Annotated in this window: 51 protein-coding genes and 3 pseudogenes (2 of these 54 running past the window's edge); 32 read left to right on the plus strand and 22 right to left on the minus strand. The window is 70.8% G+C overall.

What is annotated here, in order from left to right; translation table 11 throughout:
* From purB to P3G67_RS21945, 3 genes are all read left to right on the plus strand, one after another.
* Window positions 1–1,198, plus strand: the 3' portion of a protein-coding gene (gene purB, locus P3G67_RS21935; RefSeq protein ID WP_276094986.1) for an adenylosuccinate lyase. It extends 236 nt beyond the left edge of the window; the window shows 1,198 of its 1,434 coding nt (coding positions 237–1,434); its start codon lies beyond the left edge, outside the window; it ends in the stop codon at window positions 1,196–1,198.
* Window positions 1,195–1,734 carry a G/U mismatch-specific DNA glycosylase gene (gene mug, locus P3G67_RS21940; protein WP_276095075.1) on the plus strand — a complete coding sequence of 180 codons (540 nt, stop codon included), beginning with the start codon at window positions 1,195–1,197 and terminating at the stop codon, window positions 1,732–1,734. The genes purB and mug overlap by 4 nt, the downstream gene beginning before the upstream one ends.
* A 217-nt stretch (window positions 1,735–1,951) precedes the next feature.
* On the plus strand, window positions 1,952–3,109 hold the full coding sequence (locus tag P3G67_RS21945) for an ROK family transcriptional regulator (RefSeq protein WP_276094987.1): 1,158 nt from the start codon (window positions 1,952–1,954) through the stop codon (window positions 3,107–3,109).
* Between the two features lie 33 nt (window positions 3,110–3,142).
* Here the strand turns inward: P3G67_RS21945 and P3G67_RS21950 are convergent, their stop codons facing one another.
* Complete coding sequence (locus tag P3G67_RS21950; RefSeq protein ID WP_269857279.1) at window positions 3,143–3,922, minus strand: GntR family transcriptional regulator; 780 nt, start codon at window positions 3,920–3,922, stop codon at window positions 3,143–3,145.
* Window positions 3,923–4,267: 345 nt separating this feature from the next.
* On the opposite strand from P3G67_RS21950, the gene P3G67_RS21955 reads away from it, so the two are divergent.
* From P3G67_RS21955 to P3G67_RS21980, 6 genes and pseudogenes are all read left to right on the plus strand, one after another.
* Complete coding sequence (locus tag P3G67_RS21955; protein WP_276094988.1) at window positions 4,268–5,014, plus strand: SDR family oxidoreductase; 747 nt, start codon at window positions 4,268–4,270, stop codon at window positions 5,012–5,014.
* Window positions 5,015–5,352: 338 nt separating this feature from the next.
* Window positions 5,353–6,198: an alpha/beta fold hydrolase gene (locus tag P3G67_RS21960; protein ID WP_269857277.1), complete on the plus strand. Its 846-nt coding sequence runs from the start codon at window positions 5,353–5,355 to the stop codon at window positions 6,196–6,198.
* A gap of 91 nt (window positions 6,199–6,289) precedes the next feature.
* Window positions 6,290–6,885 (plus strand): annotated as a pseudogene (locus P3G67_RS21965) (DUF1990 family protein).
* Window positions 6,886–6,962: 77 nt separating this feature from the next.
* A complete protein-coding gene (locus P3G67_RS21970) occupies window positions 6,963–8,333 on the plus strand; it encodes a GNAT family N-acetyltransferase (protein WP_276094989.1) in 1,371 nt (456 codons plus the stop codon).
* A gap of 135 nt (window positions 8,334–8,468) precedes the next feature.
* Entirely contained in the window at window positions 8,469–10,190 is a 1,722-nt protein-coding gene (locus tag P3G67_RS21975; RefSeq protein ID WP_276094990.1) for a DUF885 domain-containing protein, read from the plus strand.
* Between the two features lie 71 nt (window positions 10,191–10,261).
* Complete coding sequence (locus P3G67_RS21980; protein ID WP_276094991.1) at window positions 10,262–10,792, plus strand: GNAT family N-acetyltransferase; 531 nt, start codon at window positions 10,262–10,264, stop codon at window positions 10,790–10,792.
* Window positions 10,793–10,812: 20 nt separating this feature from the next.
* Here P3G67_RS21980 and P3G67_RS21985 read toward each other — a convergent pair whose 3' ends face one another.
* The 4 genes from P3G67_RS21985 to P3G67_RS22000 form a co-directional block, all read right to left on the minus strand.
* On the minus strand, window positions 10,813–13,821 hold the full coding sequence (locus P3G67_RS21985) for an AAA family ATPase (protein ID WP_276094992.1): 3,009 nt from the start codon (window positions 13,819–13,821) through the stop codon (window positions 10,813–10,815).
* Window positions 13,821–14,981 carry an exonuclease SbcCD subunit D gene (locus P3G67_RS21990; RefSeq protein WP_276094993.1) on the minus strand — a complete coding sequence of 387 codons (1,161 nt, stop codon included), beginning with the start codon at window positions 14,979–14,981 and terminating at the stop codon, window positions 13,821–13,823. Before P3G67_RS21990 ends, P3G67_RS21985 begins: the two co-directional genes overlap by 1 nt.
* A gap of 412 nt (window positions 14,982–15,393) precedes the next feature.
* A complete protein-coding gene (locus tag P3G67_RS21995) occupies window positions 15,394–16,284 on the minus strand; it encodes a hypothetical protein (protein WP_276094994.1) in 891 nt (296 codons plus the stop codon).
* Window positions 16,281–16,649, minus strand: coding sequence for a hypothetical protein (locus tag P3G67_RS22000; RefSeq protein ID WP_276094995.1), 369 nt, complete (start codon window positions 16,647–16,649; stop codon window positions 16,281–16,283). Before P3G67_RS22000 ends, P3G67_RS21995 begins: the two co-directional genes overlap by 4 nt.
* 22 nt (window positions 16,650–16,671) lie before the next feature.
* Between P3G67_RS22000 and P3G67_RS22005 the strand changes: the two genes are divergently transcribed.
* Window positions 16,672–19,551 carry a CHAT domain-containing protein gene (locus P3G67_RS22005; protein WP_276094996.1) on the plus strand — a complete coding sequence of 960 codons (2,880 nt, stop codon included), beginning with the start codon at window positions 16,672–16,674 and terminating at the stop codon, window positions 19,549–19,551.
* Window positions 19,552–19,597: 46 nt separating this feature from the next.
* Window positions 19,598–20,695, plus strand: coding sequence for a tetratricopeptide repeat protein (locus P3G67_RS22010; RefSeq protein ID WP_276094997.1), 1,098 nt, complete (start codon window positions 19,598–19,600; stop codon window positions 20,693–20,695).
* Between the two features lie 85 nt (window positions 20,696–20,780).
* Here the strand turns inward: P3G67_RS22010 and P3G67_RS22015 are convergent, their stop codons facing one another.
* Window positions 20,781–21,323 (minus strand): MmyB family transcriptional regulator, encoded by a 543-nt coding sequence (locus P3G67_RS22015; protein WP_313880956.1) that lies wholly within the window; start codon window positions 21,321–21,323, stop codon window positions 20,781–20,783.
* 132 nt (window positions 21,324–21,455) lie between these two features.
* Between P3G67_RS22015 and P3G67_RS22020 the strand changes: the two are divergent.
* Both P3G67_RS22020 and P3G67_RS22025 read left to right on the plus strand, forming a co-directional pair.
* A pseudogene (locus P3G67_RS22020) lies at window positions 21,456–21,968 on the plus strand (MBL fold metallo-hydrolase); the annotation flags it as partial.
* Window positions 21,962–22,111, plus strand: a pseudogene (locus P3G67_RS22025) (carboxylesterase family protein); the annotation flags it as partial. The pseudogenes P3G67_RS22020 and P3G67_RS22025, both read left to right, overlap by 7 nt.
* A 310-nt stretch (window positions 22,112–22,421) precedes the next feature.
* Here P3G67_RS22025 and P3G67_RS22030 read toward each other — a convergent pair.
* Window positions 22,422–23,048 carry a YigZ family protein gene (locus tag P3G67_RS22030; protein ID WP_276094998.1) on the minus strand — a complete coding sequence of 209 codons (627 nt, stop codon included), beginning with the start codon at window positions 23,046–23,048 and terminating at the stop codon, window positions 22,422–22,424.
* A gap of 138 nt (window positions 23,049–23,186) precedes the next feature.
* Here P3G67_RS22030 and P3G67_RS22035 point away from each other — a divergent pair, with 138 nt between their 5' ends.
* On the plus strand, window positions 23,187–23,609 hold the full coding sequence (locus P3G67_RS22035; protein WP_276094999.1) for a DUF6542 domain-containing protein: 423 nt from the start codon (window positions 23,187–23,189) through the stop codon (window positions 23,607–23,609).
* A 110-nt stretch (window positions 23,610–23,719) separates the two neighbouring features.
* Here the strand turns inward: P3G67_RS22035 and P3G67_RS22040 are convergent, their stop codons facing one another.
* Entirely contained in the window at window positions 23,720–24,643 is a 924-nt protein-coding gene (locus P3G67_RS22040; RefSeq protein ID WP_276095000.1) for a phosphorothioated DNA-binding restriction endonuclease, read from the minus strand.
* 10 nt (window positions 24,644–24,653) lie between these two features.
* Complete coding sequence (locus tag P3G67_RS22045) at window positions 24,654–24,806, minus strand: hypothetical protein (RefSeq protein ID WP_276095001.1); 153 nt, start codon at window positions 24,804–24,806, stop codon at window positions 24,654–24,656.
* Between the two features lie 186 nt (window positions 24,807–24,992).
* On the opposite strand from P3G67_RS22045, the gene P3G67_RS22050 reads away from it, so the two are divergent.
* Window positions 24,993–25,400, plus strand: a complete 408-nt coding sequence (locus P3G67_RS22050; protein ID WP_276095002.1) for a CoA-binding protein — start codon at window positions 24,993–24,995, stop codon at window positions 25,398–25,400.
* A 103-nt stretch (window positions 25,401–25,503) separates the two neighbouring features.
* Window positions 25,504–25,980 carry a GNAT family N-acetyltransferase gene (locus P3G67_RS22055; RefSeq protein WP_269857260.1) on the plus strand — a complete coding sequence of 159 codons (477 nt, stop codon included), beginning with the start codon at window positions 25,504–25,506 and terminating at the stop codon, window positions 25,978–25,980.
* A 9-nt stretch (window positions 25,981–25,989) separates the two neighbouring features.
* On the opposite strand, the gene P3G67_RS22060 is transcribed toward P3G67_RS22055, so the two are convergent.
* Together P3G67_RS22060 and P3G67_RS22065 are read right to left on the minus strand one after the other, a co-directional pair.
* Window positions 25,990–26,550 carry a YbaK/EbsC family protein gene (locus P3G67_RS22060; protein ID WP_276095003.1) on the minus strand — a complete coding sequence of 187 codons (561 nt, stop codon included), beginning with the start codon at window positions 26,548–26,550 and terminating at the stop codon, window positions 25,990–25,992.
* A gap of 28 nt (window positions 26,551–26,578) precedes the next feature.
* Window positions 26,579–27,151, minus strand: a complete 573-nt coding sequence (locus P3G67_RS22065) for a helix-turn-helix domain-containing protein (RefSeq protein WP_276095004.1) — start codon at window positions 27,149–27,151, stop codon at window positions 26,579–26,581.
* Between the two features lie 146 nt (window positions 27,152–27,297).
* Here P3G67_RS22065 and P3G67_RS22070 point away from each other — a divergent pair, with 146 nt between their 5' ends.
* Window positions 27,298–28,161, plus strand: a complete 864-nt coding sequence (locus P3G67_RS22070; protein WP_276095005.1) for an EamA family transporter — start codon at window positions 27,298–27,300, stop codon at window positions 28,159–28,161.
* A 13-nt stretch (window positions 28,162–28,174) separates the two neighbouring features.
* Here the strand turns inward: P3G67_RS22070 and P3G67_RS22075 are convergent, their stop codons facing one another.
* Entirely contained in the window at window positions 28,175–28,936 is a 762-nt protein-coding gene (locus tag P3G67_RS22075) for an acyltransferase (RefSeq protein WP_276095006.1), read from the minus strand.
* Window positions 28,937–28,998: 62 nt separating this feature from the next.
* Between P3G67_RS22075 and P3G67_RS22080 the strand changes: the two genes are divergently transcribed.
* Window positions 28,999–29,532, plus strand: coding sequence for a gamma carbonic anhydrase family protein (locus tag P3G67_RS22080; protein ID WP_269857255.1), 534 nt, complete (start codon window positions 28,999–29,001; stop codon window positions 29,530–29,532).
* Between the two features lie 10 nt (window positions 29,533–29,542).
* On the opposite strand, the gene P3G67_RS22085 is transcribed toward P3G67_RS22080, so the two are convergent.
* Both P3G67_RS22085 and P3G67_RS22090 read right to left on the minus strand, forming a co-directional pair.
* Window positions 29,543–30,193, minus strand: a complete 651-nt coding sequence (locus P3G67_RS22085) for a DedA family protein (RefSeq protein WP_276095007.1) — start codon at window positions 30,191–30,193, stop codon at window positions 29,543–29,545.
* Between the two features lie 113 nt (window positions 30,194–30,306).
* Window positions 30,307–31,089, minus strand: coding sequence for an ArsR/SmtB family transcription factor (locus P3G67_RS22090; RefSeq protein ID WP_276095008.1), 783 nt, complete (start codon window positions 31,087–31,089; stop codon window positions 30,307–30,309).
* A gap of 107 nt (window positions 31,090–31,196) precedes the next feature.
* On the opposite strand from P3G67_RS22090, the gene P3G67_RS22095 reads away from it, so the two are divergent.
* Complete coding sequence (locus P3G67_RS22095; RefSeq protein WP_276095009.1) at window positions 31,197–32,600, plus strand: MFS transporter; 1,404 nt, start codon at window positions 31,197–31,199, stop codon at window positions 32,598–32,600.
* A 5-nt stretch (window positions 32,601–32,605) separates the two neighbouring features.
* Here the strand turns inward: P3G67_RS22095 and P3G67_RS22100 are convergent, their stop codons facing one another.
* Window positions 32,606–34,150, minus strand: a complete 1,545-nt coding sequence (locus P3G67_RS22100) for a serine/threonine-protein kinase (RefSeq protein ID WP_276095010.1) — start codon at window positions 34,148–34,150, stop codon at window positions 32,606–32,608.
* Between the two features lie 218 nt (window positions 34,151–34,368).
* On the opposite strand from P3G67_RS22100, the gene P3G67_RS22105 reads away from it, so the two are divergent.
* Window positions 34,369–34,659 (plus strand): hypothetical protein, encoded by a 291-nt coding sequence (locus P3G67_RS22105; RefSeq protein WP_269857250.1) that lies wholly within the window; start codon window positions 34,369–34,371, stop codon window positions 34,657–34,659.
* A gap of 135 nt (window positions 34,660–34,794) precedes the next feature.
* On the opposite strand, the gene P3G67_RS22110 is transcribed toward P3G67_RS22105, so the two are convergent.
* The 4 genes from P3G67_RS22110 to P3G67_RS22125 all read right to left on the minus strand — a co-directional run bounded on the left by P3G67_RS22110 (window position 34,795) and on the right by P3G67_RS22125 (window position 41,032).
* Window positions 34,795–34,977, minus strand: a complete 183-nt coding sequence (locus P3G67_RS22110) for a hypothetical protein (RefSeq protein ID WP_269857249.1) — start codon at window positions 34,975–34,977, stop codon at window positions 34,795–34,797.
* Window positions 34,978–35,218: 241 nt separating this feature from the next.
* Window positions 35,219–39,445: an nSTAND1 domain-containing NTPase gene (locus tag P3G67_RS22115; RefSeq protein ID WP_276095011.1), complete on the minus strand. Its 4,227-nt coding sequence runs from the start codon at window positions 39,443–39,445 to the stop codon at window positions 35,219–35,221.
* A gap of 104 nt (window positions 39,446–39,549) precedes the next feature.
* The gene (locus P3G67_RS22120) at window positions 39,550–39,891 is read right to left on the minus strand and encodes a CU044_2847 family protein (RefSeq protein ID WP_276095012.1); all 342 of its coding nucleotides are present in this window, start codon (window positions 39,889–39,891) and stop codon (window positions 39,550–39,552) included.
* A 688-nt stretch (window positions 39,892–40,579) separates the two neighbouring features.
* Entirely contained in the window at window positions 40,580–41,032 is a 453-nt protein-coding gene (locus tag P3G67_RS22125) for a DUF4442 domain-containing protein (RefSeq protein WP_269857247.1), read from the minus strand.
* A 321-nt stretch (window positions 41,033–41,353) separates the two neighbouring features.
* On the opposite strand from P3G67_RS22125, the gene P3G67_RS22130 reads away from it, so the two are divergent.
* Complete coding sequence (locus P3G67_RS22130) at window positions 41,354–42,442, plus strand: hypothetical protein (RefSeq protein ID WP_276095013.1); 1,089 nt, start codon at window positions 41,354–41,356, stop codon at window positions 42,440–42,442.
* Between the two features lie 9 nt (window positions 42,443–42,451).
* On the opposite strand, the gene P3G67_RS22135 is transcribed toward P3G67_RS22130, so the two are convergent.
* Both P3G67_RS22135 and P3G67_RS22140 read right to left on the minus strand, forming a co-directional pair.
* A complete protein-coding gene (locus P3G67_RS22135) occupies window positions 42,452–43,303 on the minus strand; it encodes a spermidine synthase (protein ID WP_276095014.1) in 852 nt (283 codons plus the stop codon).
* A gap of 34 nt (window positions 43,304–43,337) precedes the next feature.
* The gene (locus tag P3G67_RS22140; RefSeq protein WP_276095015.1) at window positions 43,338–43,955 is read right to left on the minus strand and encodes a flavin reductase family protein; all 618 of its coding nucleotides are present in this window, start codon (window positions 43,953–43,955) and stop codon (window positions 43,338–43,340) included.
* 65 nt (window positions 43,956–44,020) lie between these two features.
* Between P3G67_RS22140 and P3G67_RS22145 the strand changes: the two genes are divergently transcribed.
* Entirely contained in the window at window positions 44,021–45,763 is a 1,743-nt protein-coding gene (locus P3G67_RS22145) for a recombinase family protein (protein ID WP_276095016.1), read from the plus strand.
* Window positions 45,764–46,169: 406 nt separating this feature from the next.
* A complete protein-coding gene (locus P3G67_RS22150) occupies window positions 46,170–46,682 on the plus strand; it encodes a DUF5655 domain-containing protein (protein ID WP_276095017.1) in 513 nt (170 codons plus the stop codon).
* Between the two features lie 85 nt (window positions 46,683–46,767).
* Here P3G67_RS22150 and P3G67_RS22155 read toward each other — a convergent pair whose 3' ends face one another.
* Window positions 46,768–47,511: a DNA-methyltransferase gene (locus P3G67_RS22155; RefSeq protein ID WP_276095018.1), complete on the minus strand. Its 744-nt coding sequence runs from the start codon at window positions 47,509–47,511 to the stop codon at window positions 46,768–46,770.
* Between the two features lie 595 nt (window positions 47,512–48,106).
* On the opposite strand from P3G67_RS22155, the gene P3G67_RS22160 reads away from it, so the two are divergent.
* From P3G67_RS22160 to P3G67_RS22200, 9 genes are all read left to right on the plus strand, one after another.
* On the plus strand, window positions 48,107–49,258 hold the full coding sequence (locus P3G67_RS22160; RefSeq protein WP_276095076.1) for a C40 family peptidase: 1,152 nt from the start codon (window positions 48,107–48,109) through the stop codon (window positions 49,256–49,258).
* Between the two features lie 75 nt (window positions 49,259–49,333).
* A complete protein-coding gene (locus P3G67_RS22165; protein WP_276095019.1) occupies window positions 49,334–49,642 on the plus strand; it encodes a DUF6112 family protein in 309 nt (102 codons plus the stop codon).
* The gene (locus P3G67_RS22170) at window positions 49,642–50,322 is read left to right on the plus strand and encodes a hypothetical protein (protein ID WP_276095020.1); all 681 of its coding nucleotides are present in this window, start codon (window positions 49,642–49,644) and stop codon (window positions 50,320–50,322) included. Before P3G67_RS22165 ends, P3G67_RS22170 begins: the two co-directional genes overlap by 1 nt.
* Before the next feature lie 31 nt (window positions 50,323–50,353).
* Window positions 50,354–51,871, plus strand: coding sequence for an SCO6881 family protein (locus tag P3G67_RS22175; RefSeq protein WP_276095021.1), 1,518 nt, complete (start codon window positions 50,354–50,356; stop codon window positions 51,869–51,871).
* 94 nt (window positions 51,872–51,965) lie between these two features.
* A complete protein-coding gene (locus P3G67_RS22180; protein WP_276095022.1) occupies window positions 51,966–53,438 on the plus strand; it encodes an SCO6880 family protein in 1,473 nt (490 codons plus the stop codon).
* A gap of 18 nt (window positions 53,439–53,456) precedes the next feature.
* Window positions 53,457–53,912 carry a DUF6238 family protein gene (locus P3G67_RS22185; protein ID WP_276095023.1) on the plus strand — a complete coding sequence of 152 codons (456 nt, stop codon included), beginning with the start codon at window positions 53,457–53,459 and terminating at the stop codon, window positions 53,910–53,912.
* A 27-nt stretch (window positions 53,913–53,939) separates the two neighbouring features.
* Window positions 53,940–55,439, plus strand: coding sequence for an ATP-binding protein (locus P3G67_RS22190; protein ID WP_276095024.1), 1,500 nt, complete (start codon window positions 53,940–53,942; stop codon window positions 55,437–55,439).
* A 28-nt stretch (window positions 55,440–55,467) separates the two neighbouring features.
* Entirely contained in the window at window positions 55,468–56,904 is a 1,437-nt protein-coding gene (locus tag P3G67_RS22195) for a hypothetical protein (protein WP_276095025.1), read from the plus strand.
* A gap of 35 nt (window positions 56,905–56,939) precedes the next feature.
* A protein-coding gene (locus P3G67_RS22200; RefSeq protein WP_276095026.1) for a hypothetical protein crosses the window boundary here: on the plus strand, window positions 56,940–57,100 show its start. 337 nt of this gene lie beyond the right edge of the window; only the first 161 of its 498 coding nucleotides appear in the window; the start codon lies at window positions 56,940–56,942; its stop codon lies off the right edge, out of view.

Raw genomic sequence — 57,100 nt, forward strand, 5'->3', positions numbered from 1 at the left:
GCACGATGTGAAGGCCCGCATCGAGGAGTTCAACGCCCTCGCCGGCCATGAGCATGTACACAAGGGCATGACCTCGCGTGATCTGACCGAGAACGTCGAGCAGTTGCAGATCCGGCTGTCTCTGGAGCTGGTGCGCGACCGTACCGTCGCCGTGCTCGCCCGGCTGGGCGGGTTGGCCGCCGAGCACGCCGAACTGGTGATGGCGGGCCGTTCGCACAACGTCGCCGCGCAGACCACCACGCTCGGCAAGCGCTTCGCGACCGCCGCCGACGAGTTGCTGGTCGCCTTCGGGCGAGTCGAGGAGCTGCTGGACCGCTACCCGCTGCGCGGTATCAAGGGCCCGGTCGGCACGGCCCAGGACATGCTCGACCTGCTGGGCGGAGACGCCGCCAAGCTCACCGAGCTGGAGACCCGGATCGCCGAGCACCTGGGCTTCTCCCGGGCCTTCACCTCGGTGGGTCAGGTCTACCCGCGCTCGCTGGACTACGAGGTGGTCTCCGCGCTGGTGCAGCTGGCGGCCGCGCCGTCCTCGCTGGCCAAGACGATCCGGCTGATGGCCGGGCACGAGCTGGTGACCGAGGGCTTCAAGCCGGGCCAGGTGGGCTCCTCGGCGATGCCGCACAAGATGAACACCCGCTCCTGCGAGCGGGTCAACGGGCTCGCGGTGATCCTGCGCGGATATGCCTCGATGACCGCCGAGTTGGCGGGCGACCAGTGGAACGAGGGCGATGTGTCCTGTTCCGTGGTGCGCCGGGTGGCGTTGCCGGACGCGTTCTTCGCCTTCGACGGCCTGCTGGAGACGTTCCTGACGGTGCTGGACGAGTTCGGAGCCTTCCCGGCGGTCATCGCCCGCGAGTTGGACCGCTATCTGCCGTTCCTGGCCACCACCAAGGTGCTGATGGCCGCGGTACGCGCCGGGGTGGGCCGCGAGGTCGCCCACGAGGCGATCAAGGAGCACGCGGTGGCGACCGCCCTGGCGATGCGGGAGAAGGGCGCCGAGCGCAACGAACTGCTGGACCGGCTGGCCGCGGACGAGCGAATTCCGCTGGATCGGGCCGGACTTGAGGCGCTGATGGCCGACCGGCTGTCGTTCACCGGCGCCGCCGCCAACCAGGTCGCCGAGGTCGTACGGCGCGTCGAGGAGATCGCCGGGCGCTACCCGCAGGCCGCCGCGTACGCCCCCGGGGCGATCCTCTGACCCCCGAGGAACTGGCTGCTGCCCGCGACCGCATTGTGCCGGACGTGGTCGCTGACGGCCTGCGCGTGCTGTTCTGTGGCATCAACCCCGGACTGCTGACGGCCCACACCGGCCATCACTTCGCCCGCCCCGGCAACCGGTTCTGGCCCGCGCTGCACGCCTCCGGTTTCACGCCGCGCCAACTCGCCCCCGCAGAACAGGAGGAGTTGCTCGGCTACGGCCTCGGCATCACCAATGTCGCCCCTCGCGCGACCGCCAAGGCCGATGAGCTGAGCGACGAGGAACTGCGCGAGGGCGGCCGGGCGCTCGTCGCCAAGGTGCGGCGGTACCGGCCGCGCTGGCTGGCCGTGGCGGGCATCACCGCGTACCGCACGGCCTTCGGCGAGCGTACGGCCAGGATCGGCCCGCAGGAACGCGTCATCGGCGACACCCGGATATGGGCGCTGCCCAATCCCAGTGGTCTGAACGCCCACTGGACACCGCGCACCATGGCCGAGGAGTTCGCACGGCTCCGTGCGGCGGCGGACCAGGCCTGAGGGCCGCGCGGGCATTCGGCGAACACGTTCCGGTCAAGGCCGGATCAGTACTGGTCCGGACCAAGTTGGCACTATTCGCCGCATTGGGTCGGGCCGGGTACGATCCCGCAAACACGCATCACCACCAGGTGCCCGACCCGGCGGATATCCAGCCGGGCGGGACGGAGACGCAGGCGCGCTCGCGGTGGGGTCATGCGTACAGTCAGGGAGGCGGACGTTGGGGCGGCTGACCGGCGGGGACCCGTCCCTGCTGCGCAGAATCAATTCAGCGGTGGTACTCCACACACTGCGTGGTGAACGATCCCGCACCCTCACCGAACTTGTCCGCGCCACCGGCCTGTCCAGGCCGACCGTCGAGGGTGTGATCGAGGGTCTGACGCAGGCCGGACTGGTGGTGGAGGCAGCCGCCGACCCCGGTGACGCCCGTAAGCAGGGGCGTCCCGCGCGCCGGTTCCGGTTCCATGCCGAGGCGGGCCATCTGCTGGGCATCGAGATCGGGGTGCACCAGGTGCGGGTGGTGCTCGCCGACCTCAGCGGCCGGGTGCTGAACCGGCTGGGGCATGACCTCGACGAGCTGATCCCCGCCGAGGAACGGCTGGAGCGGGTACGCGGCGCCGTCGCCGAGTCGCTGTGGACCTCCGGGGTGGCGCGCAGCACTCTGTGGGCGGTGGGAGTGGGCAGTCCGGGCATCGTGGAGGCGGACGGCACCGTCCGGCTGGGTACGGCGATGCCGGGGTGGACCGGGCTGCCGCTGGGCGAGCGGTTGCGCCGCTCGTTCCGCTGCCCGGTACTGGTGGAGAACGACGCCAACGCGGCCGCCGTCGCCGAGCACTGGACGGGCGCGGCGCAGGGCAGCGAGGACATCGTCTTCGTGATGGCCGGGCTGAGCCCGGGCGCCGGTTCGCTGATCGGCGGGCGGCTGCACCGCGGCTTCGGCGGCGCGGCCGGTGAGATCGGCGCGCTGCACCTGCTGGGCCGGGAGGCGACCCCTGAACGCTTGCTGTCCACCACGGGCACACCGCTGGACCCGTTGGACGAGCCCGCAGTGGCCCGGGTCTTCACGCTCGCCCGGGACGGCGACCCACTGGCCCGTGAGGCGGTGGACCGCTTCCTACGGCGGCTGGTGCACGATGTGGCGGCACTGGTGCTCGCACTCGACCCGGAACTCGTCGTCCTGGGCGGCTGGGCGGCAGGTCTCGACGGCGTACTGGAGCCGCTGCGCGACGAGTTGGCCCGCTACTGCCTGCGCCCGCCGAAGGTGGCGCTGTCCTCGCTGGGCGAGGAGGCGGTGGCCACCGGTGCGCTGCGACTGGCACTCGACCATGTCGAGGAGCAGCTGTTCGCGGTGGACCGGGCCGCCTCGGCACGCCGTTGAGAGACCCTGCGCCCGGCACTCCATGACGCTCTGTCAGGAAGCCTGCCTGCGTTCCGGGTTGCCACCATGGCCGTGGTGGGTGATCTGCATGGTTCCGGCGTCGCCGAAGGTCAGTCGGCAGGTGTCGGCCCGGTATGTCGCGACGGAGGCCGCGGCGACCCGTCCGGCGGCGAAGTAGCGGGTGGTGACGAGCAGCACCGGGGCGCCGGGCAGGCGCTCCAACTGCTTGGCGTCCTCCGCGCGAGCCGAGCCGAGCTCCACGGCACGGTCCTCGCCCTCCAGCTCAAGCCGGTGCAGCTCGCGCAGCACGGCATGCGCGTGCGCCCCCGGAGTGAGCATTTCCGGCAGTCCCGGAACGGAAGCCGGGGGTATGTACAGCAACTCGGTGGCGACCGGCTGAGCGTGCGTCATCCGCACCCGCCGGATGGTGTGCACCGGGCGGTCACCCTGCGCCGACGCCCCGAGCAGTCGCGCCACGTTGGCGGGTGCGGCGGTCTCGGCGCAGCCGATGGACCGCCAGGCGTCGTTGCCCTCACCCGGCCAACTGCCTTGCGCGGGGCCGACGGAGATGCCGATGCGCGGCGGTGCGACGGTGGTGCCGACGCCACGGCGCCGTTGCAACCGTCCCTCCAGCTCCAACTGCTCCAGGGCCTGGCGGAGCGTGGCCCTGGCGACCCCGAAGCGAGCCGCCAACTCCCGCTCGTTGGGCAGCACTTCACCCACCGCGAACTCCGAGTCGAGCGCATCGCCCAGAACGGTCTTCAGATGCCAGTACTTCGGTTCTTGCGGCGCCCCTAGCTGCGTGGTCCCCACCCTGTCCTCCGCATCCGGCGTGTGTCGGCATGTGCCCTACGGGCTTGCGCGCCCCGGATGTTGACCACCCTGGGGGTTTCTCACCCTTATTTATTAAGGGTTGTTTCAGTACTCTCACCGCGACCATAAGACCGGACCACCCCTTGGTCAAGACCAATCCTCGCTTCCCTACCCCCTGTGCGCACAGCACTACGCGCAGCGTTCACGCCAAGTTCGCACACGCCGTTTCCCCCTCCCCTATCGGGAGAAAACGGGGCAGCAGGCCGGAACCGCTGGTGCGCTAGCGTTCTAGATCACCGGCGAACACGTTCGCCGTACAAGGACGCGACAGTGGGAGCGGAGCGGATGAGTCCAGTCACGGTGGTCACCGGCGGCAGCAGGGGAATCGGAGCGGCCGTCGTCCTACGACTGGCCAAGCGGGGGCACCGCGTCGGCATCGGGTACGAGCGCGCCGCCAACGCCGCACTCGACGTCGCCGAGCGTGTTCGCGACATGGGCGGCGAATGTGTCGTGGTCCAGGTGGACACCAGCGTCGAGGAGCGGGTCGACGCGCTGTTCGACGCCGTCAAGGAGCGCCTCGGGCCGATCACCGGACTCGTCAACAACGCGGGAATCACCGGCCCGTTGGGCCGGTTCACCGAGACCCCGGTCGAGGTGATGCGCCGAGTGGTGGACGTCAACGTGCTGGGCGCGATGACGTGCGCCCGGCGGGCCGCGCTGGAGATGTCCACCCGGCACGGCGGCGACGGCGGCGCCATCGTCAACATCTCCTCCGGCGGCGCGACGCTCGGCAGCCCGGGCGAGTACGTGCACTACGCCGCGAGCAAGGCGGCGGTCGACGCGCTCACCGTCGGCCTCGCCAAGGAGCTGGCCCTGGACGGGGTGCGGGTCAACTCCGTACAGCCCGGCATGACGGTGACCGACATCCACGCGGCGATGGGCGATCCGGAGCGGCCCTGGCGCAACCCCGAGCGGGTGCCGATGGGACGGCCCGGCGAGCCGGACGAGATCGCGGCGGCCGTCGAGTGGCTGCTGTCGCCGGACGCCTCGTACACCACCGGCGCCGTCCTACGGGTGGCGGGCGGCCTGTAACCGGCCCTGACCCGAACGGCCGAACGTGTTCCGGGTGAGCGCCGCCCGCTTCCGCCGGGGCGGGCGGCGCCGGGCGTACCGCCATCCGGCACGCCGCCCGGGCGCAAGGGCTCGGGGCGGCTCAGAATGGCCCTGCGCGCCACCGCGGCGGCGACAGTCGCAGGCCACCACGCCGGACGTGTCATGGTCGCGGCGACAGCGCGGTGGGCACCAACACGGAGATGCGGAGGGCTGGTTGGCCTCAACACTTTTGTGACTGGCAAGGCCCTTGCCGTGACCACCTGTCGGCCGGACAGTGTTACCCAGGGGTTACCACTGAGTAGGGACCGGAGCGACGCATGACCACCACCACGGCTATGACCTCCTTCGTCCATGTCGCCCCGGCCGGGCGGCCCACGGTGACGGCGGCGTACGAGCGGCACGGCATCGGCGAGCCGCTCGTCCTGCTGCACGGCATCGGGCACCACCGCCAGGCCTGGGACCCGGTCGCCGACGCGCTCGCCGCCCACCGCGAGGTCATCGCCATCGACCTGCCCGGGTTCGGCGAGTCGCCCGCCCAGCCGCCGTCCATCCCGTACTCGCTGGACTCCGCGGTGGAGGTGTTCGCCGCAATGTTCAGCGCGCTGGACGTCGAACGCCCCCACATCGTCGGCAACTCCCTGGGCGGGCTGATCGCCCTGCACCTCGCGCGCGCCGGTCACGTGCGCAGCGTGACCGCCCTGTCCCCCGCCGGGTTCTGGACCGAACCCGAGCGGATCTACGCCTTCACGGTGCTCAGCACCATGCGGCGCGGCGCACGCCTGCTGCCGCCCGCCACCGTCGAGAAGATGGCCCGCAGCGCCGCCGGACGGGCGGCGCTGACCGGCAGCATCTACAACCGCCCCGGGCGGCGGTCGCCGGAGGCGGTGACCGCCGAGACCAGGGCGCTGCGCGAGGCGCCCGGCTTCGAGGCCACCTTGTCGGCGGGCCGAAGGGGCGTGCTGTTCGAGGGCGGCATCTCCCGGGACGTCCCGGTGACCATCGGCTGGGGGACCCGCGACCATGTGCTGGTGCGGCGCCAGGGCGTACGCGCCAAGCGGGTGGTGCCGCACGCCCGGCTGGTCCGGCTGCCGGGATGCGGCCATGTGCCGATGAACGACGACCCGCGGCTGGTCGCCCGGGTGATCCTGGACGGCAGCCGCTGATCCACCGTTCCCCCGGCCCGCCGCCCGCGCCCGGCCCGGATGTCAGTGCCCCGGTCTAGTGTGGGAACCACGAAGACAAGGGGGTGGAACGGTGGGCGGGTTCACCTATGACGAGGTGGGGGCGGTGGGGCGGATCGATGAACTGCCGCCGCCCGGATACCACCTCTTCCGCGTCCGTACCCGGATCGGTGACGGGCCGTCGGTACTGTCCGCCGCCGGCGAGGCGGTGCTCGGCTGGCGCATGCACCGCGCGATGGGGGTGCGGATGGACGCCACCGCCGAACGGGCCGCGCCGGGGTGCGGGTCGTGGTGGGCCTCGGCATCGGGCGTTGCCGAATACACGCGCCCTGCGAGGTGGTGTGGACGGTGCGCGAGCCGCACCGGATCGGTTTCGCCTACGGCACACTTCCGGGTCACCCCGAGCGCGGCGAGGAGTCGTTCGTCGTGGAGCGGGAGGCCGACGGAGCGGTCTGGCTGAGCGTCACCGCGTTCAGCCGTGCGGCGAGCTGGTACATGCGCGCCGCGGGACCGCTGGGACGTGCGCTGCAACGCGCCTACGCACGGTGGTGCGGAGTGGCGCTGCGCCGCTTGACCCGAGCCGCCATGACCCGATCCGCGGCATCCGGCGCCGGCCTCGCCCCCGCTTCCCCGGGATACCGGGTGGACGGTAGTAAAGGGGACAACTAACCCACACCGGGCCTCCTTTACCCATCCGTCACGAAGCGTTCGTGATCACGCAACACGCGTTCGACAGGGTGGGGACCATGCATCAATCGTCACAGTCACCAGCTGTATCCCGCCGCGGCCATCACCACTGGCGCCGCGAGGCGGTGGAACTCGCGGCCGTCTTCGTCGCCGTGGCCGCGGCCGACCTGGCCGCGAACCTGATGGCGCACGGTCCCGGCGGCCCCGTACTGCTCACCGGCTCGGCCGTACTGCTGTTGGCGGTCACCGGGTTCCACACATGGTGGTCTCGCCGCCACGGTCACTCACCCCCCGGCCCACCGGCGCCGGATACCGCCACGTCCCCGGTGGCCGGTGAGTCCGTGCTGTGGCGGCTGCGCACCACCGTGTGTGACACACCGGGCAGCCTCGCCGCGCTGTGCGGTGCGCTCGCCGCCGAGGGCGTGGACATCCTCACCCTGCAAACCCATCCGCTCTCCGACGGCACCGTGGACGAGTTCCTGGTTCGCGCGCCGAGCACCGTGCAGTCGCAGGAGCTGATCCGCACGGTGTCCACCGCGGGCGGTCGGGACACCTGGCTGGAGCGGGCCGACACCCACGACCTGGTGGACACCCCCACCCGGGTCCTGACCCTGGCCACCCGCACCGCCCTGGACACCGCGGAACTCCCCCTCGCGCTGCGCCAGTTGCTGGGCCGCTGCCGGATACGGTCACTGCCCGCCGGGAGCGGTGAACTTCCGCCTGCGGACGGTGTGCTGGAGGAGTTCGCGCTGCGGCTGCGGGACCCGTCCGGCGGCACGCTCGTCATCGAGCGGCCCTATCTGCCGTTCACCCCGACGGAGTTCGCCCGGGCCCGGGCGCTGGTCGAGCTGGACGCCCAGCTGGGCACCAGGGTGCCGCATCGCCGCGATGTGCTGACGTTGCCGGAGGGCAACGAGATCACCGTGCGCCGCGCCGGTCCCGCCGACGTTCCGGCCGCCCAGGCGATGCACGACCGCTGCTCGCCCACCACGCTCAGTCGCCGATACCACGGCCCGATAGGCGACGCCACCCGCTACCTCGGCCATCTGCTCAGCCCGCGCCACGGTCGCACCCTCGCCGTCGAGACGGCGTCCGGCAGGCTGGTCGCCCTCGGCCATCTGCTCTGGGACGGTGACGAGACCGAGGTCGCGCTGCTGGTGGAGGACGAGTGGCAGGGCCGTGGCGTCGGCGCGGAGCTGCTTCGGCGGCTGGTCGCACTCGCCCAGGAGGCGGGCTGCGGCGCGGTGTACGCGGTCACCAAGTCCGCGAACACCCCGATGGTGGCGGCCATGCGCAACCTCGGCCTGCCGTTGGACTACCTGGTGGAGGACGCCACCCTGGTCATCACCGCGACCCTGAACCACTCCGCCGAGAACACCCCCCGAGTACAACGGCAGCCGCACGGGCACCAGCGCACAAGGGAGTTGTGACTGACCGCCGGCCGCCGAGTCGTCCCGTGGCCGCCTCCCGTCGCCCCCGCCACGGGGCGGTGGGAGGCGGCCGTCGCGCAGAGCACAAGCGCAAAGTGATCGACGCGGGACCGGCTCCCGTACCAGGATGGCCGCATGTCCGATACACCTGACGCTGCCAAGAGCCGACCGGACCATCGGCTCCCGCGGGCGATCGCCGACGCCTACGTTGACGCGCTGGCCGAACTCGACCCGCTGACCGGCCTCTACCTCGGTCTGAACCCGGGCGACGACCGGCTGCCCGACTTCTCCCCGGCGGGCTTCGACGCCCTTGCCGACCTGTCCCGGCGCACCCTCGCCGAACTGGACGCCGCCGAGGAGGCGGGCGGCTCCCGTGACGAGGCCGAACGCCGCTGCGCTCGGCTGCTGCGCGAACGGCTCACTGCCGGGCTCGCCGTGCACGACGCGGGGGAACGGCTGCGGTGGATCAGCAACCTCAGCTCTCCCGTGCACTCGGTGCGGGAGGCGTTCACGCTCATGCCGACCAAGACCGAAGCGGACTGGACCGCGGTCGCCGGGCGGCTGCGCAACGTGCCCGAGGCACTCAGCGGTTACCGTGCCTCGCTGGAGGCGGGCCTGGCGCAGGGCCTGCCTGGTGGGCCGCGCCAAGTCGCCACCGTCATCGAGCAGTTGACGGAGTGGACCGGTGACGAGCGCAGCTGGTTCGCCGAACTCGTCGCCACCGGCCCGCAGGCACTGCGCGGCGAACTCGACACGTCCGCCGCCAAGGCCACCGCCGCCGTCGCCGAACTGCGCGACTGGCTGCGCGACAGCTACGCCCCCGCGGTCCAGGGCACCGCCGACCCGGTGGGCCGTGACCGCTACGCGCTGTGGGTACGCGAGTGGACCGGCGCCGACCTCGACCTGGACGAGGCGTACGCCTGGGGCTGGCAGGAGTTCCACCGCATCCACGACGAGATGCGCGCCGAGGCGGAGAAGGTGCTGCCCGGCTCGACGCCACGCGAGGCGCTGGCCCATCTGGAGACGGCGGGCGAGGCCGTCGAGGGGGTCGAAGCGGTGCGCGAGTGGCTCCAGGGGCTGATGGACGAGGCGATCGCCGCGCTGGACGGGACGCACTTCGACCTCGCGGAGCCGGTGCGCAAGGTCGAGGCGATGATCGCCCCACCGGGCAGCGCGGCGGCGCCGTACTACACCAGCCCGGCGCTGGACTTCTCCCGTCCGGGCCGGACCTGGCTGCCGACGCTGGGCCGGGAGCGCTTCCCGGTCTACGACCTGGTCAGTACCTGGTACCACGAGGGCGTGCCCGGCCACCATCTGCAACTGGCCCAGTGGGTGCACGTGGCGCCGCGGCTCTCCCGCTACCAGGCCTCGGTGGGCCTGGTGAGCGCCAACGTCGAGGGCTGGGCGCTGTACGCGGAGCGCCTGATGGACGAGTTGGGCTTCCTCACGGATCCGGGCCGCCGACTGGGCTACCTGGACGCGCAGATGATGCGCGCGGTCCGGGTGATCATCGACATCGGAATGCACCTGGAGCTGCCGATCCCCGCGGACTCGGCCCGGCGGATCGGCTGGTCGCACGGCGACGGCCAACGCTGGACACCGGCGCTGGCCCGGGAGTTCTTCGGCCTGCACAGCGGGCGGCCGGCGAAGTTCCTGGACAGTGAACTCGTTCGGTACCTGGGCATGCCGGGCCAGGCGATCGGCTACAAGCTGGGCGAGCGCGCCTGGTTGACCGGCCGCGAGGCCGCCCGGCAGGCGCACGGCGCCGACTTCGACGCCAAGTCCTGGCACATGGCGGCCCTCTCCCAGGGTTCGCTGGGCCTGGACGACCTGGTGGACGAGCTGTCCCAGCTCTGACACCGCCCGAGCCGACGGCGGCGGCCGGGTCGACGGGCCCGGCCGCCGCAAGGACCCGCTAGGAGTCGCTGATGGCGCCGGACGCTTCCCACGACAGCGCGCGGCTGGAGTTGCGCGACGGGCGGGTCGCGCTGCGCGAGGTCATGCCCGAGGAGGCGGCGCGGATGGCCGACGGCGCCCCCGACGGCCTGCGCTGGATCGACGGCGCCCCCGGTGAGGGCACGGTGGTGGCGGCCAGGATGGTGACGAAGGCCGCCGTAGCCGGTCAGCACCGGCCGCACTGGGGCCTGTTCGCGATCCTGCGCGCCGAGGACGCCATGGCCGTCGGCGGCATGGGCTTCCATGGGCCGCCGGTGGACGGCGTGGTGGAGGTCGGCTACGACCTGTCGGTGTCCGGCCGGGGCGCGGGCTGGGCCACCGACGCGCTACGGCTGCTCACCGGCTGGACGCTGCGCCAGCCCGAGGTGCGCACCGTGCTGGCCACGACCGAGCCGGACAACCGCGCGTCCCAGCGGGTGCTGGGACGCGTCGGCTTCCGCCGGGTCGAGGACCGCGAGGGTCTTCGGGCCTACGAACTGACCGAACCGGGCACGCCCCGCTGATCCTGCCCGAACGCGCCGCCTCACCCGCCGACCCGCGCCTCGGCACTCGACCGCTGCCGCACCACCGAGCCGTAGCGGCCCTTGACGACCTCCAGTTGGGCGGGGATGCGCTGGCGCAGATCGGCGACATGGCTGACGATGCCCACCGCCCGGTCACGCTCCCGCAGCCCGTCCAGCACATCGAGGACCTCGTCCAGCGTCTGCTCGTCCAGGCTGCCGAAGCCCTCGTCGATGAACAGCGTGTCCAGCCGCACCCCTCCGGCCTCCTCGGTCACCACATCGGCGAGGCCGAGCGCGAGGGCGAGCGATGCGAAGAAGGTCTCGCCGCCGGACAGTGTCGTGGTGTCCCGCTCGGTCCCGGTCCAGGCGTCCACCACCCGTAGCCCCAGGCCCCAGCGGCCACGGCCGGAGATCCTGGCGTCGGTGTGCACCAGGGTGTAGCGGCCGGAGGACATTCGCCGCAGCCGCAGGCTGGCCGCGTTGGCGACCTGTTCCAGTCGGGCCGCGAGGACGTAGGACTCCAGGCGCATCCGGTACTGGTTCTCCGTCGAGCTGCCGGACACCAGTTCCGCGAGCCGCCTGAGCCGGGTGTACTCCTCGCGCAGCGGGGCGAGTTCGGCGGTCTGCCGTTCCGCTTCGGCCGAGAGGCGGTCGAGTTCCGCGCACCGGGAACGTGCCGCCTGCCGTGCGGCGAACGCGTCGCGCAGCCGGTCGCCGGCGGCGTCGAACTCGGCTCGCCGCCGTCGCGGGTCGGCTGGCGACAGCGCCGCGGCGGCCAGCACCTCGGGGTCCGCCAGTTCACGGGTGACGGCGGCCTGTCGCGCCTGGTGCTCCTCGATCCGCTCCCTCAGTGCGCGCAGCCCGGCCGCGTCCAGGCGGGCGTCGGCGGCCTGTGACACGGTGTCGAACCCCGCGCCACGGGCGGCTGCCGTGAGCCGGGTCTCGGCCTGCGCCAGGCGCTCCGCCGTACCGGACGCGGCCTTCGCGGCGTCCGCGGCCGCGGTGTACGCCGCCGCGAGCCGCTCCAGGCGCGAGGCGTGCTCGGCGGCGCTGCCCTCGCCGTCCAGCAGCCCCGTCAACTGCTCGCGGAGCGCGGCGAGTTCGGCGTCCAGGGTCTCCCGGCGGGCGAGCAGGTCGGCGGCGCGGGCGCTGGCCCGCTGCTGGGCGTCGACGCGCCGCTGGTGCTCCCGTTCGGCGAGTTCCCATGCCTCACGGGCGGGGTGCACATCGGCCGCCGCGCGGGCCGCCTCGTCGTGCGCGTCCGCCAACTCGGCGAGCCGAGCGGCCAGTTCGGCCACCGACCGGTCGGCCACGGTCTCGCGGGCGGCGGCAAGGCGCTCCCGTACGGTGTGCAGTTCGATCTCGGCCGCTCCGCGGGTCTCGTCGGCCCTCAGAGAGTCGGCCTGGGCCCGCTCCTCAGTGTCCCGGTCGACATGGCCGGTGCCGGGTTCGGCCGGAGCGGGATGGGCCACCGAGCCGCACACCGGGCAGGGCTCTCCGTCGGCCAACTCCCCGGCCAGTTCGGCGGCTATGCCGCGCAGCCGTCGTTCCTTCAGCTCCAACCACCGCTCCCGTGCGGCGGCCGCGGTCTCACGGGCGCGCAACAGCCGTTCGTCCGCGGCGCGCTCCAGGTCGATCAGCTCGTCACGACGGCGCGCGGCCGCCAGTCCCGTGCGCGCGGCGTCCAGTTGGCCGGCGAGTTGTACGGCGCGTTGCCCTGCCTGGTGTGCGGTGTCGATACGGCGCTGGTGGGCGGCGCGTACCTGGTCCCAGTCGGCCAGCCATGCCGCGGTGTCACGTTCTGCCTGTTCGTCGGCGGCGGCCTCGCGGTCGAGGCCGTCGCGGACCGCGACCAGTTCGTTGACCCGGTTCTCGGCTCGGCGGGCCGCGTCGAGCCGACCGAGGTCCTCGCGTAGTCGGCCCGCCCGCTGGGCCAGTTGGTCGGCGTCGGCGGGGCCGTCGGGAAGCGCGGCGGCGGTGCGCTGCCTGGCGGCCTCGGCCACGTCGTGTTCGCGCCGCGCGGTGTCACGCGCGTCGAGGGCGGGGGTGACCTGTTGGGCGGCGCTGGCGCGCTCCCAGCGCTCGGTGTCCGCCTCGTACCGTGTGCGCTCGGCGGCCAGCTGCGCCGAGCGGGCCTGTGCGTCGGTGTACCGCTGCTGAAGCTCGGCGGTCTCGCGGGCCGCCTCCAGGTCACTCTCGGCTTCCTTCAGCGCCGACTCCGCGGCGCTCAGGGCGAGTTCCGCGACGTCGGCGTGCTCCCTGGCGGCGGTACGCGCGAAGGCGGCCCAGCCCAGCACTCGCTCGGCCAACCCCGGCTCCCCCGGCGCCGTTTCGGGCGGCGGCTGTTCAGCGGCGGCCCGGCCCGCGGCCTGCCGCATCTGGTGGGCCAGCGCGATCAGGCGCTGGTCCTGGGCGCGCACCCGGTCCTCCACGGCACCGCGCCGCTCGAACAGCCAGCGCTCCGCGCCGACGAACCGGTCGGTGCCGAACAGCCTGCCCAGCAGCTTGCCGCGTTCGGTGGCGTCGGCCCGCAGGAACGTGGCGAACTGGCCCTGCGGCAGCAGCACCACCTGGCAGAACTGCTCCCTGCTCATGCCGAGCAGTTGCCTGATCTCCTCGCCGATCTCCTGGTGCGAGCGGCTGAGCGCGGTCCACTCGCCGGTGCTGGGCGACAGTTCCCGCAGCGCGCTGAAGTGCTTCTCAACGGTGGTTCCGGTGCCGCGCCGCTTGGGACGCTCCTGTTCAGGCCGCCGGGTCAGCTCCAACCGGCGTCCGCCAACGGTGAGTTCCAGCACGACCTCGGTCAACTGGTCCGGGGTCGCGTGGTCGCTGCGCAGCCGGTTGCGCGGCCGAACGCCCGGCACCTCCCCGTACAGCGCGAAGCACACCGCGTCGAGCACCGAGGTCTTGCCCGCGCCCGTGGCGCCGTGCAGTAGGAATATCCCGCCGGAGGACAGTTCGTCGAAGTCGATCTCCTCGGTGCGGCGGTAGGGCCCGAAGGCGGTCACCTGCAAACGGTGCAGCCGCATCAGACCGACTCCCCGACCGCCGCGCGCACCCGCGCCGCGTCCAGCGCGTCCCGCAGCACCGCGCTCTCCCGAGGATCCGGGCCGTGGCCGCGCACGTGGGCCACGAAGTCCTCGGCGATCTGCTGGTCGGTGCGGTCACGCAACCGCTTCGCGTACGACACCAGCGGATCCACCTCGGCGCCCTGCGGGTCGAAGTCGAGCGCCAGTACATGGGGGAAGCGACGGGCCAGCCGGGCCATCGGATCGTACGGGCGCTGGGCGTCGGTCAACGTTGCCTCCACCCAGGCGTCCTCGTCGGCCTCCAGCGCCGGGTCGGACAGCAGCTCCGCCAGCGTTCCCCGGAGCCGGGCCAGTCGGCGCGGCACCGGGCAGTCCACCCGCTCCGCCGAGACCTCACCGCCCGGGCCGAGGTCGACCAGCCACATGCTCTTGCGGTGCAGATGCTCGGAGAAGGAGTACGCCAGCGGGGAGCCGGAGTAGCGGATCCGGTCGGTGATGGTCTGCGCGCCGTGCAGATGTCCCAGGGCCACGTAGTCGACGCCGTCGAACACCTCGGCGGGCACCGCGGCGACTCCGCCCGCGGTGATGTCGCGTTCGCTGCGGCAGCCGACGCCGCCCGCGACGAAGGCATGGGCGAGGACGACCGAGCGAGTACCGGCCGGGCGGGCGGCGAGATCGGCGCGGACCCGGCCCATGGCGGCGCGGAGCACGGTGGTGTGGTCGGCCCGTTCGGCGGCGAACTCGGCGCGTACCAGGGCGGGTTCGAGGTACGGCAGCCCGTACATCGCCACCTCGCCGTGCTCGTCGCCCAGCAGCACGGGGGTGCCGCACTCCCCCGGCGCGGTGCGCAGATGGATACCGGCGCGGGACATCAGCCGTGCGCCGACGCCGAGGCGACGTGCCGAGTCATGGTTGCCGGAGATCATCACCGTGGGAACACCGAGTTCGCCGAGCCGGTGCAGCGCGGAGTCGAAGAGTTCGACCGCGGGCAGCGGCGGCACCGCACGGTCGTATATGTCGCCCGCGACCAGGACCGCGTCGACCCGCTCGGCACGCACCGTCTCCACCAGGTGGTCGACGAAGGCCTCCTGGGCGGACAGGAGGTTGACCCGGTGGAACGACCGTCCCAGGTGCCAGTCGGAAGTGTGCAGAATTCTCAAGACGCCGCTCCGACCTGCATGTCTCCCCTTACTCCGCCCCTGGGCCCGGCACCGAACCAGCACGGTCCTCGCCGTCGGCACCGACCACGCTAACGCCTGTCAGTACCTGGTCCCTCACGGACCTCAGTCTGCCACCGGCGTCCGGCGTGAGGTGGCAGTAGATGTGCGCGGTGATCTGGACGGGGTGGCATGACCAAGCCACCGCGATTACCTCTGGGTGGGAGACACCACCGACGACGGCGCTCCTCGCAAGGAAACGGCGCGGCGTGTGCGCAGGCCGCATGGCCCCCCAGCGCCCGCTGTGGGCACCCACACCAGCGCGACCGACGGCACTACGAACCGGGTGGGTGCCCGGGCCGTGGGCACAAGGAGCCCGGACCGTCGACCAGGACGGAACCGGAAGAAGGGGAACTCATGCTTGTTTTCTCAGCAACGTCGTGATCTCGGCGCCGATGTCCTCGGTGAGTGTGCGCTCGCAAAGGATGCCCAGGCTCTCCGCGAGCCGCCTGCCGTGCAGGTCGACGGCCGACTCGGCGAGTTCCGCGAACGCCAGGGCCGCGACTCGCGCCCGGCGCCATGCCGTTGCGGCGGTGACGACACCGAGGACCGCCGACGGCCACCACACGGCGCCCACGGCGAGATAGCCGACGGCCCACGCCACCAGCCTGGTCTGGGCGGCGAGCTTGGCGCGGGCCGTGCTGATCTCGGCGCGGACGTCCTCGGGCAGCGTGAGCCAGAGCCGCGGCCACGCCGAGGCGAGGTCGAGCCGGTAGGTCTCCCAGACCCGTGTGTCGACGGCGGCGATCCGGTCGCCCAGCCAGAACGGGTGGGTCGGCGGCGCGGGACTGATCCGGTTGCGCCGGGCGTTGAGTTCACGGGCCCGTGCGGCAGCCGCGCTGGCTTCGGGAGTGCGCTCGGCCTTGGCCGCCTCCACCAGGGCGCGGTTGAACTTCGCGTGCGCTTCGTCCCACCGCCGTCGGCGCCGGTCGGTGAGGAATCGCGGCCGGGTGGCAAGCCACAGTCGTTCCACCGCCGCACCCAGCGCGGTGGCGGCCAGGCCCAGACCCGCAGAAGCCGCCAGAAGTCCTGCCAGGACAAGGATCAGCGTACCGGTGCTCCGCAACGCGGGCTCGGTCGACAACCGGTCGAGCCGGGTGAGCAGCAGACCGATGTCGTGCCAGCGCCGGTGTCCGAGCGTATCCCCGGCCGCGGCCACTGTCATCAGCAGTACGCTGGGCACGAGCATCAAGGCAAGCCAGCGTTCGGCCAGCTTGCCGCCCAGTACCTCAAGGATCTTGGTCACGACCGCAGCCTCCTGACGGCCATCGGCCGCCGGTACACCAGGCAGGGCACCGGCTCCGCGCCCGGCGCCTCGACCCGTGTGCAGGTGCCGCGGGGGCACACGAGGACCTCGAGCACGCGGTGCCCGTCACGCGTGCCGAGCAACCGCTCGTACGAACGCGTCGGGCTCAACCCTGCCACGTGCCCTGCCCGCAGGAGCTGTTCCTCCAACTCATCGAAGTCGCCAGCGAGTTCGTCGAGCGGGACACCGTCGCGCACACGGCCAACGATCGACTCCGCGAGCGCCCGAACCTCCGGCGAGCTCCGCACCGCGTCGGTGTCATCGGCCAAGCGCTGGCACAGCACGGTCAGTTGGTCAGCGGTCACCGCAGTGAGGATAGTTTGCGAAGTGACCTCCCCGACACCCTTCGACAACGAGATCGAGCGCAACCGGCAACGGGCGGCCCGGGGCTCGGTGAACGCGACGAACGACCTGGCCATGGCACTGCGCGACCGCCACCGGCTCACGGGCGATCCGGCGGACCTGCTGGAAGGAATCGCGCGGCTGCGGACCGCCATCGGATACACGCGGAACCACCCGGTCAAGTACACGTTACGGGTCAGCCTGAGCGCGTTGCTGCTGGACCACTTCCAGCACTTCGGCGACGTCTGCGCGTTGCACGAAGCACTGGCCGGGTGTGACAAGGCGCTGCCACTGCTGGCCGGGGAGAACCGGCTCACGGCGGCGATGGTGCGCGTCGATGCGCTGGTGCTGCTGGCCGAGCGCACCCGCGACCCCGAGTACGCCGCCGAGGCAGTTGAGTCGGCGTCACGTCTGCCGCGCACGCCGGGTGTGCAGTTGGTGCTGGGCAAGGCCCTGCGCATGCGGTACGAACTCACCTACGACCGTGGGGCACTCGTCGACGCGGCCGAGGTCCTGGAGGAAGGCGTCCGTGCGACCGCCGTCGACGACCCGAACTACCTGCTGGTGCTCAACCAGTTGGGCAACGTGCTGCAGTGTTCCGCGGAGGACACGGGCGACGAGTCCGTGCGGGAGACCGCTATCCGGCACCTGCGGGCCGCGGTGGCGCGCACGCCGAGCGCATCGCAGGCACTGCTGCACCGCAAGGTCGACCTCGCCGCCGCGTTGCGGGTTCGCGGCAGGCAGACCGGTGACGTCGCGGCGCTGCGGGAAGGCGTGGTCCTGCTGCGTGAGGTACTCGCGGCGACCCGGGCGGGCACGCGGCCGTGGGGCAACCGCTGCGAGAACTACCTGATCGCAGTGCTTGAGCTCGTCGAACGGACCGGCGACATCGAGCTGCTGGACCAGGCCGTGGAGGTCGGCCGATCCGCCCATGGCCAGGGCAGCGACGACGCCACGATCCCGCTGCTGCTCGGGCTGCTGCACCACCAACGATTCCTGCGCACGAGGCTGCGGCGCGACCTGGCGCAGGCGATCACCGCGTTCACCGAGGTCGTCCGCACGATCCCGTACGGCGAGCGGAACCACGTGGCGGCGCTGGGCAACCAAGGCCGCGTCTGGTTCTCCGAGTACGGGTTCAGCGGCGACCCGGAGGCGCTGCGCCGGGCCGTGACGGCACTGGGCAGCGCTGTGCGGGCGAGTGCCCCCGGCACGGTCGGGCGAGGCCAGACCCAGATCAACTACGGCGACGCCCTGTACGCACAGTACGAGCTCAGCCTGGACCCCGGGGTGCTCACTTCCGCAGGGCACGCCTTCCGTGAGGCGGTGGAGATCGAGGCACTGCCGCCGATGGCGCGGATCAGGGCCGCACGCGCATGGGCTCGCACCAAGGCCGAGACCGGGCAGTGGCGCGAGGCCCGGGACGCCTACGCATGCGCGGTTGGCCTGCTGCCGCTCGTGGTGCCGCGGCGTCTTGCCCGCGTCGACCAGCAGCGAGCGCTGGCGGAACTCAACGGCCTCGCCGCGGACGCGGCCGCCAGCGCGTTGTGGGCAGATGCCCCTGAGACGGCGGTGCGGCTGCTCGAACTCGGCCGGGGCGTGCTCGGCGGCCAGGTGCTGCAAAGCCGCAGCGATCTGTCGCGCCTGCACGCCGTGGCGCCGGAACTCGCCGAGCGACTGGATGACGCGTTCGACCGGCTGATCCCTTCCGGACATCTCATGGGAGCCGCGGCGGACGAGCGGCACGACCTGGACGTTCGGTTGTCGCACCTGCTCGACGAGGTGCGAGCGTTGCCCGGGTTCGCGGACTTCCTCGCCCCACCGGGACTCGCCGAACTGCTGGCGTCCGCTGCCGCGGGACCGGTGGTGCTCATCAACGTGAGCAGGTACCGCAGTGATGCGCTGATCGTCCAACCGTCGGGCATCACGCCGGTCCAACTGCCGGACGTGACACCGGACTCCGTGGCGGACCAGGCAGCCGCGTTGGGCGCCGCACTGGCGGCTTCGACCCGGCCGGGTGCGGGCGAAACCGATGCCCAGACCACCGTGACCGGGATACTCGGGTGGCTGTGGGACTTCGTCGCCGAACCGGTGCTGAAGCGGCTCGGGCACACCACCACGCCGTCGGATTCCTGGCCGCGGGTCTGGTGGTCGCCGGTGGGACAGCTGGCGTTGCTCCCGATCCACGCGGCCGGCCACTACCCGGACAGCGCGACGGTCCTCGATCGGGTGGTCTCGTCTTACACGCCGACACTGCGTGCGTTGCGGCACGCCAAGGCACGGCGCACCCGAGCGGACGGCGATCTGGTTGTCGTGGCGATCGGGGACGCACCCGGCGCGAAGACACTGCGCAGCGTGGAGCGGGAGGCGACCCACATCGCCGCCCTGACGTCGGCCACCAGGCTGGACGGCGCGCAGGCAACAGTCGACGCGGTCCGCGCCGCACTGCCCTCACACGGCTCCGCGCACTTCGCGTGTCACGGCGTGAGCGATCCCGACGACCCCTCGGCCAGTCATCTGCTTCTGCACGACGGTCCGCTTTCGGTGCTCGACCTGTCCGCGCTCGACCTGTCCGGGGTCAGGCTCGCTGTGCTGTCGGCGTGCGAGACATCCCTTGGCGCCCACTGGATCCCCGACGAGAGCCTGCACCTGGTGTCGGCGTTCCAGCTTGCCGGATACCCGCAGGTCGTCGGCACACTGTGGCAGGTCAATGACCTCGTCGCCCGGCAGGTCGCGGTGGACCTGCACGAAGGCATCGCCGCGGGCGAGGACGCCGCGATGGCGTTGCACCACGCGGTGCGCCGCTGCCGCGAGCGCTTCCACAAGTCCCCGACGCTGTGGGCTGCGCACCTCCATTCGGGGCGATAATCGGCGGACGTATCCGCGGTGGCGCGTGACGGCGGCAGGGGGGCCTGTGGCGTTCTGGAGGAAGAAGCGGAAGAGCACCGAGCACTACGCCGGTGACTTCGGCAGTGCCGAGATCAACGTGACCAAGCGGCGAGGTGAGCCGGCGTTGCTCGACATCAAGCTGACGATGACCGCGGAGTACGCCCACGGGCTCGACTTCCAGCACAAACGCGACGAGCTCGGACTGCACCACCCCGAGACGTTGCACGCGCTGCACGGGTACGCGGTCGCGCTGGGCGATCTCCCCGGCAGACGAGACGATGCCATCGAACTGCTGGACTGGCTGGTCGCCGCTCGCGCGGACGACCAAGAGAACAGGCTGCTGGCGTTGAACGACCTCACCAGGCTTCAGCAGCACAGCGGCTACCTCGCGCTGGCCGAACAGCGGCTACGCGAGGCGCTGTCCGGCTGGGAACGGTTACGCGGTCAGGACGACGCCCAGACGTTGCAGATCGCCTCGAACCTGGCGAGCGTCCTGATCGACCTCGGCCGCCGGGAGGAGGCGGAAGGCCTGATGCGGGACACCGTCGCTCGCCGCACACGCACCCTCGGCGCTACCCATCCGGACACGTTGAGCAGCAGGAACACCCTGGCGGGAACGTTACGAGGCTCGCCCGCTCAACTCGCCGAGGCGGAGCACATGTACCGGGCGATGCTGGCCGATATCGACGGCACCACCGATCTGACGCTGGTCGTGCAACACAACCTCGCCGCCGTCCTCACCCACCAGGGCAAACACGCCGAGGCACTGAAGATGTACCGCGCTCTGATCGAAAGCCGGTCACAGCGGCAAGGCGACGATCACCCGGATACGTGGACATCCCGGCACAACTACGCCGTCGTACTCAACTCGCTGGGTCACGTCACCGAGGCCGAGGACAGGCTCGCCGAAGTCCTGGAGGGATACCGGCGGGCGTACGGACCACGGCACGCCGCGACCCTCAGCGTGCAGGTCGACCTGGCGGCAACGAGGGCGAACCAGGGCCGCGGCGCGGAGGCGGTGCCGCTGCTGCGTGACGCGATCGAGGGCTACCGGAGCACGCACGGCCCGAACCATCCCCTCGTGCGCGAACTCACGGACGTGCTCGCGCGGTTGGGAGGATGACGAGCGAACGACTGCGCCACCCCCTTGTTCCCCGTCCCACACCGCAACCGGTGGCGACCACCGCCGAGTTCAACGAGTCACGGCGTCAGGAGGCGTATCCGCGCAGCAGCTTGAGCGTGTTCTGTGAACTGGAGTCCTCCCGCGTGGTGACAAGGGCGAGGGACTGTTCCGGCGAACGGGCGAGCACGAGGATCTGCTGGGTGACCGTGAGTTCGCCGACCAGCGGATGGCGCAGCCGGTACGAGTCCGCTTCGCAGGGCCGGATCCGATGGTCGTTCCACAGCGCGGCGAACTCCGGGCATTTCATTGCCAGTTCCCCGACCAGTGACGCCAGGAGCGCGTCCTCGGGGTGGCGCCCGGCGACCTGCCGCAGGCTGCCCACCACCGCTCGCGCCTTGCGTTCCCAGTCCGCGTACAGGTCCCTGGTGTGCGGGCCGAGGAACACCATGCGTGTCAGGTTCGGCCGGTCGGCGGGACGGTCGGGCGCGGTGGGGTCGAGGTGCCCGGCCAGCAGGGCGTGCGCCAGGGGGTTCCAGGCCAGCACGTCGGTGCGGCGGCCGAGGACGAGCGCCGGAGTGTTCCCGACCGAGCGCAGCAGGTCACGGGTGAGGGCGTCGACGCGTTCCACCGGTGGACGCCTGAGGGGCCGGGGACGCTGGGAGGCGAGCTCCCGCAGGTGTGCGCGCTCGTGCTCGTCCAGCCGCAGGGCGGTGGCGAGCGCGTCCAGGACGCCGTCGGACGCGTTGACCGACTGGCCCTGTCCTGGCTGCCGACCTTCCCCAACGCCACCTATCTGATACCGAGGCGCGACTTCGAGTTCTGGAGCCCCGAGAACGACCGCGTCCGGAGCCTGGGGCGTGGCAACCAGAACGTGTTCGAGGACAGCGTGGCGCCGGTGCACGAAGCGGGGCAGACGCTGCTGTGGGACGACAGCCACACCATCGACGGGAACCTGCGGCTCGACCTCGCGCCGGGACACACGCCGGGCTCCTCCGTGCTGACCCTGGGGTCGGGCACCGACCGGGCGCTGTTCGTCGGCGACCTGCTGCACACACCGCTGCAGTTCGTGGAGCCCGACACCAACAGCTGCTTCTGCGAGGATCCGGCCGAGGCGAGGGCCACTCGCCGCCGGCTGTTCGGCCAGGCCAGCGACACCAACTCCCTTGTCCTGCCAGCGCATCTGGGCGGGCACGGCGGGGCGGAGGTCGTCCGGGACGGCGACAGGTTCGCCATCAAGGCATGGGCCCGCGCGACGCCGATTGCAGTCCGGTGATGGTGTTCGTGCACGGCGGCGGTTTCGTGGCGGGCTCATCCAGCGCTCCGCCGTACGACGGCGCCGCGTTCGCCCGCGACGGGGTGGTCCTGGTGACGCTCAACTACCGCCTCGGCATCGCGGGCTTCCTCGACCTATCTGGCACCGCAGGGGAAGCTGACAGGCGGCCGAACCGCCCGCGGCGCTGGCCGACCAGATGCACGCGGCGTGGGTCGCGTTCGCCAGGACCGGCGACCCCGGCTGGCCGCCGTTCGGCCGGGGGCGGCTGATCCGCCGATTCGACGGCGAAGGGGTCGGTTGGCGAGGGTCACCATCACCAACCGGCCTGTCGAGGCGATCGAATGCCGCCGGCCAGGGATGACGGGCGCCGCCCACACACGTCAGCACCGAACCGGCAGCGGCACCGCCGACGAGCAGCCGAAGTCCGTCAACCGACCGGCGCGCTCGCCCGGGTCAGAGCGTGCCGTACGTCTCACCACCCAGTTCCAGTACCGCGCTGCCCGCGCTGGCGTCGGCCAGCCAGTCACGGAAGGCGTCCAGCTCGGCCTCCGGCAGTCCGACCTCGATGCTCACCGCCGTCCCGTACCGGACCTCGCGCACCGCGCGGCCGGTGGACCGTAGGTCGTTCTCCAGCTTTCCGGCCCGCTGGTGGTCGACGGTGATGGTGGCCAGCCGGTATCGGCGGCGGACCACCGTGCCCAGGGCGTCCAGCGCCGCGCCGAGCGATCCGCCGTACGCCCGGATCAGTCCGCCGGCGCCCAGCTTGACCCCGCCGAAGTAGCGGGTGACCACGGCCACGGCGTAGCGGACGTCGCGCCGCGTCAGCATCTGCAGCATAGGCACGCCCGCGGTGCCGCCGGGCTCGCCGTCATCGCTCGCCTTCTGCAGCGCGGCGTCGGCGCCGATGACGTATGCGAAGCAGTTGTGGTTGGCGGACGGGTGCTCGGCCCGGACGCGACGGATGAAGTCCTGGGCCTCCTGCTCGGTCGCGGCGGGCGCGAGCGAGCAGATGAAGCGGGACTTGTTGATCTCGGTCTCGTGCACGCCCGCGCGGGCGATCGTCCGGTACTGCTCCTGCATCCGTCCAGCGTATGCGCATGCCCCGCCGCCGTCGGCGGGCGGTCGGCGTGCGGCGCGAGGAAAGGAGGGCAACCCGGGGCGGGTGTGGAACGTCCTGTGATCGGGAGCATACGGCTCTCCGCCACCGAAGGAATGTGAATGACGGTTCAGCGCGCGGAGCGGGCGGTCCGGAATCCGGCCGTGCCCGCCCGACGAGCGGCCCCAAGCGGGGCGTGGCTGGCGTGGTGCCTGCCGGTGGCCGGTGCCGCCGCCGACGAGCTGGCCGCCTCGGCACTGGGCTGGGGCCTCACGGTCAGCGCGGTGCTCGCCGCGGCGTTGTCCGGCGCGCGCTGTTCCCGGGCGGGCGCCTGGTGGGTGGTACCGGCCCCACCCCTGGTGGTCGCGGTGGTCACCGTAGCGGCCGAGCTGGTGTCCGGCGGCACGGGCCACCACGGCAAGGGCCTGTCAACCGCCGCCGTGCACTGGGCCGTTGACGCCTTTCCCGCCATGGCGGCGGCGGAGGCCACGGTGCTCGCGGTACTGACCGTTCGGGCGCTCAGGGCGCGCCGTAGGCGGGGGTAGCCGGGGCCGGGCCGCGGGCGACCTCGCGATCCGCGGGGACGACGAGGGCCGCGGGCCGCCACAACACCGTGGAACGGAAGCCACACGGCAACCGCGGCCCACGGCGTCCCCTAGGCGGCAGCGGGATGCTTGAACACCTGCCGGTCGTGCCACGTGATGAACGCGGGGTCGACCGGCGGGTTCCCCGGCCGTGGCGCGGCCAGAAGCTGCCCGGCCAGCGCGTCCACCGCCCGGCCCGCCTCGTTGCGGGCCACGTACAGCCCGGAGACCCGTATCCGCATGTCCAGCGTCAGCCCGAGCACCCCGAGGTCGAGCAGGGCGTGGTGCAGGGCGCACAGGGCCAGGGCGTTGCGCACCTCGTCGGGGCCGTCCTGGCTGTGCCACCGTATGTGCGCCGCCTGGAGGCCGACGGGGTTGCGGCCGAGTGCCCCGTCGTAGCCGCACATCGCGCAGGCGAACGCGTAGGCGCGCAGCGCCTCTTCGGCGAAGCCCGAGCGTCGGGTCCGCCGCCGCGGTGTCCTGGGGACTAGCGCGTAGGCCGCCTCCTCAAGGCTGGTCAGGTCCAGTCCGGCGCCCTCGCAGACGAGCGGTTCCAGCGCCGGGGTGAAGTGCCGGTCGAGCAGGACCCGTACGGCGGCGGCCAGCGTGCCGGGATCCGCGAGCAGCAGTTCCACTTCGGGGCGCAGCCGGCCGACCGCGCCATGTGACCGCAGCCAGTTGCCGCGTTCCGGCGCGCCGGAACCGATCGGCTGCTCGCTTCCGTCGAGCAGCTGCCACAGGGTGCGCTCAAGGTGCACGAACGGCATGGCGGCGCGCTGCCGTTGGGCCGTGACGCTGACGACGGACGGGCCGAAGTCGTTGATCAGCCGGCTGACCGGCTCCTCCGCGTCGGCGTACGTGACGGCGGTGCTTCCGGTCTCCGCGTACCGCCCGAACAGCCAGAGCAGCAACAGAGGTTTGTGCGGCGCCCGCCGCCCACCGACCGGCGCGGTCTTCAACCGGGCGAGCCGCTCGAACAGTTCCTCACGCGTCACGTGTCAAACCTTACGAAGGCCGCGCGTTCGCCTTCCCGTTGGCGCCCCACCACACCGAACCGAGCAGCAGCGCCCCCGGGACGACTCCGGCGGTCGTGGCGATGTCCGCCGCCGAAGCGCCGTAGCCGGCCAGCGCGAGGCCCGTGGCGCCGCAGGCCGTCATCGCCGCTGCGAGCCAACGACGAAGGCGAGCCCGAAGGCGCCGCCTGTCAACCAGCCTGTCTGTTCTCTTGTCACAGCCCACAGTCTCGCCGACGCGGATCATGGACAAACCCGGGTCGCCGGGAATCCCCAGCCGACGACGCTCGTTACGAGGCAGAACGCATTTCGCGACCCGCAGGAGGCAGGCGTGTACGGCGACCCGGCATCGATCCGCAGGATCCTGACTGGGCTTGGTGACACCTGGGCCGTGGTGGGGCTGTCCACCAACGAGCAGCGGGCCGCGTACGGCGTCGCGGAGGTGCTCCAGCGGTACGGCAAGCGGATCGTGCCCGTCCATCCGAGGGCCGAGACGGTGCACGGGGAGAAGGGGTATTCCTCGCTGTCCGAGATCCCGTTCCCGGTTGACGTCGTTGACGTGTTCGTCAACTCCGAGCTGGCCGGCCCGGTGGCGGACGAGGCGGTGGCGATCGGGGCCAAGGCGGTGTGGTTCCAGCTCGGCGTGGTGGACGAGGAGGCGTACCACCGGGTGCGCGAGGCGGGTCTGGAGATGGTGATGGACCGCTGCCCGGCGATCGAACTGCCGAGGCTGCGCTGACAGCGGCGGTGGAGGAAGCACAACGCTCTCCCCTGCGAGAAGCGGACGATCTAATTCCGTGGACGGTTCAACGAGGCCCCACCGGTTGCGCTAGCGTCCTGGCGTGATCACCGTACGAGCCGCCGGTCCCGAGGACGCCGCCGAACTGGTGCGGCTGCGCCGTCTGATGTTCCGTTCGATGAACGGCCGTGACGAACCAGGCGGTTGGGAGGAGACGGCGCGCAGGCTCATACGACGGCAGTTGGCCGACCCCGGCGGAACGCTTGGCGCGTTCGTGGTGGACGCGCCGGACGGCGGGCTCGCCGCCTGCGCCGTGGGCACGGTAGAGCAGCGGCTGCCCGCTCCTGGGCACCCCACCGGCCGGTTCGGGTTCGTCTTCAACGTGTGCACCGACCCGGCCCACCGCCGCCGCGGCTACGCGCGGGCGACGACCGAGGCGCTGCTCGGCTGGTTCGCCGAGCACGGGGTGACCCGGGTGGATCTGCACGCCACCCCGGAAGCCGAGGAGATGTACCGCGACTTCGGCTTCGCCGAACACTCCACCGCGCTCTCCCTCGACCTGTCGCGTCCCAACGGCTGAGCCGCCGCCTCACCCAGCGGCCCGGCCGAGCCCTTCGAGCACCACCGCGTCCGGCAGACCGGCCAGCGCCTTGCCGGGCACCAGCAGCTTGCCGCGCCGCCGCCCGCTGCCGATGACGACATACGGGGTGTCGGCCACGGCCGCGTCCACCAACAGCGGCCATTCCCGCGGCAGTCCGATCGGTGAGATGCCGCCGTACTCCATGCCGCTCTCCCCCACCGCGGTGTCCATCGGCGCGAACGACGCCTTGCGGACGCCGAGATGGCGGCGGACCAGGCCGTTGACATCGGCCCGGGTATGGGCCAGGACCACGCATCCGGCGAGCGTGACGTCCTGCCCGCGCCTACCCGCCACGACCACGCAGTTGGCCGACCGCTCGGGCGGAATGCCGTGGAGCTCGCCGAAGACGGCGGTGTCGGCGTCGGCCGGGTCGGAGTCCACGTAGAGCACCTGGTCCACCGGGACCGGTCCGCGCCAGGCGCGCAGCGCTTCGGCGACCGGTGGGGCCAGCAGGTCGAGGTGGTCGGAGGCCTGGAGTACTTCCGCGAAGTTTCCGATGGGAGCGTGCATACTCCGCACGCTAGCGCGCCGACGGGGCTCAGCGCGGCGGCGGTACGGAGATCGCCAGCGTCATCTCCACCGGTTCCGGGCCGGTGTTGTGGTAGCCGTGCGGCGCCGCCGCCTCGAAGCTGGCGGTCGCGCCGGCGGGGATGTGGAACTCCGCGCCGTCCAGCACGAGAGTCAGCCGGCCCGTCTCGACCCTGATCAACTCCGCGGTGCCGACCGGGTGCGGGTCGGAGTCGTGGCCCTCGCCCGGCATCAGCCGCCAGGACCACAGCTCCAGTGGCCCGGGCGCCTCGGTGCCGATCAGCAGCGTGCCGTGGCTGCCCGCCGGCGTCTCCCACAGCCTGACCGCCTGTTCGGGCGGGACCATGCGGACGGCGGGCCCCTCAGCCTGGTCGACCAGTCCGGCGATGCTCACCCCGAGCGCGTCGCCGAGGCGGACCACCGTCCCGATGCTGGGATTGGTACGGGCCTGCTCGATCTGGATGATCATGCCGCGACTGACTCCGGAGCGGGCCGCCAGCGCGTCCAGGGAGTAGCCGCGCTCCTGGCGCAGGCGTTTGAGGTTGCGCGCCAGCGACTGCGCGACGTGTTCGAGATCCGGCACCGACCTACCGCCCCCTTGGTGGCGTTTCCCGGGCACGGCACCAGGGGCGACCGCACCGTTAAGTATTTTGAATGACTTAATGCAATATAGTGCACTACGCTGGACTGCACTACAACGTCCATCCCACTGTACTGCGAGGTAGTGCCGTGACAGCGGTTTTCGCCCTGGCCACCAGTCTGCTCTGGGGGCTCGCCGACTTCGGCGGCGGGCTGCTGACCCGCCGGTTCCCCGCCCTGACCGTGGTCGTGGTGTCGCAGACCGCCGCCGCCCTGGTGCTGGGCGGCATCGTGGTCGGCACCGGCGGATGGAGCGAAGCGGGGCCGCGGCTGTGGTTCGCGGTGGCCGCGGGAGTGGTCGGCCCCGCCGCGATGCTGTGCTTCTACCGGGCGCTGGCGCTCGGCCCGATGGGCGTGGTCTCACCGCTGGCCACGATCGGCGTGGTGGTGCCGGTGGGCGTCGGGCTGGCGCTCGGCGAGCGCCCTGGACCGCTGCGGATCGCGGGCATAGTGGTGGCCGTCGTCGGGGTGACGCTCGCCGGCGGCCCGGAGTTCCGCGGTGCGGCGGTGCGGCGGCAGGCGATCATGCTGACCCTGGTCGCGGCGATGGGTTTCGGCGCCGTGATGGCACTGATAGCCGCTGCCTCGGTCAATGTGACCGGCCTCTTCCTCGCGCTGTTCGTCCAGCGCCTGTGCAACGTCGTGGTCGGCGGCACGGCGCTGGCGGTCTCGGTGCGACGGGGTGCCCCGGCGCTTCCGGAGGGCGGAGCGGCACTGGTGCGGCGCAGTCTGCCCGCGCTGGTCTTCGTCGGACTCGCCGATGTGGCGGCCAACGGCTCGTACGCGCTGGCGGCACGGCATGGCTCGGTGGCCGTCGCCGCCGTGCTCGCCTCGCTGTACCCGGTGGTCACGGCGCTCGCCGCCCGGTTCGTGCTCAAGGAGCGGCTGCGCATGGTGCAGGCCGCGGGCGCCGGGCTCGCGCTCGCCGGGTCGGTGCTGCTGGCCGCCGGGTAGCGGCGGCCGAACGCTACTGCGCCTCCGGGTCCAGCCGCGCCAAGGCCAGCACCTGTTCAGGGGTCAGCCCCGGCGGTAGCGGCACCGGCGCGGGGGTGCGCAACGGCGGCTGCCAGCCCTGCTCGGCGTCCCAACGCCGTACGATCCGCGCGGGCGCCCCGGCCACCACCGAGTGGTCGGGCACCTCACCGCGTACCACCGAGCCCGCCGCGACCACCACGTTGCGGCCCAGACGGGCGCCCGGCAGGACCACCGCGCCCGCGCCCAGCCAGCTTCCCGTGCCGATCTCGACCGGCGCGGTGCGCGGCCACTGCTTGCCGATCGGCTGGCCGGGGTCGTCGTACGAGTGGTTGTCACTGGTCACGTACACGTACGGACCGCAGTACACCTCCCGCCCGAAGACCACCGGCTGGGAGGCCACCACATGGCTGCCGCGCCCCAGCACGACGCCGTCTCCGAGCCGCAGCACCGGATCCGGCCCGAACTCCATGCCCGGCACCATGCCAACGGTCAGGGTGACCTGCTCGCCGATGATGCAGTAGTCGCCCAACTCGATCCACCGCTCGCCGAAGATCGTCCCCTGTGGGTACGCCAGCCGCGTGCCGGGGCCGATCCGGCCGAAACGGAAAGGGCCGGGGCGCTCCGCACTGACCGCGGCGGTCTCCCGTATCCAGCGGGCACCGCGGTGTATCAAGCCAGAGGCGACGCGGCGGCGCCAGGCCGTCAGAGCCACCAGCGGCGGCAGGGATGAGAACACGTTGCTGTTCTTCGGCACTCGCACACAGTAGCGACCACGTGCGATCATCGCGGTACCGGGACAGGGACGGAGGAGTCTGCATGGAGCGGCGGGCGTTGGTCACCGGCGTGGCGGGACGCGAACCGGAGGTGGCCGCCGAGGCGTTCGTCGCGCCAACGGCCGTGGTACTGGGCGAGGTTCGACTGGCCGCGGGCTCCAGCGTCTGGTACCACACGGTGCTGCGCGGCGACTGTGAACGAATCACGATCGGCGCCGACAGCAACATCCAGGACAACTGCACCGTGCACGCCGACCCTGGCTACCCGGCGGTCGTCGGTGAGCGGGTCTCGGTCGGGCACAACGCGGTGCTCCACGGCTGCGTCATCGAGGACGACGTACTGGTGGGCATGGGCGCCACCGTCCTCAACGGGGCGCGTATAGGCGCCGGTTCGCTGGTCGCGGCAGCCGCCCTGGTGCCGCAGGGCCTACAGGTGCCGCCCGGTTCGCTGGTGGCCGGTGTCCCCGCCCGGGTCAAGCGCCGACTTACCGATGAGGAACGGGAGTTGGTGCGGGCCAACGCGGCGCACTACGTACAGCTGGCGGCGGCCCACCGCAAGGCGTTCGCCCCGCGGTGAGCCGCGCCGGTCACTCCCCGACCGGGGCGGACACCGGCTCCGCCGCCGTCTCCTGTCGCGCCGCGTGCGACTTGGCCCGGCGCCGCACCACCACGAACGAACCGATACCGATCAGCACCGCCGCCGCGAGCCCGAAGTACGAGAACTTCTTCAGCCACGCCTCGGCGACGACCCCGACGTAGTAGACCGCCGCCGTGGTGCCCCCGGCCCAGGCGATACCGCCGAGCAGGTTGGCGGTGAGGAACTTCCAGTACCGCATGTGCAGCATGCCCGCGATCGGACCGGCGAAGATGCGCAGCAGCGCGACGAACCGGCCGAAGAACACCGCCCACATGCCCCAGCGACGGAAGGACCGCTCCGCGGTGGCCAGATGCTCGGGGCCGAAGTGCTTGGGGAACTTCCGGCCGAGCCGTTCGAACAGTGCCCGGCCGCCCTTGCGCCCGATCGCGTAGCCGATGGAGTCGCCGACCACCGCGCCGGCGACCGCGCACACCCCGACGAACAGCGGGTCGACGGTACCGTGCGAGGCGAGCAACGCGGCGCTGACCAGCACGACCTCACCGGGCAGCGGAACGCCCAGGCTCTCCACCCCGATCACCCCGGCGACCATCAGATAGACCGCGATGGGCGGGATGGTCTGAAGCCACTCCGATACGTGCAACGCCGCTTCCCTCCGTTGACCCCCGTGACCGGCTGCCGGGCCGAAACCGTTGACGGGAAGCCTAAGCGAACGCCGGTGTGATGGGGAAACAGCGCCTTTACCGGGCGCACACCTCAGGCCGCGGGCGCGTCCCAGTCCTCCGGGATGCCGAAGGTGCGCACCATGCCCGTCCGGCCCTCGTCGGTGATCCGCACGACACGCCGGGCGTCACCCCGGCGGATCCAGCCCAGCGCGAACAGCCGCCCGGTCAGCGCCGCGCCGAGCGCGCCGGACAGGTGGTGGCGCTGCTCGCTCCAGTCCACGCAGTAGCGGATCGCGGGCCTGCGGCGCGGCAACTCGTCCGGGTCGACCCCGAACTCGGTGAGGATCCGCCGCCCGTGGCCGGTGAGTTCGTACGCCACGTCGCGTCCGTACGCCGAGGGCCGGTCGTGGTCCGCCGCATCCTCCCGGTACCGTCCGTCGCCGCCCGCGAGGACGCCGTTGGCCAGCAGGGCGTCCATCAACGCCACCCCGAGCCGTCCGGCGAGGTGGTCGTAACAGGTACGGCAGCGCCGCAGCTGCGCGGCGCGGGTGCCCTCGCGCAACGAGCGCACCGCCTTGGGCGGCGCGACCCTGGCGAGCGCCTCCAGTACGTCGGAGACCTCGGGACCGCTGAGCCGGTAGTAACGATGGCGGCCGTGGCACTCGACGGTCACCAGTCCGGCCTCCAGCAGCCTGGCCAGGTGGGCGCTGGTGGTCGAGGGACTGATCCCGGCCTCCGCGGCCAGCACGCTCGCGGGCAGTCGCCGCCCGTCACCGAGCGCCAGCAGCACCCGCACCCGGGAAGCATCACCGAACACGGCTGCCGCACTGGCCACATCAGCCTCGTGTTCCTGCGGGGCGGTGTCCATCTGCATGCCTCCAGCGTAGGCGGCACACATTTCGCCCCGCACCGAAGCGTGCCGGGAAGCCGGGCGTCCATGCTTCGCCGGCCGCCGAAGGGATTCGGCACGAGGGTGGACACATGGCCTCCACCGACCAACTCACCACCGCCTCCGACCAGTCGGCCCGCGCCGCACGGGCCGCACCCGGACGCTCCTGGCTGCCGCTGCTCGCGGTGTCCCTTGGCTTCTTCATGGTCATCCTCGATGTCACCGTGGTCACCGTGGCCGTCCCGGTCCTCGGCGGCGCGCTGCACACCAGTGCCTCGGCGCTGCAGTGGGTGGTGGACGGCTACACCCTGGTGTTCGCCTGCCTGCTGCTGCTGTGCGGCGCGATGGGCGACCGGTTCGGCCACCGCCGTGCCTTCCTCGCCGGGCTCGCGGTGTTCACGGTGGCCTCGGCGGCCTGCGGCGCGGCGACCACCGGCGGACAGCTGATCATGGCGCGCCTGCTCCAGGGCGCCGGCGCGGCGCTGATGGTTCCGGCGTCGCTGGCACTGCTACGGGCGGCCTATCCCGAACCGGCCGCCCGCGCAAGGGCGTTCGGGGTGTGGGGCGCGGTGTCCGGCCTCGGCGCTGCGGCGGGCCCGGTGATCGGCGGCCTGGCCGTGTGGGCGATCAGCTGGCGCGCGGTCTTCCTGGTCAACCTCCCCTTCGGAGTGCTGGCGACCGCGCTCACCGTGCGCTGCGTTCCGGCGCCGCGGCCGCACCGGGGCGCGCGGCTGCGGCTGCCCGCACAACTGCTGGGCGTCGCGGCGCTGGCCGCGCTGACCACGGCACTGAACGAGGGCGGCACTCGGGGTTGGACCGATCCGCTGATCGTGGGCTGCCTCGGCGGTGCCGTCGCGGCGGGCGCGGCCTGCGCTGTGCTGCTGCGCCGCCCGGTGGATGCCGCGGTTCGGTCGAGCCGGGCACAGCGGCGGGGTCTGGCCGGTGGCGCGACCGTCGGTCTGCTGCTGAACCTCGGCTTCTACGGGCTGCTGTTCCTCGCCACGCTCTACTTCCAACAGCAGCGCGGCTACGGCCCGTTGACCGCCGGGCTGGCGCTGCTGCCGATGTTCGTGGTGATGACCGTGTCGTCGTTCGCCTCCGGACGGCTGGGCGCCCGTACCGGACCGCGGGCCCCCATGGTGGTGGGTCTGCTGGCGGGCGCGGTGGGCCTGGCCGGTTGGCTGCTGGCCGCGCCGGACACCCCGTACCCGGTGCTGGTGGCGCCGATGGCCCTGGCGGGGCTGGGCACCTCCTTCGCCATGCCCGCCGCCACGACCGCCGTGATGGAGTCGGCGCCCAGCGAACGCGGCGGTACGGCCGCCGCGCTGCTCAACGCCGCCCGGCAACTCGGCAGCGCGCTCGGGGTGGCCCTCTTCGGCAGCCTGTCGGCGGCCCACCTGATCCCGGGGATCCATCTGTCGGCGCTGCTGGCGGCCACCGGGTTCGTGCTGGCCGCGGCCACGGCGGCGGTGACGGCGCCCGGCCGCCGCGCGTAGCGCCGTCAGCAGGTGGGCAGTCCGGGTACCGGCTGGTCGTTGGCGCCGCCCTTGAGGTAGACGTCGCTCACGTACACATTGGTGTTGCCGCTGTCGTCGTCGGTCCTCGCCCACCACGTGTTCGTCCACCGGCCGCTGGTCTCCCGGCGGCCCAGATCGGCCTGGCAGTAGAAGTAGTTGGTGCCCGCGTGCAGCGTGCCCACCCGCGCCCCGCCCTGGTTGTACGTCGCCGCGCCGTGCCAGGTCGTGCAGTTGTACCTGCCGGCACCGGCGGGCGTACACGGCGGGGGCGGTGGGCCGTCGCCCTTGTACGAACCCGGGGGCGTGGCCGACCCGGTGCCGTTGGTCGGACGGCCGTCCTCGTGCTTGCCGTGGCCCGGCTTGTGGGACGAGCCGGGTGGCTCCTCGCCCCGAACCCGGTGGCCGCCCTGTCCCGGCCGCGTCGTGCCGTCGGTCGAGGTGTCCAACGAGGGCGCGGCGGCGCCCTGTTGGGGAGCGGCGGCGGTGCCGTTGCCGCTGTCCCCGGAGGTGAGCGCGTAGGCGACGCCACCCGCGGCCAGTACGACGACGGCCGCTGCCGCGGCCAGCAGCGCCCGTCCGCGCCGCCGCTCCGTGGGCCGGCCGCCCTCCGGGCTCACCAGCGGTTCCGGCTGCCGCGTCAGTGGCGGTTGCGCCCGCGTGACCAGCGTTTCGGTTCCGGCCGCCACGGCCTGGAGCATCTCCCGGGCCTGCGCGGCGGAGGGGCGGACCGCCGGGTCCTTGTGCATCAGCGCCCGCAGCACGGGGGCCAGCGGACCGGCTCGGCGCGGCTCCGGCAACTCCTCGGTGACGATGGCGGTCAGCGTCGAGTACACGGAGGAGCGGCGGAACGGCGACGCGCCCTCCACGGCCGCGTACAACGTCATGCCCAGCGACCAGATGTCCGACGCCGGTCCCGGCTGCTGCCCCTGGGCCCGCTCCGGTGCCATGAAGTCCAGCGAGCCGACCAGTTCGCCGCCGCGGGTCAGTTTGGTGGCCGCCTCGTCGCCCGGCGCCTCCATGCTGGCGATGCCGAAGTCGGTGAGCACCACCCGGCCGCCGCGCTCCAGCAGCACGTTGCCGGGCTTGACGTCCCGGTGCAGCACCCCGGCCTGGTGCGCCGCGTCCAGCGCGTCCAGCACCTTGGCGCCGATGCCCGCCGCCTCCCGCGGGTCCATCGGGCCGCGCTCGCCCAGCACATCGTCAAGTGACGGTCCGTCGACCAGTTCCATAACGATGACCGGGCGGCCGTCCTGCTCGATCACGTCGTGCACGGTGATCACACCTGAGTGCCGGACGCGGGCGGCGGCCCGCGCCTCGCGCTGCATGCGTACCCGCAGATCGTCCAACTCCGGTGCGGAGGCGTCCGTGTAGGCCCGCAGTACCTTCACCGCGACCTCGCGGCCCAGCACCTCGTCCCTGGCACGGCAGACGACGCCCATGCCGCCCCGGCCGATCTCGCCGGTCACCCGGTAGCGACCGCCCAGCAGTGCGCCGGTGAGGTCACCACCCGTCTCCCCCGCCGTAGCCACGGATCCACCGTCCCCTCGCTCACCCGTCCCCTGGCGGGCAACAGCCTAGAGGAGGGGCACCATACGTCCGGCACTCCGACCGGGCCAATCGAAGACCGCCATCAGAATGAATGCGCACGAATCCCGGCATATGCCTTCTCCGTAGTGGTCACAGACACGGGCGTACGACACTCACCGCCACTGGCAAGTGGCGGACGTCCACAGCTCTGGAGGCATTCGTGTCCCGAACCCTGCCCCGTCTCGCCGCCACCGTCGGCGCCGCCGCCATGCTCGTGCTGGGCGCCGCCGGGCTCGCCAGCGCCCACAACCAGCACGACCACGACAACCAGCACGGCGACCACCACCACGCCTGGTCCAACGGGGCCTACTTGCACGACGCCGCCAAGTACTGGAACAAGGGCCTCGACTACGTCGACGACGAGCACGTGGCCGACGCCTACAAGAAGGGCGGTGCGGAGCTGGGCAACGGCGTGACCGGGCCGGGCAACTACTACGGCCCCGCCTCCTGACGACCGGCCGCCACGGCCCACGTTCCACCCCTGGCTCAGCAGCGGCCCCTCAGGGGCCGAGTGACCGGAAACAGCACGGCGAGGCCCCGCGCCCAGGTGAGAGCGCGGGGCCTCGCCGTGCTTCCACCGCCGGACTCAGTGGTGGTGCACCACGGTGGTGTGGTGCACCACCGTGTGGTGAACGACGGTGTGGTGGACGACCGGTTGGTGCACCACGACATGGTGGACGACCGTGCGGTGGTGGGTACCGCATCCGGTCGCGAGCAGGGCCGTGGCGGCCAGCACGGTGACGGACAGCGCGGTCTTCAGGCGGTACACGTTGCTCCTCGGAATCGTGAAACGGTGCCGTACATCCCTGAGGACGCACCGGCGACACGATCGTATCCCTGTCAGGAACACGCCCATCCGCCCCGGTCTGCGGGGCGCTACGGGTACGGCGCCGTGCGGCCACCTCGCCGGTGGGGGCGCCGCCTTCGCGGGTGAGCTGGCCGCCTGGCGCCCGCCTTCGGGGCGTAGCCCATGCCGATTCCGGAGCGAGTACGAAGGGCGTGATACTCGCTCAGCATGTTTTCAGGTAGGGGCTGTCCGGGATGTGGGCCTGCCATTCCTGCTTTGTCAGGCCGCCCGACTCGGTGCAGAGCTCTCGGATCAGCCGCGCAGGTGCCACGGTGTAGGTGAAGAACCGGCCGTCCTTGTCCACACCGGTCAACGTCGAGCCGTCCGGGCTGAACGTGAGCGCGAGGATCCCGTCGAAAGTGTCGTGATCGGGCGTCGTGAGCGGGATGCCCAGCTCGGACCCGGTGCGCCTGTCCCATACCTTGACCTGGTAGCCGGTGCCGGATTGGTGCACCGTGGCGAACAGCCGACCGTCGGGTGAGACGGCGGTGGCACTGTCCTGGCCGCTGAGCGGGGGCGATATGGTTCCGGTGCGCAGGTCATCATCGGCGGGCTGGAGCGTTCGGGTGTTCCAGAAGCGGATGTAGGGCCGGAATCCGCGGGGGAGTTCGTAGGCGGTCGTGCCGTCGTCGCTGAGAAAGCCGACCTGCATACTCGGGTCGCCCTTGGTGAGGATTCGGCCGGAGGGGAACGCGACCCTGCCGAAGTTCGGAGCGGCGATCAAGGACTTGCCGTCGGCTTGGAAGAACATGGCCATGCCGTTATCCGGGTAGCCGAGGTCGGCTCGGACCTGCCGGATCTGGTGCATGTTGGTCAGGTCCCAGAACGTGAGCACGTTGGTTCCGCTGACAGGCCCGATCTCCACGGCAAGTGATTTGTCGTCCGGTGAGAAGGCGAACGCGTCCAGAGCTCCGCTGCGTTGGCCTTCCTCGATGGCGGGCAGGCTGCCGAGTAGATGCCCTGTCCTGCCCGCCGTGTCCCAGACATAAATCCTGGTGCCATAGAGGGCAGCGAGTCGGCGCCCGTCGCGGCTCAGCTGAATGTCATCCACGGACGGCCCCGAGTCCCCCACGGGTAGGGGGGCGGTGGCACGTTTGGTCCGCGTCAGCGCGGACCAGAGTTCGATCCCGCCGTCTTTGGCGAGAGCGATGGTGCGCCGGTCGGCACTGACCACTGCCTGCCCGTAATTCTCGCTCGTCCCGGCGGGAGAGTCGGTGTACGCGCTGACGTCGAATGTCCGGACCGAGCCGTCGAGTCCCACACACCGGAGCTTTGAGACATCGGGCGTGAAGCGCATGTCCGCCAGGGGGGAACACTCGCTCTGGGTGATCGAATTGTGCATGACGGGCTGGGAAGCGCCCGATGTGAGGTCCCAGATGATGGCACCCTGCACGAGATACCGGCCATCACGGCTGAAGGCGACAGGATCGTCGGTGATTGTCGAGCCGCCTTTGAGTTCGGTGCCTGACCATCCCTTGGTGCGGTCGAAGATGCTGATCCTGCCGTCTTTGAGGGTCAGTGCCGCCGTTTTCCCGTCCGGGCCGAAGACCACGGGGCCCACGATGTCGTCGGCCTTGACGCCGGTGTAGGGGACGGGCACGGGCAGTTTCCTCCCCGTGCGCATGTCGATCCAGGTGAACGGATGTCCTTGCCCGCCGGGCACGGACAGCACACGTTCGTCCGGTGAGAAGGAGGAATCCATCAAGAGGAAGTCCGCCATGCTGGGGCCCACCCTCAAGTGGCGCGCGCTGTTGCGCGTGTCCCAGACATCCAGCGTTGACGAGTTGTCCGAGGCGACCGTTTCGACCATCAGGTAGCTGCCCAGAGGGCTGATCATCGTCCTTGGCCAGTACCCGTCCGCCAGCCTGGCGCTGTGAAAGGTGTGAGGGGTGCGGAGGCGGCCACTGACTGTATCCAGCACGCGGGTGTACCCGTCATCGGTGCTCACGGCCGCTGTCCTGCCGTCCTCGGAGAGGTCGACCTGATGGATCCTGGCCGGCGCGGTGTAGGCGGTGGTCCGCGTGCGGGTGCGGAGGTTCCAGACCTCCAGGCGGGTGCCCGCGCAGGCCACGAGGGTCTGCCCGGCGGCGTCGAGAGCCGATTGCGTCGGGACGAAGTCGGGAAGTCTCAGCGCGTCGGTCTCCCACTGGTTGCGTGCGGCCAGCAGGGCTGACCATGACTCGGGTGTTGCGGCGAGGCGGGCCGAAGCCACCGCCAGTCGGCGGGCGAGTTGGGGATCGGAGAGGTTGACTGACTGGGCGACTCCGGCCACCTGGGCGGAGGCTGCACGGTCACGCTGTCCGATGACGGTCTGCCGCTGGTCCCATGCGACAACGGTGGCGATCAGGGCGAGAACCAGCATTCCGGCGAGCGTGACGTTGATGCGTTTGGTGCGGCGCAACGCTGATTGCTGACGCTGTCGGCTGGCTTCCAGGAACTCGGCGATATCGGCCGGGAGAGTGCGTTGGCCTGCCCATTTCTCTCCTTCGGTGAGGAGGGAGCCGTCCAGCAGGTCACCGGGCAGGCCGCTGTGTGCGTGGCGGGACTGCTGTTCGCTGGCGCGTAGGAACCAGACCTGGAACTGGTGGTCCTGGGCGACCCAGTCACGCAGGTCGGCCCAGCCACGGATGAGAGCGTCGTGGATGAGCTCCGCTGCCGGTTCACCAGAGGGCGCGCCCGCAGGTGTGGTGCTGGTGATGACGATGCGGTAGCGGGTCAGGGCTGCCAGCACGGCGTCGAAGGCGGCATCGGCGGCATGGCCCGTGAGTCCGTGGTCGGTCGCCAGGGCTCGCAGGCGAGTGAGAGGGACGGGCCGGCGGGTGGCGGGGACGCCGTTGGCTTCGTCGGCCGGTTGGACCAGTCCGGTGAGGATCCGTTGCGCGATGGGGCGCTGCTCGGTGGGCAGTTGGCTGAGGGCTCGGTTGCACCAGGCCGTCAGACTGCCGGTGACCTTGCCGATCCTCTCGTATGCCGCATGGGTGAGACGGCCGTCGTCACGACGACGGCGTACCCATAGTTCGCGCAGGGCCAGCTCCAGCGGCGGGAGCAGGGTGACCGGCGCTTGCCGGGTCACTGGGTCGACAGCCAGGACGTCGTCGACGATCCGGTCTGCCAGGTTGGCCTCTAGGGGCAGGCCCACGGCCGCGGCGGGTCGGGTGATCATCGCTTTCAGGTCTGAACGGCTCAACGTCGCGGGGATGTTGCACAGCCCGGGAAGGACGCAGTTCATCAAGTCGGGGGCGAGGGCATCGAGTGGCGCGTAGAAGTCGTTGCGCATCACCAGGAGCACGGTGACGGCGGCGTGGGAACCACCCAGTTCCACGAGCTGGTGTACGGCCCGCAGGCGCTTGTCGTCGGCGCGTTGACGCGATGTGGGAACCGGCTGGGTGACGAGTTCCTCGAACTGGTCGATGACCAGCAGCAGATGATCGTGGTCCGGCTCGGCAGCCAGGCGGGCTTCGGCTGCCGCCAACAGGCCGTCGGTGGCCGCGCCGGGCAGGCCCGCGCCCTCCAGCTCCAGGAGAAGGTCCTGTCCAGGGCGGGCGGACAGGGCCAGCCAACGGTCGCTGCCTGGTATCGCTCCCCCGGCCAGGGCGGGCAGCAAGCCCGCGTTGATCAGCGACGTCTTCCCGGCCCCGGACGGGCCGAGCAGCATCAGCATTCGCCTGTCCCCGCCCAACGCCGCCAACACCCGCTCCACAGCGTCCTGGCGGCCATGGAACCAGTCGGCGTGCCGGGTCGTGAACGGCTCCAGCCCCAGATACGGGCACGCGTGGTGTTCGGCGAGCTGGGGTCGGATCTCCCGCAGCACCTCGGCCGGGGTGGCGTAGGCGATGCCCAGCCCTTTCCCATGGGCATCGGGGGTGGCGATGGAGGTGACCATGCCGATCACCAGGCCGGTGATTTCATCCACCACCGGCCCACCGCTGAACCCGGTCGTCAAGTCGTTGGCCTTCGACAGCTGAAGCAGCCGCCCCGCACCACTGCCCCCGGGAATGAGACCGGCGACTTCGCCGTACCCGAAATGGCCGCCCCGTGGCGCCTGGGCCGGAAACCCGAACGAGAAGACGCCGTGCCCCCGGCATCCCGCACTCGTCCCCACGGCCATGCCCCGCGCCTGCGCCGGAACAGAGACCAGGCGGACAACAGCGATGTCCTCTGCCTCCGGTGCCCGCCACTGCTCGGCAACCACCTCGGCCAGCACGCGTGGCGCGTTCGGCAGGTGAGGGAAAAGCACTTCCACACGGCCACCCGGAATCTGCCCGGCGGCGTGCACTACGTGCGCGCAGGTGAAGCCGGTACCCTCCCCGGCCAGGAATCCCGCCCCGGCAACAGCGCCCTCCGGCGCGAGCACTTGGAAGACCGACAGGGACACCGTCGGCTCACCCACACCGGTAGGGCCGCTCTCACCGTCCCGTAAGCCCGCAGCCGATTCGCCGCCAGGGCCTGACGCAGCCGCGTCCTCCACGGACACCTGGTCACTCCTCGCGTTCTTCACGAGGCGTCATGTCCAGGCTCCCCACTCTCCCACACCACACGGACCTTCAGGTGGACGGCAGCCTCGCCAGCAGTGATGAAGGCTCCGGACTTCGCCGACAGGTTCAACCCGAACTCCACCTCCACCTGCCGCGAACCAGCCTCTCGCAGCTCGCCAAGAACCGCCCGCGTCATCTCGCGCATCGAAACCAGCGATTCCTGCAAGGTCCGGGGCAGTTCCCGTACCGCGTCACCGACCCGACCGGCCTTCACCGGCCCATCGAACCCCGGTGCGTCCTCCACCTCCTCCAGCAGGATCGCCCCACCGCCTTCGAGCGGTATCCGCACAAGACTCGGCATCGGTCCCCCTTTGGATATCCCACTTGGATATCCCACGCCTCTGAGCTATCAAACTGGAAAACAGTCCCATGGAACCCGAGGTTCGCTCCCTCCCCGGAAACCGTCACATGCGGAGCAGACGGCTCCACAGCAGCCCGCGAGCGGGGGTGTTACCACCCGACCGACCGCTCACCGCGCTAGCAGCGTGATCACCCTCGGCGCGGGCGCGCGGGTTCTTGCCGGGCATCGGCTGCGACGGGGGCGGAAACCGAGGCAGGGTTCGGCTGTGGCTTCGGTCGCCGGGTGCGCGGGGTGATGTGGCCCAGATGCTGAAGCCGCCAGACGAGCGAGCGCCACACGGGCCGCTTGAACTCACAACTCAGGTCGGGGGTACGGGAGTTAGCCGACCGCGCCAGCACACGTGTGTTATCCGCCCTGGCAGTGTTCGTCTCCCGACGCACCGGCCGCACACACTGCTACGGCTGCCGCTGCCTGCGGCGGTCACAGTGCCGTATGCGCGAAGTCGGCAGCGCCGCACTCGCCACACACCCCAGGCGTGTGGGCGCACGGTGAGTTCGCAAATCTGAGGCGAAGCGTCGGCTTCGGCGCCTTCGCGTAGGGCTCGGGGGCATCCGACGCTCGGACACCCCCTCGCCGTTGCCGCCCGAAAGCCTGGAGCCCGCGATCCTCTCGGCCTCGCTACCTCAACTCAGCTGTTGGGACGGAGAGTCCACACCACCGTCATCTCTCCCGTGACCGCTTCGTCCTCGCGCTGGATGGCGATGCTCACCGGGAACTCCGGGCGCTGGCCCGCGTCGAGTTCCGCGATGACCTCGGCGATCGGGCGTCCCAGCGTGGCCGTGGCCGTGACCGGCCCCATGGCGAGCTTCTTGTAGCCGATCTCGGCCCGCACCGCCAGCGGAACGGCGCGCGAGAGCTGGTCTCCGAAAGCCGCGAGGACGATGGCGCCGCTGGCGGACTCAGCCAACGTGAACATGGCGCCCGCATGCGGCCCAGCGATGTGGTTGTGGTACTCCGGCTGGTCGGGGAGCCGGAGCACGGCACGTTCCGGAGTCACTTCCAGGAACTCCAGGTTCAGGGTGCGCACCATCGGCACCGTGGCGGCGAGCATCTCGCCAATCGACGTGTTCTCAACGGTCATGGCCGCAATGTTACCCATCAGTAGCATCACTGGCCATACCTGTTCGCGGCACGCGGCCAGCCCCCATGGAACCCTCGGGTTCGAACGTGGGAGCCGCGAGTCCCGGGTTAAGGGTGCAGAGCACGGGAACGGCGACGCTCAGCATGTCGCCGCTTCGACAGGGCCTCAGACGCGGCCGGACGCTACCGGCCGGTAGCGCCGCCCGACCGTGCCCTGCGCCACAGCCTCCAACGCCCCCGATTCGCGCTCCCCCGGCGCACGGTGGCGCGAAACCGGGCCTGGCATGGCTCACGGTCGACCCGACCCGTATCGTTGCTGGCCATGTGGCCTGGACAACAGCAGCCCGGCGGACAGCCGGATCCGCAGGGAGCACCCGCCGACGCCCGTCCCGGTGGGCAGCAGCCCGGTCATGGACAAGCGGGCGCCTTCGGGCCTCCGAGCGGCTTCGGACCCCCGCCTGGCGAAGGCTTCGGCCAGCCCCCGGCGTTCAGCCAGCCCACCGCCCCGGGGTCCGGCCAGCCTCCGTACCCTCCGCCGCAGGCGTTCGGGTACGAGCAACAGCCGCCCGGCTTCGGGCAGGTGCCGCCGCAGTGGCAGCAGCCCGGGCCGCCGACCCTTCCGCCGCAGCCGCCCAACCGGCGGCGCACCACGATCGGCATAGCGATCGCCGCCGCGGTCGTGCTGATCGCCGCGGGCGTGGGCGTCGCCATGGGGCTGCGCGACGGCGGAGGCGATACGACGACGAACGCGGCCTCGCCCACGCCGTCCGCCGCAGTCAGCGCAGCGCCCTCGAACGCGGCGCCCAGCGCGCCGCCGGAGGCGGGACCGCGCGGCGACGGCTCCAACGTCCAGCCGGTGGTACCGGGTTGGCAGGTCGTGGTGCGGGCCGACCGCAAGGTCGCCTTCGACGTGCCGCAGGGCTGGACGGTGAAGCAGCAGGACGTGCTCATCGGCTTCGAGGACGAGAAGGGCAATCCGGCGGTCGGCATGGGCGCCCCCGCCATCTACAAGGAGAACTACTGCGGCGGCAACACCAACGCGGCCGCCGCGGGCACCAAGGGAGCCGAGGGCGCCAAGAGCGTGCAGGACGCGGCCGAGAACCAGGCCCAGGCCTGGGCGTACTACGGCTTCAACGACATGAAGAGCAAGCAGAAGGGCACCCTGAAGTCCACTTCTGCCACACCGTTCTCCAACTCGCACGGCATCAACGGCTACCTGGCCTCCGCCACGGAGACCAACGTCCCCAAGACCAACCAGTGCGCCACCGACGGCGCTGCCTACGCCATCGCCTGGGTCGGCCACAACAGTCAGCTCACGGTGTTCGTGCTGTACACCAGCACCGGTGTGCCCTCAGAGGTCCCTTCGCAGACCATCAAGACGATCGAGGGCAGCATCCGGCAGATCCCGTGAGGCGGAGGCTCATCCCAGGCTGAAGGCGCCGTCCGGTGGGCGCGGCGAGGGCACCGCGTCGGTGTCCCCCACCGGACGCGCGTCGCCCGCCAACTCCCTTAGCGCGGCACCGTGTTCGACCCTGGCGGGGAAGACGTCGGCGGCCACCCGTCGTGCGAGGTACGGGATCGGCAGATCCCGCGCGCCCGCCACCAGTACGGCGTTGCCGAACCGCCGCCCGCGCAGCACCGAGGGTTCGGCCACCAGGCATGTCTGCGGGAAGACCGCCGCCGCGGTGGCGATCTGCGACCGTAGGAAGTCGAACGGCGCCCCGTCGGCGAGGTTGGCCAGATACAGTCCGTCCGGCCGCAGCACCCGGGCCGCGGCGCGTACGTACTCCACCGACGTCAGGTGCGCCGGCACCCGCGAGCCGCCGAACACATCGGCCACCAGCACGTCCACCGACCCGCCCGGAGCCTGCTCCAGCCAGCCGCGGGCGTCGCGGGTGTGCACCTCGATACCGGAATCCGCCGCCAACGGCAGGACGTCCGCGACGAGTTGGACGAGGCGGCGGTCGGCCTCCACGACCTGTTGCCGGGAGCCCGGCCGGGTCGCGGCCACGTACCGCGGCAGCGTCAACGCGCCGCCGCCCAGATGCACCACATCCAGCGCACGCCCCGGCGCCGCGGCGGCGTCCAGCGCGTGACCGAGCCGCCGGACGTACTCGAACTCCAGGTACTCCGGGTCGTCCAGGTCGACATACGACTGCGGTGCGCCGTCCACCGTGAGCAGCCACGCCCGTGGTCGGTCCACATCCGGCAGCAGCCGGGCGGCGCCGAAGTCCACCTGCCGGTACACCGGTGCCCGCTCGTCCTCGTCCATCACACCATTGTCGCCGGTCCGGCGACCCTCTTACTCAGCCGTCGATACGGCCCGGCCAGTCCGCGTAGCGGATCCGCGAGATCTCCAGGACGTCGCCGAGCGTCCCCCACTCGTCCTTGCCGAGCCGGCTGAGCGGGCGCATCTCCCGCACCTCGGGGTGCCTGTCGCTGAGCACCGCCTCCGAGACCGCGGCGTGCACCACGCGTCCGAACACCACGGTGGAGTCACCGAACCGCAGCGTGCTGTGCAGCTCGCACTCCAGCGCAACCGGAGACGCGGCGACCCGCGGCGGCTTCACCCGCACACTGGGCTCACGCGCCACACCGACCTCATCAAACTCACTGATCCCACGAGGAAAGTCCGTCGCGGTCGCGTTGATCTGCTCAAACATCTGCTCCGGAGCGAAGTTCACCACGAACTCCCCCGTCTCCTCGACGTTGCGCAGCGAGTCCTTCCGCCCCACCGAGGTGAACTGCACGATGGGCGGCTGCACACTGGCGATCGTGTAGAACGAGTGCGGGGCAAGGTTTGCAGAACCACTGTCGCCCGAGATCGTCGAGATCCAAGCGATGGGACGAGGTACCACGACCGCGGTCAGCAGCCGGTAGACGGACTGGCGGTCCATGGTCTCGGGATCAAAGTCGATGCGCATGGCGCCCAGTATCCAGGACGAAGCCCTGCACCCTACACATACATCGACGGTCGACCCCAATCGCGATGTTCGCCGGAAAGTGCCTGGTATCGGAAGGTCACAAGCATCCGGAGCCAGCACTCGTGATACCCGCAGCGCCACCGTCCGTCTGGGAGGACTTCGAGGTCCCCGCGCACGCCCGCGGAGGCCAGGTCACCCTCAACCTGTACGACCACCTCGCCGCCTACGCCCCTAAGCGCCCAGGCGCCTACCTGCGCATCTCCTCTGACCGCTTCGGCCTGGAGGCGGGTGTCGACCGACAACTGGAGGACGCTCACGACACCAGGAAACGCCTGGCCTGGGGCTCCTTCACGAAGGTCTACAAGGAGAACGACACCTCGGCCTTCAAGAAGAAGAAGGTCATCCGGCCGGACGGTTCGATCGACTGGGTCGTCCTGCGGCCCGAGTTCCGCCAGCTCCTGGCGGACCTGGCCAGCGGCGTGATCGACGGCGTCGTCTTCTATGACCTGGACCGGCTGGTACGCCAGCCCCGGGACCTGGAAGACCTCATCGACATCGTCGAGTACGTCAAGAAGCCGGTCATCGGTGCGACCGGCGGCCGGATGAACCTGATCAACGACAGCGACCGGCACATGGCGCGGATGATGTGCGTGATGGCGCTGAAGTCCTCCGAGGACACGGCGCGCCGCGTCGCCCGCCAGCACCTCGCCGCCGCACAGGACGGCCAGGCCCAAGGCCGCACCGCCTTCGGCTGGATCCGAAAGGGCCCGGACAAGGGCAAGATCATCCAGGACGAGGCCGACGTCGTCACGCGCATCTTCCAGGATTACCTGTCGGGCGAGTCGGCCTACAGCATCGCCAAACACTTCAACGAGGAAGGCATCGAGGCGCCTTCGGCGAAGCTGTGGTCCTCCACGATGGTCACCAAGATGCTCCGCAACCCCCGCTACGCGGGGATGGTCTCCTACGCGGGACGGCACCGCGTCCAGTCCGCGGGCACGCAGGACGGCTGGTCGCTAGTCCTCTTCGACGACGACGGTCGCCCGCTGCTCGGTTCGTGGGAGTCGATCGTCACGCCAAAGGTGTGGGCGCAAGTCCAGTTCGAAATGCAACTGCGCCGTCAAAAGATGGGCATCCAGCCAGGAGAGCCTGGTACCTCGCGCATCACAGCCAACAAGCACCTGCTCTCGGGGATCCTGCGGTGCAATAAGTGCATGCGAGGTCTGGTTGGCCACTCGGCGCGCAAGCGTAAGAACGGCAGCCGGGTCTTCACCTACGTCTGTCCTCCGTCTCCACGAGGTGGGTGCGGCGGCACCTACGTCGCTGGGAAGACTGCGGAGGCAGCAGTAGTGGAGGCAATGGAAGTGTTTCTGCTCAACCTGCTGACGTCTTGTGAAGGTGACCAACCAGACGCCCCTGCGAAGCTCACCGCTCTCGTGGCCCAACTCGACCAGAACCTGGCACGCAAGCAAGACCTCATCAATCGCTGGTCCGCAGGCACCTTGGACCAAGTGGGTCTGACGGAAGAGGATTACTTCGCAATGCTCGCCAACCTCAACCGGAAAATCCAAAATCTTCGCGAGACCATAGCCGTACTGGAAGGCGCCCCCGCCCCGAAGTTCGCGGCTGACGAACTCATCATCAACTGGCGGACAGGCACCATCCGCCAACGCCGGGCGATCCTCAAGCGCTACCTCCACCACATCGTGGTAAAGCCGGCAGCCAAGCCCAACGGGTTCATACGAACGTCGAGCGTGAAGGAACGACTGGTCCCCAACTGGAAGATGCCGGAAGAGATCGGGCGGTAAACGCAGGGGTCCCGGCCCTCAGCGGCCGGGACCACTGCCCTCAAGTCCCCATGTATCCGAGGAGGTAACGGAGCCTGGTTGCTTCCTCGTGGCCCAGCATGGGGCTTCCTTGCAGGAAACGCTTAAGCCAGTCGCCCTCACTGCTGTGCGGCCCTCGCCGCGAGTTCACTTCACCGCAGCTAGTGGAGACACTTGCCAGAGGGACTGATGATTCCTGACGAACCGAAGGTTGGCGCTTCTCGCCCCTTGAGGCAACACGATCCATCAACTAACCAACTCTCGAACACAACGAAGTAGCGTACTATCCCCTTGCCAACCGGCCGAGTGACGCCGACCGCAAAGACCGCGGTTAGCCAAGGGATTCAACTGATAGGCAGCTATTGAGGCAGCACTCGCGGTGCACCTCATGGGTCAGCGCATCGACCTCGTGCGCTATCGCCTCTTCACTGACGGCCTGTTGAGCCTGCTGTTGGTGGAGTCCGCAGCGGGTTCCTCCGAGTCGGGGCGAGGAGCAGTGCGGCAGGAGTCGGCCGACCGCGGCTTGTCGTCAGCTTGTGGTGGCGGCCCGAAGCCGGTGCAGACGATCCTCGATGAGGCCCCGGAGTCGTTGCGGGACCTGTACGGGGAGCTGTACAAGTCGCTGACTACGTCGGGGGATGTGGAGGCGGAGGCGAAGCTGCACTATGTCGCGTTCCGGCGGATGGTGAACGTCGCATGCGTATTGCTTCGGCCGGCCAGCCATTCACTGGTCGTCTACCTGAAGGTGGATCCGGACACGGTGGTGTTGGAGGAGGGCTTCACGCGCAGCGTCCGTGGCAAGGGCCATCTGGGGACGGGCGATCTTGAGGTGCGGATCAGATGCGCTGCCGACTTGGAGAAGGCGCAGCCGCTGCTGCGGCATGCTTACGAGGCGGCGTGACGAAGTAGCTCCGGGCGGCTGCTGGACCACAACGGTCGAGCAGCCGCCCTTTTTCGTACCTGTACTCCGTCGGGGCGTCTGGTTCTCACTCTTCCGGTCCTGCCAGTACGAAGTCGTCCTGCGTCAGCTCCCTGTGCAGGCGCTGCTCGGCGATCTGGGCGTAGTGGTCGGACAGTTCGATGCCGACGAACTTCCTTCCTTCGCGGAGGGCGGCGACTCCGGTGGTTCCACTGCCGGTGAAGGGGTCGAGGACTGTTCCGCCGGGCCGGCAGATCTGGACGAGCTGCTGCATGACCTCCATGGGCTTTTGGGTGATGTGGACACGATTCTTGCGGGGCTGGGAGGCGATGAAGTGGCCCGGCAGGTACAGGTCCCTCATCGGCAGGTTCCCCTTGACGCCCCACAGGATGTACTCGCAGTCCTGTTTGAAGCCGCCCTTGCGGGGTCGGGATGCCGGCTTGATCCAGGCCATCTGCCCGTGCCAGGTCCAACCGGCCATCTGCAGTGCGTCGGAGGTGGCCGGGCCCTGGCGCCAGTCGGTGAACACCAAGGCCACACCGCCCTCGCGTGTGGCGCGGTAGGACTCGGTCAGCAGCTCGGTGAGCCAGCGAGTGTAGGAGCGCTGGTCCCGGTTCTCCCCGGGGAAGTTGGCGAGGTCGTGGGTGGCGTCGCCGGAGGTGTACTTAGCTCGGGCGGTGCGGGCGGTGCGCTCGGAGCTTGTGCGTCCGCCGCTGTTGTAGGGCGGGTCGGTGATAACCGCGTCGACGCTGTCGTTCGCGATCGTCGACAGCACGGACAGAGCGTCGCCTCGGTGCAGGGTGAACGTCATTCGGGAGGCTCTCCCTTTCGGGGAATCGGGTGCAGCGCACGCCAAGCGGCGACTTGCGCGGCCGATTGGTGCAAGCAATGCGCCGGAGGTTAGCCGTAAATTCCGGCCGCACCCAACGAGCAAGCCGCGTTCCTACCTGGACGGCGGGCCTGGTTCGGGGTTCGTTTGGTGCGGCCGGAATCCGCGCCTAATGTCTCGTCGTGTTCGCAGGCCGGACCTTGTATCCAGCCATGCTGACCTGTGGTGCTGATGTTGTCCCGTCCAATGGGGCAGCTCTATGGCCCCACCAGAGGCATCTTTCTTAACCCACCAAAGGAGCCTTACCTGATGCACCATCTGAGATTACGAGGGCAGCTGTAGCCGCGCACAACTAGCGAAACCGGTGTCCAGGCGTTACCACCTCCCGAATGTCGAAGGCTCCTCTCTTTGAGGGGCGTGGATTCACACCGGTGCGGCGCCGGAGGACTTTTCGACGAGACACCGGCGCCGCGCCTTCCTCACGTAAGGAGCTGCTCATGCAGCATGCCCAGGCACGTCCGTCTCCGGTCCGAACTGGTGTCGACCGCGCGGTGTCGATACCGGCACGGCGGTGGGCGTGAAGAAGGTTGGGGCAGCGGTCGGGCTGGCTGCGGCAGGTCCACTCGTCCTGGCTGTTCCCCTGGTGGTCGCTCTCGCGGGAAAGGCTGCGGCCTCGTGTGCTGGCGGCGGTCCACAGACTGTGGATTCGGCGGCAGTTGCCGCTCAGGTGAAGTCGATCCTGTCAGGCGGCGGTAAGTCCGACGTCTCCGTTGCGGGTTTGGATGATCTGGCCGAGCAGATCCCGAATGCGAAGATCATCGAGGCCACGGGGACGGCCATGCACGTTCCGGCCCGAGGGCAGGTCGTCGCCTTGGCAACCGCCTTGCAGGAGTCGGGCCTTAAGAACCTGACGTATGGGGACCGTGATTCGCTCGGCCTGTTCCAGCAGCGCCCATCGCAGGGATGGGGCACTCCGGCGCAGATTGAGGATCCGGTGTATGCCTCGACCCAGTTCTACTCGCACCTGTTGAACGTTCCTGGTTGGCAGTCGATGACGGTGACCCAAGCGGCTCAGAAGGTGCAGGGGAGCGCGTTCCCGGACGCTTACGCGAAGTGGGAGCCGTTGGCGACAGCACTGCAAAAGGCGATTGCCACCGAGTTGAACACGCCGGATGACGGTTCATCGGGTGGCTCCGGTGCGAGTACCGACGCGCCGTCGCCATCAGGCGGCGGCCAGACCGGAGGGCTCGTTGGTTGTAGCACCGAGGCTGACGGTTCGGGCTTCGGTCCGATCCCCGCCGGGGCGCTTCCGGCGGGGTACCAGATCCCGGCGACTTCTCCCGTGCAGGTGAGGACCGCGATCCGGTGGGCGCTGGGGCAACTCGGTACCCCGTACCAGTGGGGCGGGCACTGTACGGATCCCCACGGTGGTGACCCAATGGGCCGGTGCGACTGCTCCTCGTTGATGCAGATGTCGTACAAGGCTGGCGGGATCAGCCTCGGCCGGACCACGTATGACCAGGTCACGGAGGGCAAGGGAGTCGACGTCGACCACCTGCAACCCGGTGACTTGCTCTTCACCGAGAGCTCCGCGGCGGCCCCAGGTCATGTCGGGATGTACATCGGCTCCGGCTTGATCATCAATGCGCCGCACACCGGGGACGTCGTCAGGATCGCGACCCTCGCCTCCTGGAAGCCGCAGATCCTCGCGACCCGCCGCGTCGTCTGACCGGCGCCTCTCCCCTTTCCTACTCGACACACTCGAGGGCTCTCGCGCGCCCGGAATCAAAGTGGAGTTTCATCTGTGAGTCTCATCCAGCACGCCACCTACCTCGCCTACGATCCCGGGATCACGCCCAAGTCCGGTGGTCTGCCTGGCCTTTCGGTCCTGCAGAACGTGATCGGCAGCATCAACTTGTTCGGCATCATCGCTGTGGTCGGCGCTCTCGCTGTCTCTGCCGTCGTGTGGGCCTGGGGTCACCATTCCGGGTCCCACCAGGCCGAGGCCAACGGCAAGAAGGGCACCGTGGTGGCAGCCGGCTGCGCGCTGCTGCTTGGCGCGGCCAACGGCATCGTGGCCTTTTTCTCGGCGATGGGTACCCAGGTCCACTGATGCCGAAGCCGACCCATTCCCACCCCGGCGGCGCATCCACTGTGCGCCGCCGGGCGGTGATCGGCGCAACCGTCCTGGTCGTGCTCACCGCGCTGACCGCGCTGCTCTCCTACCTCACCCGTGACGACGCCCCCTCCAAGGCGCCAAGGGCGACGACCAGTTCAGTACCCGATGCCTCCTCGAAGCCGTCGTTCTCGCCGCCGTCGGGGTCTGCTCGCGCTGTGGCCGAACCGCCGGTCACGCACGATCCGGTCGCGTTCGGCAAGGCCGCCGCCGCTGTCCTGTGGTCGTACGACACGCGGCACTTCACGCAGGCGCAGTACCTGGCGGGGCTGCGGGGGTGGATGACCGGTGAGGCGCAGTACGCGGACTGGCAGTCGGTGGAGGACCAGGTGCCGGCCGCGCAGGTGTGGCAGCAGATGCACGACGACGGCCAGTTCGCCGCAGCCACGGTCTCGGACGGCCATATCCCGGATGCGTTCACCGCGGCGCTCAACGCGGACCCCGGAGCGATCAAGCAGGCGTACATCTACGCGGTCACTGTCTCCGGCACGGAGTCCATTGCCTGGAACGGCGCTCCGCGTGGGGGAGCTGAGGACCGCACCACCACGCTCGCTGTCCAGTGCCGTCCGGCCACGCCCTGTGCGCTGGTCGGTGTCATTCCGAACGTCGCGCCGTGACCCGCGCCGAGATAGACAAGGAGGTGCCCTGATGGGGGTTTGTGACCTTCCGCTGATGAACCAGGTCTGCGACGCAGTCGGCGGCGTGGCCTCCGGTGTCGGCTCGTCCATCACCGACGGCATCGGCGCGTGGATCGCCAAGTCCATGAGCGAACTGGCCACCAGCGCGGCCAACCTGGCCGCGAAGGCGGTGGACAGCACCACGGCAGTGAACCTGAACGCCTCGTGGTTCAGGGACAACTACGAACTACTCCTGCCGATCGGGTTGATCCTGACCGTGGGCACGTTCTGCCTGGCGTTGATGCGAGCGGCATGGCGGCGGGACGGTGACTCCCTGGCCCAGGCGGTGACCGGAACGATAACTGGGGTCTTCTTCGCCTTCGCGGTGATCGGCTGCACCACGGCCGCCCTGACGGTGGTCGATGCCCTCTCAGCAGGGCTGTTCCATGCGGCCAACACCACGCTCGCCGACGCGGTACGCCGGATTGTCGATGTCAGCGAGTTGGGGTCGCTGTTCCCGCTCGGGTGGGCTGTGCCGTCCCTGATCGCCCTGGGGTGTGCGATCGGCGCGTTCCTGTACTGGGGTGTGATGGTCTTCCGGAAGGTGGCCATCTTGATCCTGGTCACCCTCGCGATCTTCGCCGGGGCTGGCGGGGGCTGGGAGTTCGCCCGGCGCTGGCGGCGAGGCTGGATCGAGGCGACCGCCACCATGGTCTTTAGCAAGCTGTTGATGACCATCGTGTTCGTCGTCGGTATCTCGGCGATCGGCCGGTCCGACAGCCACGATGGCCTCTCGGCGCTGTCCGACATGATGGCCGGGATCGTGGTGATGGTCCTGGTGCTGCTGTGCCCGTTCGCGGCCTACCGGTTCGTGCACTGGGCTTCCGACGGCGGCAACGGGGACGAGTTGCACCGCACCAGCGCGGCCGGGCTGGCGACGGCTGCTGGGGCCGCCAAGACCGCGGGCAGTCTGGCCCTGCAGGCTGGCACCGGCATGCGTGCGCCTCAGGGCCCCAACCAGGTACCCGGCATGGGGGCGGACGGTGTGGCCTCGGGGATCGACCCGACCGGCGGCAGCCCGGCACCCCAGCAGACGCGGTTCCGGTTCGGCGAGGACCCGAACGCACCCGGCGACAGGGGCCGCCCGCTGATCCAACGTCCGCGCGCGGACGGCGACAAGGGCCAAGCCCTCATCCGCCGCCCCGGCCAGGGAAGCGCTTCGACACCGTTCTCGGGTACCGGGGGTGGCGATGCGCAGCCTGGTGCATCGGATGGCGCCTACGGCAGCGCTGGTTCGGATGATTCCGTCGCGCCGCTCGCGGATCAGGGTCCGCCTCCCCAGGGTGCCGCTGTCGCACCGCAGGCGCCGCACCGGATCTACCCGGGGCCGGATTCCGCATCGTCGGGCGGTCCCGCCTCGGCACCGCCGCCCGCAGCAGGTGGCGCTGGCGCGGCTTCGTCGGTCTCGGGGCCGTCGCCCCAGGGGTCGCCGACGCCGCACCGCTGGGTCTTTCCCAACCAGCCGCCTGGCAGCGGATCGAGTTCCTAGCCCCCCACCTTCCCGGGGGCGGGCTGCGGTCTCGCACGCCCACAGCCCGCCCCTCTTTCCACCGTTTCCCCTGATAGTTGAGGGCTGCTCCACCATGTACGCCGAATCGCCCCACCCCGAAGCACCGACCACCGTGAAGTTCCCGCACCGCTCCCGGCGCGGCATCCTGCTCGGTCTGACCACGCCACAGCTCATCGTCACCGGCATCACCGGCCTGCTGCTCCTCGGCGTGATCGTGAAGTACGGCCTGGCGGCTGCACTGAAGCTGATACCGCTGTGGGCAGTCATCGCGCTGGCCGTCTTCGTCCGGCACCGCAGCCGGTCCCTGGCCGACTGGACCCCGATCGTCGTCCGTTACGCACTGCGGCGTCTCCGTGGCCAGTTGGTCTGGCTGGCCCGCCCGTCCCGGCGCCCCCGGCGTGAGGGCCTGCTGCACCTGCCCGGCAGCGCCGCCTCCCTGCGGGTGCACACCTCTCCCGACCGACGCTTCGGCGCCGTGCACGACCCGCATGCGGGCACGCTGACCGCGGTGGTCAAGGTCAGCAGCCGCGCCTATGCCCTGCTCGACCCGGCCGCGCAGAACGCCAACGTCGCGGGATGGGGCAGGACGCTGGCCGCCCTGGCCCGCACCGGTCAGATCGCCCGCGTCCAGGTCCTGGAGCGCACCGTGCCGGACAGCGGTGACGCGCTGAACCGGTACTGGAGCGAGAACGGCAACCCGGACGCCACCATCGCCGGCCCGGTCTACACCGAGCTGCTGTCCGCTGCTGGCCCTGCCGCAGCCCCGCACGAGGCATATGTGGCCATCGCGTTGGACACCAAGGCCGCCCGCAGGCTGATCAACCAGGCCGGTGGCGGACTGACCGGTGCCTTCTCCGTCCTGACCCAGTTGACCGTCACGTTCGATCAGGCTGCCCGCACCGCCGGCCTCACCCCGACGGGGTGGCTGTCCGCGACCGAGATCGCCGCCGTGGTCCGTACCGCCTACGACCCCAACGCGCTGGCCGTACTGGAGCGTTGGTCCGCCTCCGGCCGCCCCCAGGCGCACCCGGCGGCTGCCGGACCGGTGGTCCTGGTAGAGAAGGCCGACCACGTCGAGACCGACACCGCGCACCACGCCACCTTCTGGATCGAGAACTGGCCGCGCACCGAGACCAGCCCCGGTTTCCTGCACCAGTTGCTGTTCACCTCCGGCGTGCGGCGCTCCCTGTCGCTGACCTACGAGCCCAAGGGCCTGGACTCGGCACTGAAGGACGTCCAGCGACGGAAGGCGACTGTGATCGCCGATGCGGCCGAGCGCGCGCGCAAGGGCCAGGTCGACAGCGAAGAGGACGCCACCGAGTACGCGGACATCAAGGCCCGCGAGCACCAGCTGATCGCCGGGCACGCCGATGTCGCGCTGACCGGCCTGTTGACCGTCTCCGCCGACTCCCGCGAGAAGTTGCGCGCCGCATGTGCCGCGATCGAGACCGCGGCGGTGGCCGCCATGGTCGACCTGCGCTCGCTGACCTGGCAACAGGCCGAAGCCTTCAACGTCGCCGCCCTCCCGCTGGCTCTCGCCGCCTGAACAAGAGTGCACCCTGCTATGTCGACCCCTCCCCCGCCGCCCTTCGCGCAGGACTTCGTCCCCTTCGCCACCGCCGCGCTCGACTTCCATCGGGCACTCAACCTCCCGAGCGGTCCCCTGGCAGCCAGCCGGACGGAGTTGGACGCACTGCATGCGCACGTCCTCTCCCTGCATGGCCTGCTCGACGACCACGCCAGCCGGACGACACCGGTCGCCGCGGTCGAAGGCGACCATCTGCGGGCGGCCCGCACCCGGTTGTGGTTGACCGCCGAGCACCTTCACGCCGCCTACCACGCAGCCCCCCACGCCCGCTCCGGCCCCGTGCTGTCCAGGGAAGCCTGCCGGACGGGCCTGCCCGAAGGGGCACCGGAGCTGACCATCTGCCAGCGCCACTTGGCCGCCGCCGCGAAGGTGCGACACCAGGCGACCCCGGCTGATCTGCGCGACCCGTTCACCGGCCTGATCCGCCACTAAACCCCAGCACCACCGGAGACCACCGCCGTGCCCCGCCAGCGTGCCATCGCCACTCCCCTGTTCACCCCGCGCAAGAGGACCCGGGCCGAACAGCGCGCCGCCCGCGAGCAGTTCGCCGCCGCCCGACACCAAGCGCGTCTCGCCGCACAACAGACAGCCCGCCGCAGCCACGACGGCATCGATCCCGAGCTGCGCGCCACCTACGCCCCGGCCGGGCGGCCGGGGCCTGCCTCCGGCCGCGGCGGCAAGCTCAAGCTCCCCGCCCACCGGATGACCACCGCCACCGCATCCGGCGCCTACCCGTTCCTGGCCGAGGGCGGCCTGGGGGCCGAAGGCATCTACATCGGCCGTGACGTCCACGCCGAAGCGGCCTTCACCTACGACCCGTTCGCGCTCTACGGACGCCTGGACGGATTCACCAACCCCAACATCCTGCTCGCCGGGATCATCGGCATGGGCAAGTCCGCCCTCGCGAAATCCCTGGCCACCCGCGCCATCGCCTTCGACTACCGCATCTACGTCCCCTGCGACCCCAAGGGCGAGTGGACCATCGTCTCCCAGGCACTGGGCGGCGACACCATCGCGCTCGGCCCCGGTCTGCCCGGCAGGCTCAACCCACTGGACGCACCCGACCGTCCCCTCGGCGTACGGGAGGAGGACTGGTTCAACGAGGTACGCAAGCGGCGCCTGCTGCTGCTCGCCTCCCTCGCCCGCACCGTCCTCAAGCGCGACTTGCACCCGATGGAACACACCGCGCTGGACGTCGCGCTTGACCTGGTAGTCGCCCAGGCCGATGCCACCGGAACCACCCCGCTGCTCGGCGACATCGCCCACATCCTCAGCTCGCCCGCCCGACTGGACGCGGCGTTCGGTGAGCAGTCAGGGCGCCTCGGCCAGGCAGCCGAAGACCTCGCACACGCCCTGCGCCGATTGATCCACGGTGACCTTGCGGGGATGTTCGATGCACCCTCGACCGTCCGGTTCGACCCGACCGCGCCCATGCTCACCATCGACCTGTCACGCCTGGGCGGCACCGGCGACGACACCGGACTCGTGCTAGCCATGACCTGCGCCAGCGCCTGGATGGAGTCAGCCCTGGCCGACCCCACCGGCGGCCGTCGATGGGTGATCTACGACGAGGCATGGCGCGTCATGCGGCACGTCGCCCTGCTGGAGCGCATGCAGGCCCAGTGGAAGCTCAGCCGGGGCCTGGGCATCGCCAACCTGATGGTCATCCACCGCCTGTCCGACCTGCTCACCGCAGGCGATGCCGGATCCCGGGGACGCGCGCTGGCCGAGGGCCTGCTGACCGACTGCTCGACGCGGATCATCTACCGCCAGGAAGCCGACCAACTCGCCACCGCCGCGTCACTGCTGGGGCTCACCGGGGTCGAAACCCAGGCCGTCTCCGCCCTGACGAAGGGGCGGGGCCTGTGGAAGGTCGCGGGCCGCTCCTTCATCACCCAGCACATCCTCCACCCCCGCGAGCGCGAGCTGTTCGACACCGACGCCCGCATGCACGCCTGACCCTCCCCTGGCTCACAAGGAACTCCCCATGTCCGCACCAACCGCCGGACGCACGACTCGCGCCGACCTCCCGGAATTCGCCACCGCCCTCGCCGACCGGCTGCCCGGAACCTGGATGACCGTCGCAGAATACTTCACCGAACGATTCCAGCAGCACCAGGCCACCGAACGTCTCTGGGCTGCCGGACATTTGGACTGGGCCGTCCGCGAGTTCGTCCACGACGAAACAGCCCTGCTCATCGGTCCAGGTGACGAGCTACTCCTGGTCTTCGATCGGCCCTTGCGCCGCGATCAGTTCCTCGTCGGCGCCGTCGCCCCGCCCGGTGTCGATGGCAACCTGCGCCTGACCTCTGCCCCGGACGGCGTGGCGGTCTCCCGCGACCCGGCTCGGGCAGCGTCTACTGTCAGCCGACGTCTCCTGCCCCGGTACCACCAGGCGGTCGACGACGTTCGACTGCCCGCGCTGGCCCCCGACGCTACGTCGAGGCCCGCCTGTCCGACACCCACCGCGTACTGGACGCCGTCGCCTACGTCCACGGCAACGGCCGCCCTCTGCCGGCCGCTGGCACGCGGCCCGAGGCCGCCCGCGCCACCTCCCCGGCATGCGTCCACATCCGCGTCGCAGCAACTGACGCATCCGGCGCCGTCACCGTGCCATCCGCTCCGCCCCAACCCCGGGCCGCACATCGCTGACCTGCGGCCCGTCTCCGCCAGGGCGGACAGCACGCCCGCATCACCCCGCCCGTCCCGTCAGAGGAAGTTCTTCATGCCGCCCGAACCCGACGTCGCCTTCGGACGCCACCCTCACCTCGGTGTTGCCGCCGCCGTCCGCGACGGCCTGCCCCAGGCAGAAACGATCCTTCGCCACCACGGCTTCACTCACCACCGCGATCTGGACATCTACACCCTTCCCAGCTCGATGCTCCACGGTGAAGCGGTACGGCGGACCGCGCAGGCGACCGCCGCCTTGCAGGCCGAGCGACTCACGGTCGCCGTCGATCCGCGCGTGATGTACCAGCCCACGACGGTGGCGCCGTCGGCCCTGGTCACCCAGGTCGGCCGTGCCCGGAACGCCTCGGACATCACCGACCTGATTGATTCCGTGGTCGACGGCTACACCGGAGCCGTCCCCGAACTCGAGCTGTTCCTCCAGGCCACGGCGAACTGGGGCGAAGAGCGCCTCGGGCCGGCCGGGTCCGACATCGCCCGGCGCTTCGAGCATCTCTCCGAGCGGTTGGCCGAGCTGGCCGAGGACCTGTGCTGGACAGGTGTGGACCTGGTGGATCTCACCGGCCCTGCCCCGGCCCGTGACCAGTCGCTGCCTGCTTCGATCCGAGCCCGCGCCGCAACCGCCGCCTCACCGGCCGCCGATGCCCGCAAGCCCTCATTTCCCACCGTTGTCACAGCGATGCAATCGCCCTTCTCGGCACCGTCGGCGTCCCCGTCACCCGGCCCGCGCCGCTGATCTCACCACCGCCCTACTGATGAGGAAGCACTGACATGGCTGTAAAGAGGATCTGGACCATTACCCACACCTGTGGCCACAGCAGCGAGGCCGACCTGTCCTCGCGCCCCGCCGACCGGCGCGCCAGCTACGCCAGGTGGCTGGCCGGGCGAGACTGCACCGACTGCTGGAAGGCCAGCCGCGAGGACGACTCCAC

The organism is Streptomyces silvisoli (assembly GCF_029269905.1).
Lineage (GTDB): Bacteria > Actinomycetota > Actinomycetes > Streptomycetales > Streptomycetaceae > Streptantibioticus_A > Streptantibioticus_A silvisoli_A.

What these genes read in the sequence shown, in the direction of transcription:
- P3G67_RS22155 (WP_276095018.1), bottom strand. Translation starts at nt 47,511, where the DNA reads ATGACGTTCACCCTGCACCGAGGCGACGCTCTGTCCGTGCTGTCGACG.
- P3G67_RS21955 (WP_276094988.1), top strand. Translation starts at nt 4,268, where the DNA reads ATGAGTCCAGTCACGGTGGTCACCGGCGGCAGCAGGGGAATCGGAGCG.
- P3G67_RS22175 (WP_276095021.1), top strand. Translation starts at nt 50,354, where the DNA reads ATGGGGGTTTGTGACCTTCCGCTGATGAACCAGGTCTGCGACGCAGTC.
- P3G67_RS22035 (WP_276094999.1), top strand. Translation starts at nt 23,187, where the DNA reads ATGACGGTTCAGCGCGCGGAGCGGGCGGTCCGGAATCCGGCCGTGCCC.
- P3G67_RS22145 (WP_276095016.1), top strand. Translation starts at nt 44,021, where the DNA reads ATGTTCGCCGGAAAGTGCCTGGTATCGGAAGGTCACAAGCATCCGGAG.
- P3G67_RS22060 (WP_276095003.1), bottom strand. Translation starts at nt 26,550, where the DNA reads ATGCACGCTCCCATCGGAAACTTCGCGGAAGTACTCCAGGCCTCCGAC.
- P3G67_RS22095 (WP_276095009.1), top strand. Translation starts at nt 31,197, where the DNA reads ATGGCCTCCACCGACCAACTCACCACCGCCTCCGACCAGTCGGCCCGC.
- P3G67_RS22090 (WP_276095008.1), bottom strand. Translation starts at nt 31,089, where the DNA reads ATGCAGATGGACACCGCCCCGCAGGAACACGAGGCTGATGTGGCCAGT.
- P3G67_RS22195 (WP_276095025.1), top strand. Translation starts at nt 55,468, where the DNA reads ATGTCCGCACCAACCGCCGGACGCACGACTCGCGCCGACCTCCCGGAA.
- P3G67_RS21980 (WP_276094991.1), top strand. Translation starts at nt 10,262, where the DNA reads ATGGCGCCGGACGCTTCCCACGACAGCGCGCGGCTGGAGTTGCGCGAC.
- P3G67_RS22080 (WP_269857255.1), top strand. Translation starts at nt 28,999, where the DNA reads ATGGAGCGGCGGGCGTTGGTCACCGGCGTGGCGGGACGCGAACCGGAG.
- P3G67_RS22120 (WP_276095012.1), bottom strand. Translation starts at nt 39,891, where the DNA reads ATGCCGAGTCTTGTGCGGATACCGCTCGAAGGCGGTGGGGCGATCCTG.
- P3G67_RS22030 (WP_276094998.1), bottom strand. Translation starts at nt 23,048, where the DNA reads ATGCAGGAGCAGTACCGGACGATCGCCCGCGCGGGCGTGCACGAGACC.
- P3G67_RS22135 (WP_276095014.1), bottom strand. Translation starts at nt 43,303, where the DNA reads ATGGACGAGGACGAGCGGGCACCGGTGTACCGGCAGGTGGACTTCGGC.
- P3G67_RS22125 (WP_269857247.1), bottom strand. Translation starts at nt 41,032, where the DNA reads ATGACCGTTGAGAACACGTCGATTGGCGAGATGCTCGCCGCCACGGTG.
- P3G67_RS21960 (WP_269857277.1), top strand. Translation starts at nt 5,353, where the DNA reads ATGACCACCACCACGGCTATGACCTCCTTCGTCCATGTCGCCCCGGCC.
- P3G67_RS22185 (WP_276095023.1), top strand. Translation starts at nt 53,457, where the DNA reads ATGTCGACCCCTCCCCCGCCGCCCTTCGCGCAGGACTTCGTCCCCTTC.
- P3G67_RS22170 (WP_276095020.1), top strand. Translation starts at nt 49,642, where the DNA reads ATGCCGAAGCCGACCCATTCCCACCCCGGCGGCGCATCCACTGTGCGC.
- P3G67_RS22130 (WP_276095013.1), top strand. Translation starts at nt 41,354, where the DNA reads ATGTGGCCTGGACAACAGCAGCCCGGCGGACAGCCGGATCCGCAGGGA.
- P3G67_RS22140 (WP_276095015.1), bottom strand. Translation starts at nt 43,955, where the DNA reads ATGCGCATCGACTTTGATCCCGAGACCATGGACCGCCAGTCCGTCTAC.
- P3G67_RS21975 (WP_276094990.1), top strand. Translation starts at nt 8,469, where the DNA reads ATGTCCGATACACCTGACGCTGCCAAGAGCCGACCGGACCATCGGCTC.
- P3G67_RS22045 (WP_276095001.1), bottom strand. Translation starts at nt 24,806, where the DNA reads ATGACGGCCTGCGGCGCCACGGGCCTCGCGCTGGCCGGCTACGGCGCT.
- P3G67_RS22150 (WP_276095017.1), top strand. Translation starts at nt 46,170, where the DNA reads ATGGGTCAGCGCATCGACCTCGTGCGCTATCGCCTCTTCACTGACGGC.
- P3G67_RS21985 (WP_276094992.1), bottom strand. Translation starts at nt 13,821, where the DNA reads ATGCGGCTGCACCGTTTGCAGGTGACCGCCTTCGGGCCCTACCGCCGC.
- P3G67_RS22180 (WP_276095022.1), top strand. Translation starts at nt 51,966, where the DNA reads ATGTACGCCGAATCGCCCCACCCCGAAGCACCGACCACCGTGAAGTTC.
- P3G67_RS21970 (WP_276094989.1), top strand. Translation starts at nt 6,963, where the DNA reads ATGCATCAATCGTCACAGTCACCAGCTGTATCCCGCCGCGGCCATCAC.